The organism is Cryptosporangium aurantiacum, from assembly GCF_900143005.1.
GTDB classification, from domain to species: Bacteria; Actinomycetota; Actinomycetes; order Mycobacteriales; family Cryptosporangiaceae; genus Cryptosporangium; species Cryptosporangium aurantiacum.
In genome coordinates this window covers 1-56,829 of record NZ_FRCS01000014.1, presented here as the reverse complement: position 1 = coordinate 56,829, position 56,829 = coordinate 1, and the positions used below count along the sequence as shown (strand labels likewise).

At 71.2% G+C, this 56,829-nt stretch carries 52 protein-coding genes and 1 pseudogene (1 of these 53 only partly in view); 25 read left to right on the top strand and 28 right to left on the bottom strand.

The window, feature by feature from the left end:
- Positions 1-530, top strand: the 3' portion of a protein-coding gene (locus BUB75_RS33875) for an ABC transporter permease (protein ID WP_073263019.1). It extends 325 nt beyond the left edge of the window; the window shows 530 of its 855 coding nt (coding positions 326-855); its start codon lies off the left edge, out of view; it ends in the stop codon at positions 528-530.
- An 11-nt stretch (positions 531-541) separates the two neighbouring features.
- Positions 542-796, top strand: a complete 255-nt coding sequence (locus BUB75_RS33870) for a helix-turn-helix transcriptional regulator (protein ID WP_073263017.1) — start codon at positions 542-544, stop codon at positions 794-796.
- Here the strand turns inward: BUB75_RS33870 and BUB75_RS33865 are convergent.
- The gene (locus tag BUB75_RS33865; RefSeq protein WP_218617935.1) at positions 793-1,245 is read right to left on the bottom strand and encodes a MarR family winged helix-turn-helix transcriptional regulator; all 453 of its coding nucleotides are present in this window, start codon (positions 1,243-1,245) and stop codon (positions 793-795) included. The two genes, BUB75_RS33870 and BUB75_RS33865, sit on opposite strands and share 4 nt — an antisense overlap.
- Before the next feature lie 115 nt (positions 1,246-1,360).
- Between BUB75_RS33865 and BUB75_RS33860 the strand changes: the two genes are divergently transcribed.
- Positions 1,361-1,849 (top strand): hypothetical protein, encoded by a 489-nt coding sequence (locus BUB75_RS33860; protein WP_143175585.1) that lies wholly within the window; start codon positions 1,361-1,363, stop codon positions 1,847-1,849.
- Between the two features lie 35 nt (positions 1,850-1,884).
- On the opposite strand, the gene BUB75_RS33855 is transcribed toward BUB75_RS33860, so the two are convergent.
- Positions 1,885-2,385: a hypothetical protein gene (locus BUB75_RS33855; RefSeq protein ID WP_143175584.1), complete on the bottom strand. Its 501-nt coding sequence runs from the start codon at positions 2,383-2,385 to the stop codon at positions 1,885-1,887.
- A 113-nt stretch (positions 2,386-2,498) separates the two neighbouring features.
- Positions 2,499-2,834: a methyl-accepting chemotaxis protein gene (locus tag BUB75_RS48270; protein ID WP_281248417.1), complete on the bottom strand. Its 336-nt coding sequence runs from the start codon at positions 2,832-2,834 to the stop codon at positions 2,499-2,501.
- Positions 2,835-3,088: 254 nt separating this feature from the next.
- On the opposite strand from BUB75_RS48270, the gene BUB75_RS33845 reads away from it, so the two are divergent.
- Positions 3,089-3,409 carry a hypothetical protein gene (locus BUB75_RS33845; protein WP_143175583.1) on the top strand — a complete coding sequence of 107 codons (321 nt, stop codon included), beginning with the start codon at positions 3,089-3,091 and terminating at the stop codon, positions 3,407-3,409.
- A 142-nt stretch (positions 3,410-3,551) separates the two neighbouring features.
- Positions 3,552-5,285 (top strand): ABC transporter substrate-binding protein, encoded by a 1,734-nt coding sequence (locus tag BUB75_RS33840; protein ID WP_178380051.1) that lies wholly within the window; start codon positions 3,552-3,554, stop codon positions 5,283-5,285.
- 37 nt (positions 5,286-5,322) lie between these two features.
- On the opposite strand, the gene BUB75_RS33835 is transcribed toward BUB75_RS33840, so the two are convergent.
- Together BUB75_RS33835 and BUB75_RS33830 are read right to left on the bottom strand one after the other, a co-directional pair.
- Positions 5,323-6,069, bottom strand: coding sequence for an SDR family oxidoreductase (locus BUB75_RS33835; RefSeq protein ID WP_073263003.1), 747 nt, complete (start codon positions 6,067-6,069; stop codon positions 5,323-5,325).
- Between the two features lie 36 nt (positions 6,070-6,105).
- Positions 6,106-6,630 (bottom strand): winged helix-turn-helix transcriptional regulator, encoded by a 525-nt coding sequence (locus BUB75_RS33830; RefSeq protein WP_073263001.1) that lies wholly within the window; start codon positions 6,628-6,630, stop codon positions 6,106-6,108.
- 114 nt (positions 6,631-6,744) lie between these two features.
- Between BUB75_RS33830 and BUB75_RS33825 the strand changes: the two genes are divergently transcribed.
- On the top strand, positions 6,745-8,136 hold the full coding sequence (locus BUB75_RS33825) for an MFS transporter (RefSeq protein WP_178380050.1): 1,392 nt from the start codon (positions 6,745-6,747) through the stop codon (positions 8,134-8,136).
- A 59-nt stretch (positions 8,137-8,195) separates the two neighbouring features.
- Here the strand turns inward: BUB75_RS33825 and BUB75_RS33820 are convergent, their stop codons facing one another.
- Entirely contained in the window at positions 8,196-8,384 is a 189-nt protein-coding gene (locus BUB75_RS33820) for a hypothetical protein (protein WP_073262999.1), read from the bottom strand.
- 92 nt (positions 8,385-8,476) lie between these two features.
- On the opposite strand from BUB75_RS33820, the gene BUB75_RS33815 reads away from it, so the two are divergent.
- A complete protein-coding gene (locus tag BUB75_RS33815; protein WP_073262997.1) occupies positions 8,477-8,941 on the top strand; it encodes a MarR family winged helix-turn-helix transcriptional regulator in 465 nt (154 codons plus the stop codon).
- A 33-nt stretch (positions 8,942-8,974) separates the two neighbouring features.
- Here the strand turns inward: BUB75_RS33815 and BUB75_RS33810 are convergent, their stop codons facing one another.
- Positions 8,975-10,147, bottom strand: coding sequence for a DMT family transporter (locus BUB75_RS33810; RefSeq protein ID WP_073262995.1), 1,173 nt, complete (start codon positions 10,145-10,147; stop codon positions 8,975-8,977).
- 115 nt (positions 10,148-10,262) lie between these two features.
- Positions 10,263-10,979, bottom strand: a complete 717-nt coding sequence (locus BUB75_RS33805) for a TetR/AcrR family transcriptional regulator (protein ID WP_084742049.1) — start codon at positions 10,977-10,979, stop codon at positions 10,263-10,265.
- Between the two features lie 311 nt (positions 10,980-11,290).
- Here BUB75_RS33805 and BUB75_RS33800 point away from each other — a divergent pair, with 311 nt between their 5' ends.
- Complete coding sequence (locus tag BUB75_RS33800) at positions 11,291-12,544, top strand: lamin tail domain-containing protein (protein ID WP_073262991.1); 1,254 nt, start codon at positions 11,291-11,293, stop codon at positions 12,542-12,544.
- Positions 12,545-12,693: 149 nt separating this feature from the next.
- On the top strand, positions 12,694-14,334 hold the full coding sequence (locus tag BUB75_RS33795) for an AMP-binding protein (protein WP_073263192.1): 1,641 nt from the start codon (positions 12,694-12,696) through the stop codon (positions 14,332-14,334).
- On the opposite strand, the gene ctaD is transcribed toward BUB75_RS33795, so the two are convergent.
- From ctaD to BUB75_RS48265, 3 genes are all read right to left on the bottom strand, one after another.
- A complete protein-coding gene (gene ctaD / locus BUB75_RS33790; RefSeq protein ID WP_073263190.1) occupies positions 14,331-16,052 on the bottom strand; it encodes an aa3-type cytochrome oxidase subunit I in 1,722 nt (573 codons plus the stop codon). The genes BUB75_RS33795 and ctaD overlap by 4 nt on opposite strands.
- Positions 16,053-16,133: 81 nt before the next feature.
- The gene (locus BUB75_RS33785; RefSeq protein WP_073262989.1) at positions 16,134-17,600 is read right to left on the bottom strand and encodes an amidohydrolase; all 1,467 of its coding nucleotides are present in this window, start codon (positions 17,598-17,600) and stop codon (positions 16,134-16,136) included.
- Entirely contained in the window at positions 17,597-18,013 is a 417-nt protein-coding gene (locus tag BUB75_RS48265; RefSeq protein WP_281248415.1) for a MarR family winged helix-turn-helix transcriptional regulator, read from the bottom strand. The genes BUB75_RS33785 and BUB75_RS48265 overlap by 4 nt, the downstream gene beginning before the upstream one ends.
- A gap of 82 nt (positions 18,014-18,095) precedes the next feature.
- Between BUB75_RS48265 and BUB75_RS33775 the strand changes: the two genes are divergently transcribed.
- Positions 18,096-19,892, top strand: coding sequence for an ABC transporter ATP-binding protein (locus tag BUB75_RS33775; RefSeq protein ID WP_281248413.1), 1,797 nt, complete (start codon positions 18,096-18,098; stop codon positions 19,890-19,892).
- 89 nt (positions 19,893-19,981) lie between these two features.
- Here BUB75_RS33775 and BUB75_RS33770 read toward each other — a convergent pair whose 3' ends face one another.
- From BUB75_RS33770 to BUB75_RS33725, 10 genes are all read right to left on the bottom strand, one after another.
- Positions 19,982-21,277 carry an MFS transporter gene (locus BUB75_RS33770; RefSeq protein ID WP_073262985.1) on the bottom strand — a complete coding sequence of 432 codons (1,296 nt, stop codon included), beginning with the start codon at positions 21,275-21,277 and terminating at the stop codon, positions 19,982-19,984.
- Between the two features lie 37 nt (positions 21,278-21,314).
- Entirely contained in the window at positions 21,315-22,451 is a 1,137-nt protein-coding gene (locus BUB75_RS33765; protein ID WP_073262983.1) for a fructose-specific PTS transporter subunit EIIC, read from the bottom strand.
- Between the two features lie 26 nt (positions 22,452-22,477).
- Complete coding sequence (locus tag BUB75_RS33760; protein ID WP_084742047.1) at positions 22,478-24,121, bottom strand: MFS transporter; 1,644 nt, start codon at positions 24,119-24,121, stop codon at positions 22,478-22,480.
- A 271-nt stretch (positions 24,122-24,392) separates the two neighbouring features.
- Positions 24,393-25,334 (bottom strand): PfkB family carbohydrate kinase, encoded by a 942-nt coding sequence (locus BUB75_RS33755; RefSeq protein ID WP_178380049.1) that lies wholly within the window; start codon positions 25,332-25,334, stop codon positions 24,393-24,395.
- A gap of 51 nt (positions 25,335-25,385) precedes the next feature.
- A complete protein-coding gene (locus tag BUB75_RS33750) occupies positions 25,386-26,399 on the bottom strand; it encodes a Gfo/Idh/MocA family protein (protein ID WP_073263186.1) in 1,014 nt (337 codons plus the stop codon).
- A complete protein-coding gene (locus BUB75_RS33745) occupies positions 26,396-27,304 on the bottom strand; it encodes a sugar phosphate isomerase/epimerase family protein (protein WP_073262977.1) in 909 nt (302 codons plus the stop codon). The genes BUB75_RS33750 and BUB75_RS33745 overlap by 4 nt, the downstream gene beginning before the upstream one ends.
- A gap of 82 nt (positions 27,305-27,386) precedes the next feature.
- The gene (gene iolD, locus BUB75_RS33740; protein ID WP_073262975.1) at positions 27,387-29,288 is read right to left on the bottom strand and encodes a 3D-(3,5/4)-trihydroxycyclohexane-1,2-dione acylhydrolase (decyclizing); all 1,902 of its coding nucleotides are present in this window, start codon (positions 29,286-29,288) and stop codon (positions 27,387-27,389) included.
- Positions 29,285-30,142: a 5-deoxy-glucuronate isomerase gene (gene iolB / locus BUB75_RS33735; protein WP_073262973.1), complete on the bottom strand. Its 858-nt coding sequence runs from the start codon at positions 30,140-30,142 to the stop codon at positions 29,285-29,287. Before iolB ends, iolD begins: the two co-directional genes overlap by 4 nt.
- Positions 30,139-31,035 carry a Cgl0159 family (beta/alpha)8-fold protein gene (locus BUB75_RS33730; protein WP_073262971.1) on the bottom strand — a complete coding sequence of 299 codons (897 nt, stop codon included), beginning with the start codon at positions 31,033-31,035 and terminating at the stop codon, positions 30,139-30,141. The genes iolB and BUB75_RS33730 overlap by 4 nt, the downstream gene beginning before the upstream one ends.
- A gap of 100 nt (positions 31,036-31,135) precedes the next feature.
- Positions 31,136-31,876 (bottom strand): GntR family transcriptional regulator, encoded by a 741-nt coding sequence (locus tag BUB75_RS33725; protein ID WP_073262969.1) that lies wholly within the window; start codon positions 31,874-31,876, stop codon positions 31,136-31,138.
- Positions 31,877-32,054: 178 nt separating this feature from the next.
- Between BUB75_RS33725 and BUB75_RS33720 the strand changes: the two genes are divergently transcribed.
- From BUB75_RS33720 to mftD, 7 genes are all read left to right on the top strand, one after another.
- Positions 32,055-33,017 carry a sugar ABC transporter substrate-binding protein gene (locus BUB75_RS33720; protein ID WP_073262967.1) on the top strand — a complete coding sequence of 321 codons (963 nt, stop codon included), beginning with the start codon at positions 32,055-32,057 and terminating at the stop codon, positions 33,015-33,017.
- A gap of 1 nt (position 33,018) precedes the next feature.
- The gene (locus BUB75_RS33715; RefSeq protein ID WP_073262965.1) at positions 33,019-34,068 is read left to right on the top strand and encodes an ABC transporter permease; all 1,050 of its coding nucleotides are present in this window, start codon (positions 33,019-33,021) and stop codon (positions 34,066-34,068) included.
- Positions 34,065-34,901, top strand: a complete 837-nt coding sequence (locus tag BUB75_RS33710; RefSeq protein WP_073262963.1) for an ATP-binding cassette domain-containing protein — start codon at positions 34,065-34,067, stop codon at positions 34,899-34,901. The genes BUB75_RS33715 and BUB75_RS33710 overlap by 4 nt, the downstream gene beginning before the upstream one ends.
- A complete protein-coding gene (locus BUB75_RS33705; protein ID WP_073262961.1) occupies positions 34,898-36,043 on the top strand; it encodes a Gfo/Idh/MocA family protein in 1,146 nt (381 codons plus the stop codon). The genes BUB75_RS33710 and BUB75_RS33705 overlap by 4 nt, the downstream gene beginning before the upstream one ends.
- Positions 36,044-36,102: 59 nt before the next feature.
- The gene (locus BUB75_RS33700) at positions 36,103-37,092 is read left to right on the top strand and encodes a Gfo/Idh/MocA family oxidoreductase (protein WP_073263182.1); all 990 of its coding nucleotides are present in this window, start codon (positions 36,103-36,105) and stop codon (positions 37,090-37,092) included.
- 26 nt (positions 37,093-37,118) lie between these two features.
- Entirely contained in the window at positions 37,119-37,865 is a 747-nt protein-coding gene (locus tag BUB75_RS33695) for a TIM barrel protein (RefSeq protein ID WP_073263184.1), read from the top strand.
- Between the two features lie 119 nt (positions 37,866-37,984).
- The gene (gene mftD, locus BUB75_RS33690; RefSeq protein ID WP_073262959.1) at positions 37,985-39,160 is read left to right on the top strand and encodes a pre-mycofactocin synthase MftD; all 1,176 of its coding nucleotides are present in this window, start codon (positions 37,985-37,987) and stop codon (positions 39,158-39,160) included.
- Between the two features lie 55 nt (positions 39,161-39,215).
- Here the strand turns inward: mftD and fdhA are convergent, their stop codons facing one another.
- On the bottom strand, positions 39,216-40,433 hold the full coding sequence (fdhA, locus tag BUB75_RS33685; RefSeq protein ID WP_073262957.1) for a formaldehyde dehydrogenase, glutathione-independent: 1,218 nt from the start codon (positions 40,431-40,433) through the stop codon (positions 39,216-39,218).
- A gap of 196 nt (positions 40,434-40,629) precedes the next feature.
- Here fdhA and BUB75_RS33680 point away from each other — a divergent pair, with 196 nt between their 5' ends.
- From BUB75_RS33680 to BUB75_RS33655, 7 genes are all read left to right on the top strand, one after another.
- A complete protein-coding gene (locus BUB75_RS33680; RefSeq protein WP_143175582.1) occupies positions 40,630-42,696 on the top strand; it encodes a vWA domain-containing protein in 2,067 nt (688 codons plus the stop codon).
- Positions 42,686-43,984, top strand: a complete 1,299-nt coding sequence (locus tag BUB75_RS33675; protein ID WP_143175581.1) for an extracellular solute-binding protein — start codon at positions 42,686-42,688, stop codon at positions 43,982-43,984. The genes BUB75_RS33680 and BUB75_RS33675 overlap by 11 nt, the downstream gene beginning before the upstream one ends.
- 175 nt (positions 43,985-44,159) lie before the next feature.
- Positions 44,160-45,590 carry an OFA family MFS transporter gene (locus BUB75_RS33670; RefSeq protein WP_178380048.1) on the top strand — a complete coding sequence of 477 codons (1,431 nt, stop codon included), beginning with the start codon at positions 44,160-44,162 and terminating at the stop codon, positions 45,588-45,590.
- Positions 45,587-45,694, top strand: coding sequence for an MFS transporter small subunit (locus tag BUB75_RS48625; protein ID WP_342761165.1), 108 nt, complete (start codon positions 45,587-45,589; stop codon positions 45,692-45,694). Before BUB75_RS33670 ends, BUB75_RS48625 begins: the two co-directional genes overlap by 4 nt.
- A gap of 187 nt (positions 45,695-45,881) precedes the next feature.
- On the top strand, positions 45,882-47,345 hold the full coding sequence (locus BUB75_RS33665) for an NACHT domain-containing protein (protein ID WP_143175580.1): 1,464 nt from the start codon (positions 45,882-45,884) through the stop codon (positions 47,343-47,345).
- Positions 47,346-47,433: 88 nt separating this feature from the next.
- Positions 47,434-47,949, top strand: coding sequence for a SigE family RNA polymerase sigma factor (locus tag BUB75_RS33660; protein WP_073262949.1), 516 nt, complete (start codon positions 47,434-47,436; stop codon positions 47,947-47,949).
- Complete coding sequence (locus BUB75_RS33655; protein WP_073262947.1) at positions 47,946-49,079, top strand: hypothetical protein; 1,134 nt, start codon at positions 47,946-47,948, stop codon at positions 49,077-49,079. Before BUB75_RS33660 ends, BUB75_RS33655 begins: the two co-directional genes overlap by 4 nt.
- A gap of 59 nt (positions 49,080-49,138) precedes the next feature.
- Here the strand turns inward: BUB75_RS33655 and BUB75_RS33650 are convergent, their stop codons facing one another.
- The 3 genes from BUB75_RS33650 to BUB75_RS33640 all read right to left on the bottom strand — a co-directional run bounded on the left by BUB75_RS33650 (position 49,139) and on the right by BUB75_RS33640 (position 52,744).
- A complete protein-coding gene (locus BUB75_RS33650; protein WP_073262945.1) occupies positions 49,139-50,344 on the bottom strand; it encodes a cytochrome P450 in 1,206 nt (401 codons plus the stop codon).
- Between the two features lie 66 nt (positions 50,345-50,410).
- A complete protein-coding gene (pgi, locus tag BUB75_RS33645) occupies positions 50,411-52,048 on the bottom strand; it encodes a glucose-6-phosphate isomerase (protein WP_073262943.1) in 1,638 nt (545 codons plus the stop codon).
- 87 nt (positions 52,049-52,135) lie between these two features.
- A complete protein-coding gene (locus BUB75_RS33640; RefSeq protein ID WP_073262941.1) occupies positions 52,136-52,744 on the bottom strand; it encodes a TetR/AcrR family transcriptional regulator in 609 nt (202 codons plus the stop codon).
- A 78-nt stretch (positions 52,745-52,822) separates the two neighbouring features.
- Between BUB75_RS33640 and BUB75_RS33635 the strand changes: the two genes are divergently transcribed.
- Positions 52,823-54,364, top strand: a complete 1,542-nt coding sequence (locus tag BUB75_RS33635; protein ID WP_084742046.1) for an MFS transporter — start codon at positions 52,823-52,825, stop codon at positions 54,362-54,364.
- Between the two features lie 91 nt (positions 54,365-54,455).
- Here the strand turns inward: BUB75_RS33635 and BUB75_RS33630 are convergent, their stop codons facing one another.
- From BUB75_RS33630 to BUB75_RS46665, 3 genes and pseudogenes are all read right to left on the bottom strand, one after another.
- Positions 54,456-55,628: a lysylphosphatidylglycerol synthase transmembrane domain-containing protein gene (locus BUB75_RS33630; RefSeq protein ID WP_073262937.1), complete on the bottom strand. Its 1,173-nt coding sequence runs from the start codon at positions 55,626-55,628 to the stop codon at positions 54,456-54,458.
- Positions 55,625-56,485, bottom strand: a complete 861-nt coding sequence (locus BUB75_RS33625) for a methyltransferase domain-containing protein (protein WP_218617932.1) — start codon at positions 56,483-56,485, stop codon at positions 55,625-55,627. Before BUB75_RS33625 ends, BUB75_RS33630 begins: the two co-directional genes overlap by 4 nt.
- Before the next feature lie 11 nt (positions 56,486-56,496).
- Positions 56,497-56,829 (bottom strand): annotated as a pseudogene (locus tag BUB75_RS46665) (CDP-alcohol phosphatidyltransferase family protein); the annotation flags it as partial.

Genomic DNA, 56,829 nt, shown 5'->3' with positions numbered 1-56,829 from the left:
AGATCGTGCTCGTCGCCGCGATGACGCTGGTCAACATCCTGATCTTCCTGGTGCCGAGCGTGTTCGTGCTCGACGGCCTCGTGATCGGCAGCGTCTCGGGCTGGCTGACGCTGTCCTGGGTGCTGGTGCTCGGGATGGTCGCGATCCTGCCGCTCGGCGCGATCCTCGGCGCGATGATGACGAACCCGCGGACCGCGAGCGGCGCGCTGATGCTTCCGCTGATCGGCCTGGTCGCGATCTCCGGCATCTTCTATCCGATCACCGGCTACCCGGAGTGGCTGCAGACCCTCGCGCACGTCTTCCCGGTGTACTGGCTCGGGCTCGGGATGCGCTCGGCGATGCTGCCGGACAGCATGGCCGCCGCGGAGAGCGCGGGTTCCTGGCAGCACCTGGAGACGTTCGGCGTCCTGGGGGCCTGGGCGGTGGCCGGCCTGATCGTGGCGCCTATCGTGCTGCGGAGGATGGCGCGCCGGGAGTCGGGTTCCTCGGTGGCGGCCCGGCGGGAGCGAGTGCTCCAGCGGGCCATATGAGCGAGGGGGACATGGACAAGAAGGCCACCAACGAGACGATCTACAACCGGATCGCGATGCTGCGGGCCGAGCGCGGGATCTCCCGTCGGGAGCTCGCCGAGGCGCTCGGCGTCCACTACCAGACGGTCGGCTACCTGGAGCGCGGCGAGTACAGCCCGTCGCTGCACCTCGCGCTACGGATCGCGGAGTATTTCGAGGTAGCCGTCGAGGTGGTGTTCTCCACCTCCCCGTTCCCGCGCCTCGGCAGTTCCCGCCGGTCGGCCTAGGGGCGGTTCTCGAGCGCGGCGGTCTGTTCGCGGAGGACGCGGATCGTGTTGTCCAGGTAGTCGACGACGACCGCCGCCTCCCGCTCGTCGTACTTCGAGGTGAACGCCGCCATCGCGCGGCCCAGGTCGGCGAAGATCGCGCCGAGGTCGGGAACCTTCCCGGCCTCGGCGATCAGCAGGACCCGCCGGCGATCGGCCGGATCGGGCTCGCGCCGGACGTACCCGGCGCGTACCAGCCGGTCGACGATGCCGGTCACCGCCGTGATGCCCACGCCCAACTCGGGGGCGAGCGCGCCGGTGGGCAAGGGTCCGGATCGGACGATGACGCCGAGCGCCTTGTGCTCCGCCGCGGACAGCCCCAGCCGGCGCGCCACCGCCTCGTGGAACAGGACCACCGCGGTGCTCAACTCCCAGCCGTAGTCGCGCATGAGGATCCGCCCTTGCTTCACACTCGTGAATGGTTCACTCTCATGAAGTATATGAGAGGAGCGAACAATGGTCGCAGCAGGGTGGTCGCTCAGCACACGTGCCGCGAGGTGGGCGGCGCGGTTCTACGGTCGGCACGTGCCGCTCGTCCTCGGGTTGTCGCTGGTCCCGACCGTGCAGCGGTTCCTGGTCGTGCACTACGACGTGCCGGCCGCGGTCGCGGTCGGCAGCGAGATCCTGGTCGCCGGCGTTCGGGTGCTGCTGGTGGTGCTCGTCGTGCGGCTGCTGGCCCGCGAACTCACCGGCGAGCACGGCCTCGGCGGGCGGGCGGCCCTGCGACGGTTGTCGACGGCTATCGACGCCCGGCGCGGGGCCTTCTGGTTCCAGTGGATCGTCCTCGGCGCCGCGTTCGTGGTCTGCGACGTCCTGCCGAACGCGGCCGTTGCCGCCTGGGTGCCGGACGGCGCGCGGGACGTCGTCACCGCGACGATGGTCGCAGTGAAGAACCCGACCGTGATCGCGTTCACGGTGCTCTGGATCGTCGGCATCGGACGGACGCTGATCGTCGAACAAACCGATGCCGACGAGATCGCCGCGGCTCCCGATGAGCCCGCCGGCCGTCGCTGAGTTCCACCGACGACCGGCGGGGCGACGTTCGGGGATCAGGCCACCCGGGCGCAGCGCTCCTGAGCGACGACGAGCGAACGGTCACCGGCGTCGACGTCGGACTGCGCGGACACCCGGATGAGGCCGTCCGGTCCCGGCGAGGGCAGCTCCGGCACGCCGTTCTGGCGGACGCACTTCACGAACTTCCGGGCCTTGGCGGCGCGCTTCACGTCCGGCTTGGCGGCCGGCCCGCAGGCCCGGGTCACCTTCCGGCGCTTCTCGGCGCTCTCCGGCTGGAACACGATCGCCGACTGGCCCGGACCGCTCGACTGCACGACCCGGACGCCGTGCGACCGGAGACAGCGGATCAGCTCGGGCGGTGTGCCGCGCTGCGAGGTCACCTGCCGCGCACCCTGCTGGCCCCGTTCACCGTCGCCCGACGAGACCGCGGCGCGGCGCTCGTCCGACGTGGGCGGCTCGGTCGCGGAGGCGGCGCTGCCGAAGCCCACCAGTCCCAGGGTCAGTGCGGTCACTGCGAGCCCCCTTCGAATACGCATGATGTCTCTCCTCACTGGCCGATCCGTTCGGCCGACACACTGAGGAAAGACTTCGAGCCCTTTCGCCCCCGTTTCCCTTTTCGGAAACGCTCGGGAAACAGGTCGGCGCGCCGCTAGGGGAGAGGACCACCGGCCAGTCGGTTCAGCGCGGCCTCCGCCTCGCGGCCGCGGTCGCGGAGCGTGTCGACGCAGCGCCGGATCGACGCGCTGCCGTCCGCCGTCCGGTTCGCCAGCTCTTTCACCTCGGTCGCGACGACCGCGAACCCCCGTCCGGCGGCCCCGGCGCGAGCGGCCTCGACCGAGGCATTCAGCGCGAGCAGCTTGGTCTGTTCGGCGACCGACGCCAGCAGCGTCACGAACGCCTCGATGTCGGCGCTCGCTTCCACCAGCGCGCGCATCGCCGCTGCGGACTCGCGCACCGCGTCGCTCGCCGTGTCGTTCGCGTGCACCGGCCCCACTCCTTCGCTCGAACCCCTCACCGTCGGACCCTGTCGGCCGGGAGACGGCCGCCCTGAGCGGTTGTTGCCCCGATCACACGCCGTCGCGGCCGTCGGCGGCGGCAGGGATGAACCGCTGGGATTTGTGGGGACGATGGGGCGCACGGGGTGAAAGAGTTCGCATCCGGCTGAACAGGGGACCGTCGCGCTGCGTGTACGGCAGAGAGGCACCGGGAGCCGCGCCGCACGAACCGAAGAAGGTCACCATGCCTGACGTTTTGTACCTGCTCTACCGGGCCGATCAGCAACCCCGCTGGGTCGTTGCGGCGGACCAGCTCCCCGCCGCCCTCGCCGCCGTTCACCAGTGTGGGCTGCGGGAACTGGAAGTGCGCACCGCCGACGGCAGGCCCCCCGCACACGCCGACCTCGTGACGCACTACCTGACCACCGACGAGTTCTGCGGATTCCACGTCTACGAGGCCGCGGTGACGCTCGGCGGCGTCGAGCTCGTCCGGATCCGGTACACCGTGCCGGAGTGCGCCTGCGCGGCGATGCCGCACCGGGCGGCCGCGTCCGCCTCGACTTAGGCCGCGGCTGAGGTTACCTGATCGATATCTATTCGCCCGATTCGCCGTTGCGCCTTGTGTTCAACTGATCGTCTTCCGTAACCCCCGACGCGTCCGACGTCGTGCCTAACGGGGAAGGAGACGCGCAGGTATGCGACGACCGATGAGGCTTTTCTCCGTCGGTGTGGTGGCGTTAGCTCTCGTAGCCGCCGGCTGCACCGAGAACACCGGCCAGAACGACGAGGGCGACCAGCAGGAAGCCTCGACCCAGACCGCGGTGCTCGCGGAGAATTCCGACGGCCCTGCTCCCGAGGTGAAGGGCGCCCAGAAGGGCGGCACCGTCACGATCTACACCAGCGCCGACTTCGAGCACCTCGATCCGCAGCAGAACTACGTGATCCCCTCGACGACCACCGGTACGAACCTGATCTACCGGACGCTGACGACGTTCCGGGAGAACGGTGACGGCAAGCTGGAGGTCGTCGGTGACCTCGCCACGAACACCGGCGAGGAGTCCAACGGCGGTAAGACCTGGAAGTACACGCTGAAGGACGGCCTGAAGTACGAGGACGGCTCGCCGATCACGGCCCAGGACGTCGCGTACGGCATCGCCCGGTCGTTCAGCCCCGACCTCACCGAGGGGCCGAAGTACTTCCAGAGCTGGCTGGCGGGCAGCTCGGACTACAACGCGAAGTACAAGGGCCCGTACGACGGTGGCGCGAAGATCCCGCCGAACGTCTCGGTGCCGGACGACAAGACGATCATCTTCAACTTCCCCTCACCGCACGCGGACGTTCCGTTCGCCGCGGCGATGGTGACGACCTCTCCGGTTCCGGAGAAGCGGGACACCAAGACGCAGTACGACAACCGGCCGTTCTCGTCCGGGCCGTACAAGATCGAGACGTACCGGCGCACCCAGCAGATGACGCTGGTCCGGAACGAGCACTGGGATCCGAACACCGACCCCGTCCGGCACGACTACCCGGACAAGTACGTCATCGAATTCACCCGCACCGATGCGCAGGCCAGCGAGCTGCTGCTGGCCGACCAGGGCGCCGCGCAGACCGCGCTGACGTTCCAGGACCTCCAGATCCCGGCCAGCGTCTACCCGAAGGTGATCGCGAACCCCGACGCGAAGAAGCGCATCCTCACCGGTCCGACGCAGTTCGTCTGGGCGTTCAACTTCAACCTGCACCGGGTGAAGGACATCAACGTCCGGAAGGCGTTCAACTACGCGCTCGACCGCGAGGGCCTGCTCAAGGTCTGGGGTTCGTACTCCGGTATCCCGGCGACGACGATCCTGTCGCCGACGACGTCCGGGTATCAGGACTACAACCTCTACGACGGCGGCAAGAACGGCGACCCGGAGAAGGCCAAGGAGCTGCTCGGCGGCAAGCGGGTGCCGCTGGTCTACGCCTACCGGAACACCGAGCGGAATCAGGCCGTCGCGGCGTTCCTGCGCAGCAGCATGAAGGAAGCCGGGTTCGACCTGAACATTCAGCCGGTCGACGAGGACCAGTACTACACGGTGCTCGGACGTAAGGACAACGCGTTCGACGTCTACCTGCGGGGTTGGGGCGCGGACTGGCCGGGTGGCGGCACGACGATTCCGCCGCAGTTCGACGGTGACCAGATCACGCCGACCGGCAACCAGAACCTCAGCTACATGGACGACGCCAAGGCCAACAAGGAGATGGACGACATCCTGGCGCTGTCCGACCTCACCGAGGCCGACAAGCGGTGGGCGGCGCTGGACAAGGACATCATGACCAGGGTCGTCCCGATCGCCCCGGCGCTCTACGACAAACAGACGACGATGTACGGCTCGCGGATCGGCGGCATCTATCTGAGCGCGCCGTACGGCAACTCGGGCCTGAACAACCTGTACGTGAAGTGACACCCCGGCTCGCCGCCCCTCGAGGGGCGGCGAGCCGTCAGGGGTTCACGACGTACCGCGCGGGGACCTCGCCCCCGCCGTGCACGGCCAGGTCGGCCCCGGTGACGTAGCCGGCCAGATCGCTGGCCAGATAGGCACACGCGTTGGCCACGTCCTCCGGCGTCGCGAGCCGGCCGAGCGGGATCAGGCCGGCGGTCTGCTCGGTGTAGTCGGTCGTCTCGGTGCGGATCAGCCCGGCCGTGATGTGGTTGACCCGGACGGTCGGGCCCCATTCCAGCGCCAGCGCGCGGGTGAGCGTCCGTAACCCGGCCTTCGCGGCCGAGTACGCCGCGGTGCCGGGCTGCGGGTCGATTGCCGAAACACTGCCGATGTTGACGATCGACCCGCCGCCGTCCTGGGTCCGCATCACGTCGTTGGCGGCCTGCGCGACGTAGAACGGCGCGAGCAGGTTGAGCGCGACGATCTTCTCGACGAACCGCGGCGACACCGTTGCCGCGTCCGCGTCGGGGGAGCCGCCGGCGTTGTTGACCAGGACGTCGAGCCGCCCGAACCGCTCGACCGCGGCGTCGACCAGCGCCCGGCAGGCCGCCGGGTCGCGGACGTCGGTCTGGACGAACAGCCCCGGGGGTGGTTGCTCCGGTTCGCTCCGCGCACAGACCACCACGTCGGCGCCCGCCCGGCCGAACGTCTCGGCGATGACCCGTCCGATGCCCTTGGTGCCACCGGTGACCAGCACGGTCCGGCCGGTGAAGTCCAGGTGTACCCCGCCGCGCTCTGAAGCCATGCCGCACTGTACGTCCGGCTAGCCCAGTGCGCGGCGCTATCCGAGTTCCAGGGGCTGCAACAGGCGATGCCGTTGGCGGAGCGCGACGCTCACCCGGTCGCTGCGGAGGAACTCGGAGCCGGGGCCGGGTTCGAACTCGGTGTCTTCGGCGGCGACGAGCGTGTTGCATGCAGTGCACACGGCGGGCCCGGCGAGCGTGCCGCCGCAGCCCGCATGCAGGAAGATCCGCATCGACGGGCCGGTCGCGAGGTGCCGCGTTCCCCAGGCGGTCAGCTGGAACAGCGGCGGCCAGAGCTCGATACCGGCCTCGGTGAGCAGGTATTCGTCGCGCGGCGGGGAGTCCTGATAGCGCTGTCGGCGCAGGACGCCGGTGCGGACCAGCGTCTCCAGCCGGTCGGACAGCACCGCCCGGGGGACGTCGAGGTGGACGAGGAAATCGCCGAACCGGCGGACACCGAAGAACGCGTCGCGGATGACGAGGAGCGTCCAGCGTTCGCCGAGTATCTCCAGCGCCCGCGCGAACGCGCAGTTCTGGCCCGCGTAGTCCTTACCGAGTCCCACTCCCACATCCTAGCGGGATGGTTCAGCCACCGAACCGTGCTGCTCAAATCAGTTCATTCATTGAACCGAGTGCGGTACGGTTCGCGCCGAACCCCGATTCGAGAGGGAGTCGCCGTGGCCAGCACCGTGGGATCAGCCGTAACAAAAGACACGGAGGCACCGCCGGGCAGGCGTGAACAGTTGATCCTCGCGGTGGTGTGCGCGGCGACGCTGGTCACGCTCGCGGACTACACCGCGCCGGTCGCCGTCCTCACGGTGCTCGCCTCCGACCTGCACGCGTCGGCGACCGCGCAGGTCTGGGTGCTCAACGGCATCACGTTCGGGCTCGCCGTGCTGCTGTTGAGCGCGGGAAGCGTCGCCGACGACTACGGGCGGCGCCGGGTGTTTCTCGGCGGGGTGGTCGGCCTCGCGCTGAGCATGGCGGCGAGCGCGGTCTCGACGTCGGCCTGGGTGTTCGTCGGGGCACGGGTCGTGCAGGGCATCGCCGGTGCGGCGATCCTCGCAGCCGGGCTCGGGTTGGTCGCCGCCGCGTTCCCGGCCGGGCCACACCGGATCCGGGCGGCCGCGACCTGGGGATCGATGATCGGTCTGGGGATCTCGATCGGCCCGTTGCTGGCCATCGCGGGTGGTCACGTCGGCAGCTGGCGGACGTTCTACTGGGTCGCGAGCCTGCTCGCCCTGGGGCTGGCGGTCGTGGCCCTGCCGATACTGCGGGAGTCCCGGGCGGCGCAGGCCCGCAGGCTGGACCTTCCCGGGGTCGTGCTGCTCGCCGCCGGGCTGGTCGCGGTGCTGGTCGGCGCGACCAACGGTCGCACCGGCTGGCTACGGACGCCGACCGTGCTGCCGTTGGTGCTGGCGCTGGTGTTGTTCGGGCTGTTCGCATTGCGGGAGGCACGGGCCGCGGAGCCGATGATCGACCTGGGACTGTTCCGGCGGACGCCGTTCCTCCTGGCGACGCTCGGCGCCGCCAGCACCGGCATCGCGGTGATCGGCCCGATGACGTTCCTGCCGACCGCGCTACAGCGGGGGAGCGGGTGGACCCCGACGCAGACCGCAGTACTCGCGTTCGCCTGGGCGTTCACGATGTTCCTGGTGGGGCTCGCCGCGCGGCGGATGCGGTCGAGCGCCCACGGCGGCGTGGAACTGGGCCTGGGGTTCGTGCTCTCGGCGGTCGGGTGCGGGGTGTCGCTGTTGGCGGTCGGCGACGCGTGGGGGTGGCTGTTCCCCGGCATGATCGTCGCCGGCCTCGGCAGCGGGCTGATCAACGCGACGCTGCCGCGGCTCGCGGTCGGCACCGTGCCGCCGGATCGCGTCGCGATGGGGTCGGGCGCCAACAACACCGCCCGGTACGTGGGGTCCGCGCTCGGCGTCGCGGTGACCGCGTCACTCGCGCCGGCGGACGCCGGTGAGGCGCTCGCGGTCGGAGCGCTGCTGTGCCTGGTCGCCGCCGTGGCGCTCGCGCCGCTGGCCGCCCGGGCTCGTATCCCGGTGCCCGACGCGGCCTGACGCTCCCGGGCGGTCTGACGCGGCGTGGCCGCGCCGGGTTCGGGCTCGAATCCGGCGCGTCAGGGCTTGCGGCGGCGGGCGGCGCGCTCTTCGGCGACGCGGCGCTTCCAGGCGGCACGCGCCTCCGCGCTGTGGCCCTGGATCGCGTTGGAGACCGTCGGGGGACCGAAGATCTGGAACCACCACTCGCCGCGCCGCCGCTTGCGCTTCGGCTCGACGTCACGGGCTGCGTCGTGCTGCCTGTTCACGGGTACCTCCTCCGGCTCCACGCTCCGAGTGTACGCCAATTATTGGTACGCCAAGGATTGGTGCGGCAACTATTTCGTGGCAGGATGGTTGCATGGCTGCCCCCGACGTCGTCCCTGCGGAGGATCCGCTCGCGCTCGATCGCCAGGTGTGTTTCGCGCTGGCGGTCGCCTCGCGGAGCGTCAACGCGATCTACCGGCCGCTGCTCGACCCGCTGGGCCTGACCCACCCCCAGTACCTGGTCCTGCTCGCGCTCTGGGAGCGCGCGCCACGCTCCGGCCGGGAGCTGAGCGAGGTGCTGCAGCTCGACCCCGGGACGCTGTCGCCGCTGCTCAAAAGGTTGGAGGCGGCGGGTCTCGTCCGCCGCGAGCGCGACCACCGGGACGAACGGATGCTCGCGGTCACGCTGACCGAGGCGGGCGTCGCGCTCCGGACGCAGGCCGAGCGCATTCCGCCGGCCGTGGTGGCGCGGCTCGGCATGGAGATCTCCGAGCTCGAGCAGCTCCACGCGTCCCTGACCCGAGTGATCGCCGCCGCCCGCACCGTCGATCCGGTCTGAGGCTCCGCCGTGGGGCGGCGCACTCAGGCGCGGTCAGCCAGGCGCGCCGCTGGAGCAGCTCGGGACCTCCGGCACATCCTGCACTGACGGCTGCCCCGGCGACTCGGCCGGCCGCCCGCGCGGCGGCCCCCCGTCCGCGCCACCGGACGTCCGTCGGTCCGTGGCGCGCGGCGGCCCTCCGTCCGCAGCGCCCGACGTCCGCCCGTCCGCGCCACCGGACGTCCGCCCGTCCGCGGCGCCCGACGGTCGGCCGTCCGTTGCGCCTGGCGGGCGCCGGTCGGCGGCCGTCGGCTGGGCGCCGACGGCGCCGGGCGGTTGTGCGCCGACCGTGCCGGGTGGCCGGCCGTTGACGGTGGCGGCCACGGAGGTGCGCGGGTGGGCGCGGCCGTCCTGGGCCGCGCCGGCGAGCAGCGTCACGCCGATCGCCGCTCCGGCCGCGCACGCCACCGCGAGCGCCGCCCCCGGGTATCCGCCGGTGACCCGGTCGCCGAGCAGCACGATACCGACCACCGCGGCCGCGACCGGGTTCGCGATCGTGCTCACGGCCAGCGGCGCACCGAGTCCGTCCCGGTAGGACCGCTGGGTGAGCAGCAGCCCGGCCACGGTCAGCACCGCCACGGCCAGCCCAGCGGTCACCACCAGCGGAGTGCCCACAGCGGACAGACCGTCGTCGGTGATCCGTACGGTGATCGTCTGGCTGAGCGCCGACGAGATGCCGAACGCGACCCCGGCTGCCGCAGCCGTCCAGAGCACCGAGGCTCGCGGCATTCGGCTCACGCCCTCCAGCGCGACCAGCACTGCGGCGATCACGATCAGCAGCACCACGAGCTGCGGCATCGTCAGCGCGACCCCGGTGCCCGCCGAGCCGATCAGGAGCACCAGACCGACCAGCCCGGCTAGCGTGAACGCGATCCCGTTCCACTCGGTGGCCGACACCCGGCGACGCCACGTCATGGCCGCCAGCGGCACCGCCATCGGAAGCGTCAGAACACCCAGCGCCTGGATCAGCGAGAGCGGCCCCGCCCGGAGCGCCGCCAAGTGCAGCAGCGCCGCGACGCCGTTGAGCGCGGTCGCGGTCCACCACCGGGGGTGCATCGCCAGCCGCCGCACCGGAAGCTCGGCCAGCCGCTCCTGCACGACTGCTGCCGCGGCGTAGGCGACGGAGGACAGCAGCGCGAGTGCGATGCCGATCAGTACGGTCCCCACCGTGCTCCCCGTCGTCCGTGGTCGATCCCCGGCTCACAGATCAAACTGTTGACAGAGCAGACGTTACGGGGGCGATGCACGCATCGGCGTGGTCCGTGAGTGGTATCTCGCCGTACTACGAAGGCGGTAGCGCCGGCCGCCCGGGTGGCAACAGTGCGTCGGGGCCGCAATCGGCAGCCGTCATCTGCAGCCCGTCGAGCAGTATCGCCAGGTAGCGCTGCCAGAGCTCGGGTTCGACGTTCTCCGCGTACTCGGTCATGTTGCCCAGCACGAACTGCAGCGCCGGTAGGTCGGTCGGGCGCATCTCGTTCGGGACCACACCGGACTCGCGGGCGCGTTCGACCAGCCGGGTCAGCCCGGGAAGCAGTCGCGTGCGTGCGGTCTCGGCGGCCTGCGGGCCGGTCGTCTCGCCTTGCAGCAGCATGCGCAGGCCGGAGTTGCGGGCCTGCACCTGCGCGGACTCGCTGAGAAAACCGAGGAAGCCCAGCAGCGGGTCGGCGTGCTCGGCGGCCTCTTCGGCGGCCACGGCCAGCTCGGTCAACGCCTGGTCGAAGAGCGTCTCGACCAGCAGCTCGCGGCTGGGAAACGCGCGCCGGACGGTGCGGACGCTCAGCCCGCCGAAGCGCGCGATGTCTTCCAGCGTGACGTCGAGCCCGTAGACCGCGAACACCTCGCGGGCCGTCTCCAGGATGCGGGCGCGGTCACGGTCGGCGTCGCGCCGGGAGCGGCGGGAGAGCGCGCCGGCGGCCGGCGCGAGGTCGAGCTCGTACGGGGAAAGGTCGGCCACTGCGGGCAGTGGGGGGTGGGCGATAACCGGAGGCATTGTCTCCATGTGGAGATACTACCTTCAATTCGTCGGGGCGGCCACGTGATGACCGCCGTTACCTGGGACAACGGCTGACGGTAGGGCGGAGTGCCCCCTGCTGACCACTGATTTGCGTGGTACGTCCGTGAGCGACCGGCAGGCGGGCAGGCCTCGGTTCGGCGTCGGCACGGAATTGGTCGATTCGCTTTCTAGAATTCATCGCCTTGGCGCAGCATTAGGAGCGTCGGCCGCGGTACGACCGACGAAGACCCTACCGGATTCCGGCTAATTCGAGAAAGCGCGGATGTGACGGAATCACGACGTGAACGGAGTCGTTCGTGAGCTACACGTTGCTCAAGGGTTCATTTGTCATTCGCTATCCGGACCTCCCGCGCCAGGGCCCCGAGCCGGACGGCGACACCGTGAAGTTCCGGCCGGACACGCCCGCGCTCGTCGAGACACTGGCGCGCGTCTCCGGGCGCGCGCCCGACCTGAACGCCAGGGGAATCTCGGTCCGGTTGGAGGCGCTCGACGCGCTGGAGACGCACTTCGGCGAGACCCACCAGGAGCTCGGCGGCGCCAACGCCGCGAGGGACGCGCTGCTGGCCGCGCTGGGCTTCACGAACGTCGAGTACTTCCCCGACCAGCCGAACAAGGTGCGCTCGGCCGACCAGGACAGCGTGCGCGGGCACGTCCTCTCCAACGGCATCGACGCCAACGGCCGGCTGATCGGGTTCGTCTACGCCGGGGACGCCGACCCGGTGGACGGCTCGGTGTTGTTCCTCGAGACGCCGCAGCTCGATCAGTCGGTGAACGCTCGCCTGCTCGCCGACGGTCACGCCTACCCGGCGTTCTACGCGACGCTCCCGGCCGAGTTACGCGCCCACCTCGCGGTGACCTCCCGCGAGGCGCGGACCGCGTCGAGAGGCATCTGGGCGACGTCGACCGCGGACCCGAACGGAGCAGCGACCGTCACCGACCTGGCTTCGTTGGAGACGCTGGCCATCTGGCCGAAGCTGTTCCGCCGCCTGGTCCCGTACCTGGCGGCCGGCTTCCCGGACTTCGACGGGTTCGACGCCTGGCTGCGTGCCGATCCGGTCAACCGGGACGACGAGGTGCTGCTGCTCTCCACCGCCGAGCGCAGCAACCTGCACGACGTCGTCACCGCGTCCGGCTCTCGGGTGCAGCTGACCGTGTGGCCGGACGACTTCGTGATCAGCCCGGACCCCGCGCGACCCGGCGTGCCGACCGGACCGCAGCCGGGCGTGCCCGGCGACGTGCTGATCGTCGCGGCCCTGCCGGATCCGCTCGGCACCGACCGCGGCCACGAGTCGGTGACGCTGCTGAACATCTCGTCCGCGGCCGTCGAGCTGGACGGATGGGCATTAGTGGACACCGCAGGGGGGCGGTACGAGCTGAGCGGCTCGCTCGACGCCGGCGGAACGCTGCAGGCGACGCTCGATGGCGCACTCGCACTCGGCAACAATGGCGACACGATCACGCTCGTCGCGTCCAAAGGAATGACGATCGACCAGGTCACCTATAAAGCGGACGAAGTCCGTCCGGGTCGCACGGTGTGTTTCGGTCGGTGAATCATTTGTCGTCGAATTCGGCCGACGACAATTAACTGTCGGATGGGCGTCACTGGTGTCCCGGGCGTGTCGTACGTCCGGTTCCCGGTGGCGCCCCTCTCCGCGCGGTGACAGAGTCGACTGTGACGCCGGTCACCGGGGAGGCATCGATGCCAGGCTTACGGTCCTACCGCAGCGGCACCGCGACCGTTCCGCTGCTCGGCGACACGATCGGCGCCAACCTCGACCGGGTAGCTGCCGGCCGGGGTGACCACGAGGCGCTGGTCGAGTGCGCGACCGGCCGTCGCTTCACCTACCGGGAACTGGTCGCCGAGGTCGACGCGTGCGCGCTGGGCCTGCACGACCTCGGGGTCCGGAGGGGCGACCGGGTCGGCATCTGGGCGCCGAACTGCGCCGAGTGGGTGTTCGTCCAGTACGGCACCGCCAAGCTCGGCGCGATCCTGGTCAACATCAACCCGGCCTACCGCGCCCACGAGCTGGCGTACGTCCTGAAGCAGGCCGGGATCTCGGTGCTGATCGCGGCGCCCGAGTTCAAGACCAGCGACTACCGGGCGATGGTCGCCGAGGTCCGCGACGAGTGCCCCGACCTGACCACCGCGCTGTTCCTCGGCGACCTCGAGTGGGACGCCCTGCTGGCCACCGGACGCGCGGCCGACCGGAGCGCGCTACCGACCGATCTCGACCCGGACGATCCGATCAACATCCAGTACACGTCCGGCACCACCGGCTTTCCGAAGGGCGCGACGCTCACCCACCACAACCTGCTGAACAACGGGTTCTTCGTCGGTGAGGGCTGCGGCTACACCGAGGCCGACCGGGTCTGCATCCCGGTGCCGTACTACCACTGCTTCGGCATGGGCATGGGCAACCTCGGTGCGACGTCACACGGCGCGACGATGGTGATCCCGGCACCGGCGTTCGACCCCGCCGCGACCCTGCGGGCCGTGCAGGACGAGCGGTGCACGTCGCTCTACGGCGTGCCGACGATGTTCATCGCTGAGCTGGGCCTGCCGAACTTCGCCGAGTACGACCTCTCCAGCCTGCACACCGGCATCATGGCCGGCTCGCCGTGCCCGGTCGAGGTGATGAAGCGGGTCGTCGCCGAGATGGGGATGACCGAGGTGACGATCTGTTACGGCATGACCGAGACGTCGCCGGTGTCCACCCAGACCGGCGCGGACGACAGCCTCGATCACCGGACGTCGACGGTCGGCCGGGTCCACCCGCACCTGGAGATCAAGATCGTCGACCCGGCGACCGGGCAGATCGTGCCGTGCGGCGAGACCGGCGAGTTCTGCACCCGGGGCTACTCGGTGATGCGCGGCTACTGGAACGAACCGGAGAAGACCGCCGAGGTGCTGGACGCCGCCCGCTGGATGCACACCGGCGACCTCGCGACGATGGACGCCGACGGGTACGTGAACATCGTCGGGCGGATCAAGGACATGGTGATCCGGGGCGGGGAGAACATCTACCCGCGCGAGGTCGAGGAGTTTCTCTACACCCACCCGGACGTCGTCGACGCGCAGGTGATCGGGGTACCGGACGCCAAGTACGGCGAGGAGCTGATGGCGTGGGTCCGGCTGCGCCCCGGCGCGGAGCCGCTGACGGCCGAATCGCTGCGCGCGTTCTGCACCGGGAAGCTCGCGCACTTCAAGATCCCGCGCTACGTGAAGCTGGTGGACAGCTTCCCGATGACCGTGACCGGCAAGATCCGCAAGGTCGAGATGCGCGAGACCGCCGTCTCCGAGCTGGGCCTCGAGGCGGAGGCCGCCGCCCGCAACGCCTAGGCCTCCACCGGCTTCTTGTCCGGCGCCTCCACGTCCTGGGCCCACGCGGCCAAGTGCGGATACGCGGCGTCGAACGCCGGGCGCTCCGACCGGATCCGGGGTAGCTTGACGAAGTTGTGCCGCGGCGGCGGGCAGGACGTGGCCCACTCCAGCGAGTTGCCGTAGCCCCACGGGTCGTCGACGTTCACGACCCGGCCCAGCTTGTAGGACTTCCAGAGGTTCCACAGGATCGGCAGCGACGAGATACCGAGGATGAACGCGCCGATCGTGGAGATCGTGTTCAGCGTCGTCCAGCCGTCCATCGGCAGGTAGTCGGCGTAGCGGCGGGGCATGCCTTCGTTGCCCAGCCAGTGCTGCACCAGGAACGTGGTGTGGAAGCCGATGAACGTCAGCCAGAAGTGCAGTTTCCCGAGGCGCTCGTCGAGCATTCGCCCGGTCATCTTCGGGAACCAGAAGTAGATGCCGCCGAACGCGGCGAACACGATCGTCCCGAACAACACGTAGTGGAAGTGCGCGACGACGAAGTACGTGTCGGAGACATGGAAGTCGACCGGCGGCGACGCGAGCAGAACACCGGTCAGGCCACCGAAGAGGAACGTCACGAGGAAGCCGACCGCGAACAGCATCGGCGTTTCGAACGTCAACTGGCCGCGCCACATCGTGCCGATCCAGTTGAAGAACTTCATGCCGGTCGGCACCGCGATCAAGTACGACAGGAAGCTGAAGAACGGCAGCAGCACCGCGCCGGTCACGAACATGTGGTGCGCCCACACGGTCATCGACAGCGCCGCGATCATCAGCGTGGCGGCGACGAGTCCCTTGTAGCCGAAGATCGGTTTCCGGCTGAACACCGGGATGATCTCGGTGATGATGCCGAAGAATGGTAAAGCGAGGATGTAGACCTCTGGATGGCCGAAGAACCAGAACAGGTGCTGCCAGAGGATCGGGCCGCCGGTCGCCGAGTCGTAGACGTGCGCGCCGAGGTGCCGGTCGGCGAGCAACGCGAAGAACGCCGCGGCCAGGATCGGGAAGACCATCAGCACGAGCAGGCTCGTGATCAGCATGTTCCAGGTGAAGATCGGCATCCGGTACATCGTCATGCCGGGCGCTCGCATGGTCAGGATCGTCGTCACGATGTTCACCGCGCCGAGGATCGTGCCGAGACCGGAGAGGATGAATCCGGCGATCCACAGGTCGGTTCCCGCACCCGGCGAGTTGATCTGCGAGTTCAGCGGCGCGTAGGCGAACCAGCCGAAGTCCGCGGCACCGCCCGGGACGATGAACCCGGACAGCACGAGCAGGCCACCGAACGCGAATGCCCAGAACGCGAACGCGTTGAGCCGGGGGAATGAGACGTCCGGGGCGCCGATCTGCAGCGGTACCAGGAAATTGGCGAACGCGAACCCGAGGGGCGTCCCGAACAGCAGCAGCATGATCGAGCCGTGCATCGTGAAAAGCTGGTTGTACTGCTCGTTCGAGAGGAACTGCAGCCCCGGACGCGCCAGCTCGGCACGCATCAGCAGCGCCATGATCCCGGCCGCCGCGAAATAGAAGAACGAGGCGATCAGATACATGATGCCGATCGACTTGGCGTCCGTGGTCCGGATGATCCGGCCCAGCGCATTGCCCCTGACCACTTCCCGCACCGGCCACGGCCGGACCACGATCGGTTCCGGCACCGGCTGCTGTTCTGTGGTGCGCTCCGCCTCGGTGGTCATCGTCGACACTCCTGGGGATCGGCTCGTCACCCCACAGCTCAGCAGATCGCGCCCGGCGTCGGGGAACAATCGGCGGATTCGTCAGACGGCGAGATGCGTCGGGCGCCCGCCGACGAACGTCGCCGCCACCCGCATCGCGCGCAACGAGGCGGCGACCGCCGCGGAATCCCCGCGCGGCAACGGATCGGCGTCCAGCAGCGCCAGATCCGCACGCGACCCGACGCCGACCGTCGGCTGCCCGTCGACGCTCGCCGCCAGCGTCTCGGCCACCGTGATCGCCTCGCCCGGATTCCACGGCGGCGCCGCGTCGGCCGAGCGGTGCACGGCGGCGGCCATCGCCAGCCACGGGTCCAGCGGCGAGACCGGCGCGTCCGAGCCGAGCGCCAGCGGGACCCCCGCGTCCAGCATGGACCGGAACGCGAAGCAGCGGTCGGCGCGGTCCGGCCAGACCTGGGCGGTCACCGCCCGGTCGTCGAGCAGGTGCGCGGGCTGCACGCTGGCGCGCAATCCGAGCCGCGCCATCCGCGCGAACTCCTCGAAGTGCGCCAGTTGCACGTGCTCGACGCCGCCGCGTGCACCGGTGGCCTCGAACGCGTCCAGGGCGGTGGTGAGCGCGGCGTCGCCGATCGCGTGCAGCGCCACGTCCAACCGCGAAGCCGCCCGCCCCAACAGCCGGACCAGCTCCTCCAGCGGATAGTTCTGCGTGCCGTACCGCCCGTCGGCGTACGGTTCGCAGCACCGCGCGGTCCGCGAGTTGAGCGATCCGTCCGAGATGATCTTCAGCGGCCCCATCGTCAACAGGCCGCGCGGCTCGAGGACCGACCCGGTTCGTAGCCCGGCCGCGATCACGTCCTCCAGCCCGTCGGCGTAGGTCGCGGTCCGGACGCGCACCGCGTCGATCCCCGCCGCGAACCGCCCCGGCCAGGCACGGAACCCCGCCTCGAACTCCATGTCCACCAGCCCGACGACCCCGCGGGCGGCGGCGTCGTCCACCGCGAGCCGGTACGCCTGGTCCAGGTCGGTGGCGAGCAGCTCTTCCAGGCGCGGCACCAGCGCGAACCACTCGGACTCGTCGAGCACCCCGGGTCGCGCGGTGACTCCGAGCCACCGCTGTGCGGCCGAGTTGAGCCAGCCGGCGTGCACGTCTCCGCTGATCAGCACCGTGGGAACGTCGCCGCTCACAGCGTCCAGAGCTGCCGTTGTGGGTTGGACCGACCAGGTCGCGGACCGGAACCCGGCGCCGACCACGACGGTGGGTCGGCCGGCGAGATGCGCCCGCACCCGGGCGATGACCTCGCCCGGACCGGTGGTGCCGCTCAAATCCAGGCGCAGCCGCGCCTGCGCCCACTGCCGGAGGTGCACGTGCTGATCCCAGAGCCCCGGGATCAGCCAGCGGCCGTCGGCCGCGATCACCCGCTCCGCGGGCTCCGGCGTGAGGTGCCCGACCGCGGTCACCTCTCCGTTCTCCATCCGGACGTCGACCGGCTCGGCGGACGACGCCGGGTGCGTCACCGTCACTATTCGGACGCCACGCAGCAGTACTTTCATCGGCGGAGCAGGCCCAGGATGCGGGCCAGTTCCGCGCGGTCGTCGGCGGAGAGCGCGCCGAACAGCTTGTCGCTCTCGGCGCGGCGGGCGCGCTTGATGGCCCCGCCGGTCTCCAGGCCGCGTTCGGTGAGCGCGACCAGCGTCGCGCGCCGGTCGTGCGGGTCGCGGCCACGTTCGGCGAGACCGCGTTCCTCGAGCGCGTCGACGACCTCGGTGGTCGACCGGGGGGCGATCCGCAGGTGTTCGGAGAGCTCGGACAGCCGCATCTGGCCGTGCCGCATCAGCACGCTCAGCGCACGGCCCTGACCAGGGGTGATGTCCCAGGGTTCGAGCGACTCCCGGGTGGCGTGCCGGAGCTGGCGGGCGACCGCCCAGAACGCCTCGGACAGGCTCTCGGTCGCATCCTCGATCACGCGGAATACCGTACCAGGAGGTTCTGTTGTTCCCTCATGATGAGGTAACCTCAGCATTGGTCAACTACTCGAGGAGATGCTCTTGGAGACCCCCCAGAACCCTGGCCGCCGTGGCGGCCCCCAGAAACTGTCCGCGGCCGAGAAGGCCCAGGCCCGCTCGGTCTCACTGCGCCGGATCGCCCGGCTCTTCACCGCACACCGCTGGCAACTCGCCGTCGTCACCGCGATCATCGTCGCGTCGTCGGTGGTGTCGCTGGCCTCCCCGTTCCTGCTCCGCGAGGTCATCGACGTCGCGCTGCCCTCCCAGAACCTGACGCTCCTGGTCTGGCTGGTGATCGGCATGGTCGCCGTGGCCGCCGTGACGTCCGCGTTCGGCGTCGTCCAGACCTGGATCTCGACCACCGTCGGCCAGCAGGTCATGCACCGGCTGCGTACCGACGTCTTCACCCACCTGCAGCGCCAGTCGATCGGGTTCTTCACCCGGACGCGGACCGGCGAGGTGCAGTCCCGGATCACCAACGACATCGGCGGCATGCAGACCGTCGTCACGTCGACCGCGACCTCGATCGCCTCGAACCTGACCACGGTGGTGGCCACCGCGGTCGCGATGGCCGCGCTGTCCTGGCGGCTGTCGTTGGTCTCGCTGGTCGTGCTGCCGCCGGCGATCTACCTGACCCGGCGGGTGGCGCGGATGCGCCGGGTGATCACCGCCCAGCGTCAGCGCGAGCTCGCCGACCTGAACGTGACGATCGAGGAGGGCCTCTCGGTCAGCGGCGCGCAGCTGGCGAAGACGATGGGGACCGGCCCCGTGCTGGTCGACCGCTTCACCGCGTCGTCGTCCCGGCTGATCGATCTGGAGCTGCGGTCTGAGCTCGCCGGACGCTGGCGGATGGCGACGATGAGCATCATCTTCGCCGCGATCCCCGCGGTCATCTACCTGAGCGCCGGTCTGCCCGGCACCACCGGGACGCTGAGCATCGGAACGCTCGTCGCGTTCACCACCCTGCAGTCGACGCTGTTCCGTCCGCTGACCTCGCTGCTGAACACCGGCGTCTCGGTCGCGGCGTCGCTCGCGCTGTTCGCCCGGATCTTCGAGTACCTGGACCTGCCGGTCGAGGTCGACGACCCGGCCTCCCCGGTGCCGCTGGGGCAGGTGCGCGGTGACCTGCGGTTCGAGAACGTGACGTTCACGTACCCGGGCAACGACGTGGCCGCCGTGGCCGGGGTGTCGCTGGAGGTTCCCGCCGGATCGACGCTGGCGCTGGTCGGTGCGACCGGTTCCGGCAAGAGCACGATCGCCGCGCTGATCGCCCGGCTCTACGATCCCACCGGCGGACGCGTGACGCTGGACGGCGTCGACCTGCGTGATCTGCGGCTGGCGGACCTCTCTCGCGTGGTGGGCGTGGTGTCGCAGGAGACCTACCTGCTGCACACGACCGTGCGGGAGAACCTGCGGTACGCGAAGCCCGACGCGACCGACGCCGAGATCGAGGACGCGGCGCGCGCGGCACAGATCCACGACCTGATCAGCGCGCTGCCCGACGGGTACGACACGATGGTCGGCTCCCGCGGATACCGGTTCTCCGGTGGTGAGAAACAGCGGATCGCGATCGCGCGGACGCTGCTGCGAGACCCGCGGATCCTCGTTCTGGACGAGGCGACGAGCGCGCTGGACAACACCACCGAGCGGGCCGTGCAGAAGGCGTTCGACGCGCTCGCGGTGGGGCGGACCACGGTGACGATCGCGCACCGGCTCTCCACCGTGCGCAATGCCGACCAGATCGCGGTGGTGGACCACGGCCGCATCGTCGAGGTCGGCTCGCACGCCGAGTTGCTCGCCCGCGAAGGCCGCTACGCCACCCTGGCCCTCGCGGCGTGACGCCGCTGTGCGGCGCCGCTATGCGCGTGCTGACGCGAAACCGGCCTCTCAGCGCGGCTTAGAGGCCGGTTTCGCGTCAACGTGAGGGTCTAGCTCGGTTGGAACGCGGTGCGGGTCCTCGCGAGGGGGTCGAGGCGGAGGGCGTGGGCGCGGCCGCGAGCGCGGTAGCGCAGGATCTGCACGACGCCGAGCGTCCAGAGCACGTACTGGAACGACATCGCCCAGCGGAACGCGTCCGGCGTGTAGTCCGCGCCGGCCCCGCCGCCGCTGCGCCAGTCGAGGATCGCGCCGATCGCCACGACCACGGTGAGGCTCGCCACGAACCCGGCCTGGTTGATGATCCCGGTCGCGCTGGCCAGCCGCTCGACCGGATTTGACGTCCGGCCCAGGTCGAAGCCGATCACCGAACCGGGCCCACCGAGCCCGACCACCATCACGAGCAGAACCAGCACCGGTAGCGGCGCCTGGCCCGGCCACGCCAGGACCACGGTCCACGCCGTCGCGATCGCCCCGACGATCGCCAGCGCGAGCGTCGATCGTTGCCACGGGTGCCGCGCGGTGAACCATCCCATCACCGGACCGGCCGCGATCAGCGACACCACCATGATCGTGAGCAGCGCCGACGCGACGTTCGGCGAGAGCCCTTCACCCTTCACCAGGAACGGGTAGCCCCACAGCAGCGCGAACGCGGTCTGCGCGAACTGGGTCGTGAAGTGCACCCAGAACCCGAGGCGGGTGCCGGGGTGCTGCCAGGAGCTGGCCAGGCTGGCGCGCACGGCACCGAGTGAGAGCGCGGGGCCGCGCAGCGTCCGGGTGCCCGGCTCGTCGTGCAGGAGCACCAGCCCGGTGATCGCGGCCACCACCCCCAGCGATGCCGCGACCCCGTACGCCCAGGTCCACCCGAGCGTGCTCAGTGCCCAGGTCATCGGGACCGCGGCCGCGATCGCGCCCAGTTGCCCGATGACGCCGGTCAGCTGGGTCACCACCGGCACCCGCCCGGGAGCGAACCAGGCGTTGACCAGGCGCAGGACGCAGATGAACGTCATCGCGTCACCGATGCCGACGAACACGCGGGCGAGCAGCGCGGTGCTGTACGAGTCGGCGAACGCGAAGCCGGCCTGGGCCAGCGTCAGGACGACCGTGCCGGTGAGCAGCACCGCGCGCGACCCGAACCGGTCGACGAGCAGCCCCACCGGAATCTGCATCGCGGCGTAGACCAGCAACTGCAGCATCGTGAACGTCGCGAGCTGTGCGGCGGAGATGTCGAACCGGTCGGCGGCGACGAGCCCGGCTACGGCGAGGGAGGAGCGGTGGAAGACGGCGACAAAGTACGTGGCGAGGCCGACGAACCAAACGATCCAGGCACCTCGCGCCGGATGTGACACAGAGCGTCCTTTCCTGTTCGCAGAGGGTGGGTGCTTCTCACACTGCGCCTTCCGGATCGGTCGCCCGGGTGCGCCCCCCAACCATTCGGGTGGCCTGTTTGTCGCGCGTCACACTTTTCGCGGCGATCACCGCCGCGGCCGACAACAGCGTGCCGAGCGCGACCGCCGCGACGAACGCGACGACGTGACCGGCGGTGAACAGCGCGAGGACCCCGCCGTGCGGTGCGTCGAGCGTCGTCTGGGTGCCCATCGCCAGAGCGCCGGCCGTCGCGGAGCCGAGCATCGCGGCGGGGACGACGCGGGCCGGGTCGGTGACGGCGTACGGAATGGCGCCCTCGGTGACGAACAGGGCGCCGAGTGTGGACGCGGTCGGGGCGTGAGCGCGCTCGGCGTCGGTGAACAGGCGGGGGCGGAGGTGGGTGGCGAGCGCCATCGCGAGCGGCGCGCTCATCCCGGCCGCCATCACCGCCGCCATCGCGGCCCCCGGGTGCGCCGCCGCAGCGGCCGGTGCGGAATCGGCCAGCCGGTCGCCGGTCAGGGGCGTCAGGGTCGTCAGGGTCGCGGGGAGCGACCCGGCGGCGACTGGGTCGTGTACGAGACCGGCGGCGGCGAACGTGTACGCGACCTTGTTGACCGGGCCGCCGAGGTCGATCGCGATCATCGCGCCGAGGATCGCCCCGAGCAGGATCGCGGACGAGCCGTCCAGGCCGCCGAGCCATCCGGTGAGGATCGTGGTGACTCGCGCGAGCGGTGGCCCGAGGAGACCGAGCATCAAGCCGGCCGCGAGCAGCGTCGCGACGACCGGCAGACCGATGATCGTCCACGGGCCGTGCACGACGTCCGGGCAGCGGATCCGGCCGAGAAGGTATGCCGCCAGCCCGGCGACGAGACCGCCGAGCAGTCCGCCGAGGTAGCCGGCGCCGATCGCCGCGGCCGCGACGCCGGTCGTGAGCCCGGGGACGAGGCCGGGACGTCCGGCGAGCGCGTACGCCACTGCGGCGGCCAGTACCGGGGTGAGCAGGCCGAACGCGAACGCCCCGACGGAGAAGGCGAGTGCGCCGGCGTCACCGGCTAGCAGCAGGCCGAGGGCCTGGAGCAGCCCTCCGGCCGCGACGAACGGGATCGTGTAGCTGACTCCGACGAGCAGCGCTCGCCGGATCGGGAGACTGATCATGGGGCCTCTTCCAAGGAATGCCGAGGTCACGGGACGAGGGCTTCCAGCCCCGGATACGGCCGCACGGCCGGAGCCGGAGCCGGAGCCGGGGCCTTGGCCAGGGCCGGGGCCTTGGCCGGGGCTGGGGCCAAGGCCTGCGCCGGGGCCTGCGCCGGAGCCTGCGCCGGGTCCGGGGCCTTGGCCGGGGCCGGGGCCGGGGCCGGGGCCTGCGCCGGGTCCGGGGCCTTGGCCGGGGCCGGGGCCGGGGCCGGGGCCTGCGCCGGGTCCGGGGCCTTGGCCGGGGCCGGGGCCGGGGCCTGCGCTGGTGCCGCGCCGCGTAGGGGCTTGGCCTGGTCGGTGAGGACCGCATGGTCGGTGTGATCGAGCAGGAGCGCGAGGTCGCCGACCGCCGCGCCCAGGCGGTCGGCGGTCACCGCCACCCCCGCGCGGGCACGCGACCGCAGCGCGGCCGCGACCGTCGTCGCGTCCGGCAGCTCGACCGCCACGACGACGCACAGCGCCGCGGCGACCAGCGCCAGCGCGGTGATCGCCGAGAGCGCGGCCGGGAGCCCGGCATGCGCGGCGAGGAATCCCACGACGGGCGGACCGCCGAGCAGCCCGCTGTACCCGACCGTCGAGGCGAGCGCGACGCCACGGGGCCCGGCGACGAGCCCCGCGCGTCCGATGACGAGCGGGAACACGTTCGCGAGGCCGAGCCCGACGAGGACGAAGCCGCCGATCGCGAGCGCCGGATCGGGCGAGTGCGCGGCTGCGGTGGCGCCGATCCCGGCCACCACCGACCCGACCACGAGGACCCGGGTGTCGCCGTACCGCACCACCCAGCGTGCCCCGGCGAGCCGCCCGCACCCCATCGCGAGGCAGAACGCGGCGTACCCACCGGCGGCCAGCGCCGGGCCGGCGTGCAGGGTCTCGCGGAGGTGCAGCGCTCCCCAGTCCGACAGCGCGCCCTCGGCGAACGCGGTGCTGCCCGCGATGGTCCCGAGCAACACGAGCAGGACGATCGGCCCGCGGGAGGACGGTTCGCGCTCTGCGGGCGGCTCGGAGCCGCTCGACGTCCCGGCCGAGTCCATGCCGGCCAGCACCGGCGCTAGCCCGGCGGCGAGCGTGACGCCCACCGCCGCGACCAGGACGAAGTGGACCGGCACCGACAACACCGCGGACGCCAGCCCGCCGAGCAACGCCCCGGCGAGGCCGCCGAAGCTGAACCCGGCATGCAGCGCGGACATCACCGGGCGACGCTGGGTTTGTCCGAGGTGGACGCCGAGGCTGTTCGCGGCGACGTTCGCGGCGCCGGTGCCGGCGCCGAACACGCCCAGGGCGACGCCCAGCGGCGCCAGTCCGGTGCAGAGCCCCGGAAGCACCAGGGAGACGGCGGTCAGCGCGGCAGCGACCGCGCTCACCCGTCCGGCCCCGTATCGGGCGCACCAGCGTCCGGTGAGACGCATGCTGACCAGCGCTCCGAGCGAGAGGCAGAACAGCGCGGAGCCCAACGCGGCGTGCGTCGTGCCGACCCGGTCGCTGACGTCCGGGATGCGGGCTGCCCAGGTGCCGAACACGGCACCGTCCAGGGCGAAGATCGTGGCGACGGCGGCGAACTGCCGACGTGGCGAAGGCGTACGGACACGCGGTACGGGCACGCGGAACCGCACTGCCGGCACGGCAGCGGTCACGGTCGGAATTCCCTTCGGACTGCGCCGCGCGAGTGTGCGGCGGCGCGGGCCCCGGGCGCGGTGGCCACGGCGTCAGGGCGGCGCTCGGCGGCGCGGCTCCTGGCTCGGCGGGGCGGTCAGCCGGACGTCTGCGTCCGAGCTCTGGCAGGTGTCGAGATCGCTTCTGACACGATCAAGACTGCGGCGGTAACCACCAGCAGTCAAATCTGTGCGGTGTGTACTGAATCACCGGCGGTAACCCTCAAGTCCTCGCCGGAGCGCGAGACGGCCGTTAGGTGCGGACTCGGTGGCGTTCGGGGTAGGCCGCGTCGAGTTCGGCGCGGGTCGGGCACGTCGCCGAGCCGACGTGCCGCACCGACACCGCGGCCGCGTGGACGGCGTCCACGAGTACGTCGTCCACCGGGTGACCGGTCACCAGGCCGGCGAGCAGCACCCCGGTATGGGCGTCACCGGCGCCGGTCGTGTCGACGGCCGGGACCACCGGGGCAGGAACCGCGACCACGCGGTCGCCGAGCGGCCCACCGGACGCCACGCAGCCGTCCGCACCCTCACGGACGATCGTCAGCGCGGCGGGCACGAGCGGGCGGACGGCCGCGAGCAGGTCCGCACCCGCCGACGCGGCACCGCTGAGCAGCCGCGCCTCCCGCTGGTTGAGCGTCAGGATGTCGAGCCGGGGCAGCACGCGGCGCAGGCGCTCCGGCGGGATCTCGGCGACCAGCGGCCCCGGGTCCAGCGTCACCAGGACGCCGTCCGGCAGGCCGGTGAGCCAGCCGGCGAGCACCGGCCCGCTCCCGGGGTAGGCCAGGTCGTATCCGGACACGACGACGGCGTCGCCGGGGAGCGGTGTGATCGCGGCCAGGTCGTCGTCGGTGACCGCGGCCTCGACGCCCGCCATCGTGACGAACGTCCGCTCGCCGTCCGGTTCGACCAGCGCCACCGTGAAGCCGGAGTCGCCGGTTCGTGGCGCGGCGGTCCACGCGACGCCCTCCGTGGCCAGCGCGGCCCGGATCACGTCGCCGTAGCGACCGCCGCCGTACGGTGCCGCGTAGACGCTGCGGACGCCCTGCCGAGCAACCGCCGCGACCAGGTTGAATCCGCCACCCGCGTGGGTGCGCGACGCGGTGGCGAGGACGTCGCCACCGCGTTCGGGCAAGCTCGGCACCTCGATCGCGACGTCGACGAGGATGCTCTCCAGCGAGTAGACGGTCGGCACGCGCCCCAACCTATCGGGGCGCGCTCCCCGCGCCGGTCTTTACGCGGCTCCTTACGCCGCTACGCGCACCGGACGGGTACCGAGACGCACCGGAACCCGCTCACCGCTGCGCACCGCCTCGACCCCGGCCTCGCACACCGCGACCGCGGCATACCCGTCCCAGGTCCCCGGCCCGTCGATCGTGCCGTGCCGCGCGGCCTGCACCCAGCGGTGCAACTCGGTGTCGTACGCGGCGGCGAACCGCTCCACGAAACCACCGGCCAGCTGCCCGCCCCAGGCGCCACCCGCACGCCGGACCAGCAGACCCTGGTCGAGCCCGATCATCGCGCTGCCGTGCTCGGCGACCAGCTCGGTCCGGACCTCGTAGGCCACCCCGGTACGGACGAAGATCTCGACATCGACCAGCCGGCCGGACGCGGTCTCCATCAGCACGAGCATCGGGTCACTCACGCCCGTCGGCGCCAGCGACGTGGCCTGCGGGCGCTTCACCGACACCGCGACGATCTCCTCACCGAGGAGGAAGCGGGCGACGTCGGCCTCATGCACGACCGAGTCCCGCATCATCATCTCGGAGTCGAACGTGTCGGTCTGCGCGGGATTGCGGTGGACGCAGTGCAGCAGCAGCGGCGCCCCGAGCTCACCCGAGGCCACGAGCGCGCGCAGCCCGGCGTACTCGGCGTCGAACCGCCGCATGAAACCGAGCTGCACCAGGGGCGCGTCCAGCTCGGCCTCGCGTTGGACGATCCGGTACGCGGTCGCGATGTCGGTGGTCAGCGGCTTCTCGCAGAGCACCGGGATGCGCCGGTCCAGGCAGGCCAGCACCTGCGCCTCGTGCGCGGGCCCCGGCGACGCGATCACGACCGCGTCCACGTCGTCGGCGGCGATCGCGGCGAACGGATCGGCCTCCACCCGGGCGTCCACGGACTTGGCGACGCGCTCGGCGCGCGCGGTGTCGGCGTCGCTGACCACGGTGACGCGGGCGTGCGAGATCCGCCCGGCCAGCGCCTCGGCGTGGTAGCTGCCCATCACCCCGACGCCGAGCACGGCGACCCGCAGGGCGCTCACGACGGGCTCCCGAGCGAGATCGGCGCTCCGCTGCAACCGGCCAGGTAGGTGTGGGTGCGGCGCGCGATCGGCAGCGGTCGCTCCGGCTCGCAGGGGTACATGTCCTGCTCGACGATCGCGTACAGGTCGCGGTCGAGCGTCCCGACCGCGTCGAGCACCGCGCCCAGATCGGGGACGCCGTTCGGCGGCTCACACATCACGCCCCGCCGCACGGCCTCCGGGAACACCAGATCCTCGGCCTCCACCTGCTTCGCGATCTCCGGGTCGACCTGCTTGAGGTGCAGGTACCCGATGCGCTCCGGATAGCGCCGGATCAGCTCCAGGCTGTCGCCGCCGTAGTAGGCCACGTGCCCGGTGTCCAGGCAGAGGTTCACGTACCGCGGGTCGGTGTCGGCGAGGAACCGCTCGATGTCCCGCTGGTAGCCGACGTGGCTGTCGGCGTGCGAGTGGAACTGGACGTGCAGCCCGTACTCCTCCAGGATCCGGCGGCCGAGTTCGTCGGTGTCGGTCGTGAGCTTCCGCCACTGCTCGGCGGTGAGCGTCGGACTCTCCAGGTTCTCGCCGGTCTTGTGGTGCCGGTAGAGGTCCGGGATGACGACGATGTGCTGCCCGCCGACCGCCCTGGTGAGCGACGCGACGTCGGTGACCTGCTGCCACACCGCGTCCCAGGAGTCCGGGCGGTGCAGCGCGGAGAACACCGTGCCCGCCGAGACCCGCAGCCCGTGGGCCTCCAGAGCCTCCTGCAGCGCGACCGGGTCCTTCGGCAGGTAGCCGTACGGTCCTAATTCGATCCAGTCGTAGCCGGCGGCTTTCACCTCGGTGAAGAAGCGATCGGCCGGGGTCTGTGCCGGGTCGTCGGCGAACCAGACGCCCCAGGAGTCAGGAGCAGAACCTATCGTGATCATGAGGCGGCCTCCGGAGTGAGCATCGTAGGGAGGTCTAGCGACCGAGGAGCGGAGCGCAGGGGGCTGCCGGGAGGTAGAGCGATCATGAGAGGTCCTTCGAGGGCCGCAGGTACGGGCGCTGAGTGGCCTTGTGCTCGGTGTAGGTCTGATAAGCGGTGCGGGTCGACTCCAGTGACGAGACCTCGCTGACCGGGACGTCCCACCAGGACTCGGAGTCCGGGGCGCCGCCCGCCAACGGGTCGGTCTCCACGTGGATGACCGTGCTGGCCGGGGACGCCTTCGCGGCGGCGATCGCGTCGGCCAGCCCGGCGCGATCGGTGACCCGGACGACGTCGACGCCGAGGCTGGCGGCGTTCGCGGCGAGGTCGATCGCGAGCAGGTCACCGTCGAGCCGGCCGGTCTTCGTGCGGTAGCGGTAGCGGGTGCCGAAGCGCTGCGAGCCGAGCGACTCCGACAGCGCCCCGATCGACGCGAAGCCGTAGTTCTGGACCAGAACGACGATGACCTTGAGGCCTTCTTGGAGTGCGGTGACCAGTTCGGTCGCCATCATCAAGTAGGACCCGTCCCCGACGAGCACGAACACGTCCCGGTCCGGGCAGGCCAGCGCCACCCCCAGGCCACCGGCGATCTCGTAGCCCATGCACGAGTAGCCGTACTCGACGTGGTAGCCCTTCGGGTCCCGCACCTGCCACAGTTTGTGCAGGTCACCGGGCATCGATCCGGCGGCGCACACGACGACGTCACGCGGGTCGGACAGGTCGTTCACAGCGCCGATGACCGCACTCTGCGTCAGCTCGTCGGCGTCGTAGGCCTGGCGCACGCGCGCGTTCCAGTCAGCGTCCAGCCGGGTGTACTGCTCCCGGTACTCCGGGTCGACCGCGTACCCCACGACCAGCGGCAACAGCGCGTCGAGCGTCTCCCGCGCGTCCGCGCGGACCGCGACACCCGCGTGTTTCACCGCGTCGATCGGCGCGACGTTCACGTTCACGAACCGGACGCCGTCCGCGGCGAACGCGGTGCGGCTGGCCGTCGTGAAGTCGGAGTACCGCGTTCCGATACCGATCACCAGGTCGGCGTCGCGGGCGATGGCGTTGGCGGCGGTCGTGCCGGTCGAGCCGATCGCGCCGAGGCACTGCTCGTGGTCGAACGGCAGTGCGCCCTTGCCGGCCTGGGTGAGCCCGACCGGGACCCCGGTGGCCGCGCAGAACCGGGCGAGCGCGTCGGAGGCACCGGAGTACCCGACCCCGCCGCCGGCCACGATCAGCGGGCGGCGTGCGCCGCGGATCAGCGTCGCCACGTCGTCCAAATCGGCTTGTTCGGGTAGTGGGCGAGCCACCCGCCACACGCGGCGGGCGAAGAACTCGACCGGCCAGTCGTAGGCCTGCGCCTGGACGTCCTGCGGGAAGCAGACCGTGACCGCGCCGGTCTCGGCCGGGTCGGTGAGCACGCGCATCGCGGACAGCAGCGCGCTCGGGAGCTGCTCCGGGCGGTGCACCCGGTCGAAGTACTTCGAGACCGGCCGGAACGCGTCGTTGACCGTGACGTCGCCGGACCAGGGAACCTCGAGCTCCTGCAGCAGCGGGGCGGCGGAGCGGTCGGCGAACGTGTCGGCGGGCAGCAGCAGCACCGGCAGCCGGTTGACGGTCGCCAGCGCGGCGCCGGTGACCATGTTCGTCGCGCCGGGGCCGATGCTCGTGCTGACCGCGTAGGTCTGCAGCCGGTCCTTCATCCGGGCATACGCGACCGCGGTGTGCACCATCGCCTGTTCGTTGCGCCCGAGGATGTACGGGAGCTGCTCCGGATCGTCGAGTTCGGCTTGGAGCAGCGCCTGGCCGAGCCCGGCCACGTTGCCGTGGCCGAAGATGCCGAAGCACCCGGCGATCAGCCGCTGCTGCACGCCGTCGCGTTCGGAGTACTGGACGCTGAGGAACCGCACGGTCGCCTGGGCGACCGTTAGCCGAATCGTCCCGCTCGTCTCGCTCATCGCCTGCCCTCCAGCCGGGGGTCGATGGGTTGGTCGGTCCAGGTTCCGCGAACCCAGGCGTGGTCCGGGTGGTCGGAGATCAGCCAGGCGCGCTCGGCGCCGGGACCGGCCATGACGTTGAGGTAGTACATGTCGAATCCGGGCGCCGCGATGCACGGGCCGTGCCAGCCGTACGGCACCAGCGCGACGTCGCGGTCGCGGACCTCGGCCAGGACGTCGATCTCGCCGCGCGCCGAGGTGCTCGTGCGGTGGTAACCGAAGCCGGGTTCGCCGGCCGGCCCCGACCCGATCTCGAAGTAGTAGATCTCCTCGAGTTCGGACTCGGTGTCGGTCGCCTCGTCGTGCTTGTGCGCGGGGTAGCTGGACCAGTTGCCGGCCGGGGTGAGCACCTCGCAGGCGATCAGGGCCCCGGTCTCGAACGCGCCGACCGTGCCGAAGTTGCGTACCAGGCGGCTCGCGTTGCCCGCACCGCGCAACTCGACGGGAACAGCGTCCGCGGGCCCGTACCGGAACGGCAGCACCCGCTCGGTGCGCGCCCCACACAGCGCGACCCGCGCCGTGGCGTCCGCATGCAGGTGCGCAGACGTGTTGATCGGCAGGTAGGCGAAGTCGCTCGGGCCCGCGAACACGTCCGAGCGCCCCTCGAGTCGGAACGACTCGTCGCCGACCGTGACGGTCAGACCGCCCGCGAGCGGAACCACCAGCATCTCTTCCGGCCCGGTCGTGATCTCCCGGGACGAGTCGAGCGTGAGCACCCGCAGCGACGAGTACCCCCACCCCGCGTTCTGCGGTGTGACGACCACGTCGAACCCGTCGGCCGCGGCCGACCCCGCCGGACGGAACCAGTCGTTCATGCCGCCGCCCGCACCAGCGAGACCGCGGTGTCGACCGCGGCGACCACGTCGTCGTCGGGCGGGTACAGCAGCGCCCGCCCCACGACCAGACCGCGTACCGACGGCAGTGCGAGCGCCTTCGCCCACTCCGCGTACGTCTCGTCGGGGTGCCCGGTCGGGTCGCCGCCGAGCAGCAGCGTCGGCAGCGTGGTCGCGGTCATCACCCGGGCCATGTCCTTGACCACCGGCAGCTTCATCCAGGTGTAGGCGCTGGACGCGCCGAGCCCCTGGGCGATGTGCACGGCCCGGATCACCGCGTCGGGGGAGAGGTCGTTGACGACCTTGCCGTCGACCCGCCGGGACAGGAACGGCTCGACCATCGCGAGCAGCCCGGCGCGGCTCAGGTCGGTGATCGCCCGGGCGCAGGACTCCAGCGTGGTGACCGAGGCTGCGTCGTCCAGGTCGACGCGCAGCAGCATCTTCGCGCCGTTGAACCCGGCGTCGATCGTGCCCTGGACGTCGTAGGCGGTCATCCGGTCGTCGAGCTCGAACGCGCTTCCGGCCAGCCCGCCGCGGTTCATCGACGCGACGACGACCTTGTCCTCGAGCGCGCCGAGCAGCAGCAGGTCCTCGAGCACGTCCGCGGTGGCGAGCAGCCCGTCGACGCCGGGCCGGTCGATCGCGGTGCGTAATCGCGCCAGCATGTCGGCGCGGTCGGCCATCGCGTCCGCCCGCCCACGCACCGCCAGCGCACCCCGCGCCGGGTGGTCGCAGGCGACCAGCATCAGGCGGCCGTCGGCGGGCAGCGTCGCGCGCTTGCGGCGGGCGGCCAGCAGAGCAGCGACCCGGCCCGGCTCGCGGGCGCGGATCTCGGTCACCTCGGCCAGGCTGTCAGCGAAAGCGCTTCGGGCCATGCTGCCTCCGTCGCGGTCGACGGCACCGCGGGGCGTCGGTGCCGCTGAGAACGCTAGGACGGAGCCCTGAATCGCGTCAAGACTTTGTCAGGACATTAAGTCAACGGTCCACCAGCGTGGACTCGAATGAGTAACGATCGGGGCGGTACGCATGGGTGCCGTACTCGACCGCGCGGCCGGCGTCGTCGTAGGTCGTGCGCTCCATCGTGAGTAGCGGCGCACCCTCGGACTCGCCGAGCATCCGCGCCTCGGCGGCCTCGGCGCGGCGGGCGCTGATCCGCTGCCTGCCCACCCGCATCACCACGCCGGCCCGGCGCATCGCCTCGTACAGCCCGGTCTCGCCGAGGTCGACCGCCGCCAGGTCGACGACGTCGGTCGGCAGGTAGTTCGTCATGTGCGCGAGCGGGTCGGAGCCGACCGAGCGCAGCCGTTCCAAGTACCAGACCTGGGCGTCGTCGGCCAGGCGCAGCTCCGCCCGCACCTGGTCGTCCGGGTAGACGACGTCCATCTTCAGCACGACCGTCCGCGGCCGCTGGCCGGCCTTCATCAGGTCGTCGTAGAGGCTGGTCAGCCCCAGCGGGCGATGCACCCGGCCGGCCACGACCTGGGTGCCGACACCGCGCTTGCGCACCAGCAGTCCCTTGTCGACCAGCACCTGGATGGCCTGGCGCATGGTAGGACGGGACAGTCCGAGGTCGGCGGCGAGCGCCACTTCGTTGCCGATCCGCTCACCGGCCCCCAGCGTGCCGGTGAGGATCGCCTCTTCGAGCTGCTCGGCGACCTGGAAGTAGAGCGGGACCGGGCTGCTCCGGTCGAGCGTGATGTGGGTGTGCGGGTGCATTGCGCCTCTCCCGTGATCACCGGTCACAGATCGAGCGTAACGGGTTGTCAATATGTCCGGACAAACTCTTGACACCGTCTGTGGTGTCTACCACACTCAGCCAACGATCGGCCCCGAAGCCCGCATCGGAGCCCCGGAGTATCGCGAACACGCGAACAACGCGCCCCAGGAGAACTCAATGAAGAAGTTCGCCGTCGCCGGAGTGATCGTCGGCCTGTTCCTCGCCGTCGCCGGGTGCAGTGGCACCGGCCAGGAGGAAGGCCCTGACGAAGCGAGCGACTTAGACCTGACGTATGCGGTCGTCACGCACGGCGCCCCCGGTGACGCGTTCTGGGACCGGGTGAAGTCCGGTGCCGAACGTGCCGGAAAGGACTACGGGGTGAAGGTCGAGTACTCCTCCGACCCCGACCCGGCCAAGCAGTCCCAGCTCATCGACGGTGCGGTCGCCGACAAGGTCGACGGCGTCATCGTCTCGATGGCCAACCCCGACGGCCTCGAGCAGTCCGTGAAGAACGCGGTCGCCGCGGGCGTCCCGGTGATCACGATCAACTCTGGCATCGAGAAGTGGCAGGAGTTCGGCGCGCTGACCCACATCGGACAGAGCGAGCAGATCGCGGGCGCCGCGGTCGGCACCCGGCTCAAGGCCGCCGGCTGGAAGAACGCGCTGTGCGTGATCCAGGAGGCGGGCAACGTCGGTCTGGAGGAGCGCTGCAAGGCGGTCACCTCCACGATGGGCGGCAAGGTGACGAACCTGCAGGTCGACGGCACCGACGACAACGCGGTCCAGGCGACGATCACGTCCAAGCTGCAGGCCGACAAGACCATCGACGGCGTCCTCACGCTCGGCGGCCAGTACGCGATCGACGCGGTCGCCGCGGTGGAGCAGTCGGGTAGCTCGGCCAAGGTCGCCACGTTCGACCTCTCGCAGGACGTCATCACGAACATCAAGTCCGGCAAGATCGAGTTCGCGGTCGACCAGCAGCCGTTCGTGCAGGGCTACGCGGCGGTCACCGCGCTGTACCTGAAGAGCATCAACGGCAACGACTTCGGTGGCGGCCAGCCGGTCTACTCCGGCCCGGCGTTCATCACCAAGGAGAACGCCGACGCGGTGGGCGAGTTCGCGGCCAAGGGAACCCGCTGACATGGCGACCGCCACCGTCGGCAAACCCGAACAGCGGGACGAGCGGGTCGCCGGTAATTCGGCCCTCGGCAAGGTGCTCAAGCGGCCGGAAGTCGGCGCGCTGATCGCTGCCGTCGCGGTGTTCGTGTTCTTCGCGGTCATCACCGACACGTTCGCGACCGCGAGCGGCGCGAGCACCTGGTTACGGTCGGCATCGACGATCGGCATCATGGCGGTGGCGGTCGCACTCCTGATGATCGGCGGGGAGTTCGACCTCTCCGCCGGGGCGATGACCGGGTTCACCGGGCTCGCGGTCGGCGTCATGACCACCCAGTGGGGCCTGAACATCTGGGCCGCGATGCTGGTCGCGCTGGTACTGGCGCTGTCGGTCGGGTTCGTCAACGGCGTGCTCGTGATGCGGACCGGCCTGCCGAGCTTCATCGTCACGCTCGGGACGTTCTTCGTCCTGCAGGGCATCGACCTGGCGCTGGTCAAGGTGATCATCGGCCAGGTCGCGATCCAGGGCATGACCGACGTGCCGTTCTACGACCAGCCGCACGCGGTGTTCGGCTCGAACATCGAGATCGCGGGCGGCCGGGTCTACGCGTCGGTGTTCTGGTGGATCCTGGTCACCGCGCTCGCGACCTGGGTGCTGCTCAAGACCCGGGTCGGCAACTGGATCTTCGCGGTCGGCGGCGCCCAGACCTCCGCCCGCCAGGTCGGGGTGCCGGTCGCCCGCACCAAGGTCGGGCTGTTCATGACCAGCGCGGGCGCCGGCTGGCTGGTGGGCATGCTGCTGCTGTTCACCACGTCCACCGTGCAGAGCAACACCGGCGTCGGCCAGGAGTTCATCTACATCATCTGCGCGGTCGTCGGCGGGTGCCTGCTCACCGGCGGTTACGGGTCGGCGGTCGGGGCGGCGCTCGGCGCGCTGATCTACGGCATGGCCAACCAGGGCATCGTCTACGCGGGCTGGGACAACAACTGGCTCAAGGCGTTCCTCGGCGTGATGCTGCTGGGCGCGGTGCTCCTCAACGAAGCGGTACGCAGGCGAGCGGAGCGATCCCGATGACCACGCCCATCATCGAAGTCACCGACATCGGCAAGCGGTACGGCAACATCATCGCGTTGGCCGACGTCACCACCGCCGTGCACCCCGGCGAGGTCACCTGCGTCCTCGGCGACAACGGCGCGGGCAAGTCGACGTTCATCAAGATCCTCGCCGGAGCCCACGAGCACACCGACGGCCGGCTGGCCGTCGACGGCGAAGAGCGCCACTTCTCCAGCCCGCGCGAGGCGCTGGCGCTCGGCATCGCCACGGTCTACCAGGACCTCGCGGTGGTGCCGCTGATGCCGGTCTGGCGCAACTTCTTCCTCGGCTCCGAGCCCACCAAGGGCCGGGGGCCGTGGAAGCGGCTGGACGTCGACTTCATGAAGCGCACGACGAAGTCCGAGCTGTCGCAGATGGGCATCGACCTGCGCGACGTCGACCAGCCGATCGGCACGCTCTCCGGTGGCGAGCGGCAGTGCGTCGCGATCGCCCGTGCCGTGTACTTCGGGGCGCGGGTGCTGATCCTGGACGAGCCGACCGCCGCGCTCGGCGTCAAGCAGTCCGGCGTCGTGCTGCGGTACATCGCCCGGGCGCGTGACCGCGGGCTCGGCGTCGTCTTCATCACGCACAACCCGCATCACGCGTATCCGGTCGGCGACCGGTTCATGCTGCTGCGCCGCGGCCGCAGCATGGGCGACTACCCGAAGACCGAGATGTCGCTGCACGAGCTGACCGCGGCGATGGCCGGCGGCTCCGAGCTGGAGGCGCTCAGCCACGAACTGGCGGAAGAACTCGGGCGCGATTCCGAGGTCGCGAAGGCGCTGGAGTCCGAGGTGAAGGAACTCCGTACGTGACTGACGAACTCCGGGTTGCCGTGGTCGGGCTCGGGTGGATGGGACAGGTGCACGCCCGGGCCTGGACCCGGTTACCGCAGCACTACCCCGACCTCGGCCTGCGGCCTCGGTTGGTCGCGGCCGCCGATCCGGTTCCGTCGCTGCGGGCGCTGGCCTCGTCCTACGGCTTCGACGATTTTGTGGACGACTGGCGCGTGCTGGTCGCCCGGAACGACCTCGACGTCGTCTCGGTGACCGGCCCCAACCACGTGCATCGGGACGTCGGGGTCGCGGTCGCCCGGGCCGGCAAGCATCTCTGGATCGAGAAGCCCGCCGGGCGCAACGCCGCCGAGACCGCCGAGATCGCGGCCGCCGTGGAGGCGGCCGGGGTGTGCTCGGCGGCGGGCTTCAACTACCGCAACGCGCCGGCGGTGTCGCTCGCGCGGTCGCTGGTGGCCGACGGGCGGCTCGGCCGGGTGGAGCAGGTGGACGTCCGGTTCCTCGCCGACTACTCCGCCCACCCGCAGGGCGCGCTGTCGTGGCGGTTCTTCACCGAGACGGCGGGCAGCGGGGTCCTCGGCGATCTGGTGTGCCACGGGACGGACCTGGCCCGGTACGTGGTCGGAGAGCTCACCGAGCTGGTCGCGGACGAGGGGCGGTTCATCGCGTCGAGGCCGAAGCCCGCCGCGGCCGGGTCCCATTTCGCGCGGGGGACCGGGCCGCACGGGCCGGTGGAGAACGAGGACTACATCGGGGCGCTGCTGCGCTTCGCGTCCGGGGCCAGGGGGACGCTGACGGCGTCGCGCGTGGCCGTGGGCGAGCAGAGCGCCTACGAGATCGTCGTGCACGGCGATCGCGGCGCGGTGGCTTGGGATTTCCGACGGATGGGGGAGCTGCGGGTGTGCCTCGACCAGGACTACCAGGACGCGTCCTGGTCGACCGTGCTGGTGGGCCGCGACGCGGGGGAGCTGGCGCGGTTCCAGCCCGCGGCCGGGAACGCGATGGGGTACGACGACCTGAAGGTGATCGAGGCGCATCGGCTCGCGACGTCGATCGTCGGCGGCGTGCAGGTCGGCGCGACGATCGCTGACGCGCTGGTGGCGGCGCGCACGGTCGAGGCGATGGCGACGTCGATCGCCGAACGCCGCTGGGTGACGCTGTGACCGCGGGCGCGGCGGGCCTCGCCGCCGAGCCAGCCGGGCCGGGGCAGTCGACCGGGCCGGTGAGGCCGGTGCGGGTCGGGTTGATCGGGGCCGGGCGGATCGGGGCGTCGCACGCCGCGATCCTCGCCCGGCGGGTGGCGACCGTGGAGCTGGCCGGGGTCGCGGATGCGGTGCCGGCCGCTGCGTCCCGGCTCGCCGCGCAACTGGGCGTCAAGGCGTTCGGTTCTCCCGCCGAGCTGATCGGTTCCGACGAGGTCGAGGCCGTGGTGATCGCGGCGTCCAGCACCGCGCACTGCGAGCTGATCGTCGCGGCGGCGGGCGCGGGCAAGGCGATCTTCTGCGAGAAGCCGATGTCGATGACGCTCGAGGAGGCCGACCGCGCGCTGGCCGCCGCTGCGGACGTGCCGCTGCAGGTCGGCTTCAACCGGCGGTTCGATGCCGGGTTCGCGGCCGCCCGCCACGTGGTGGCCACCGGCGGGGTGGGCACGCCCCAGCTGCTGCGTTCGCTGACCCGCGACCCCGGGCTCGCGAACCCCGGCGCGGTGCCGCCGTGGACGATCTTCACCCAGACGCTGATCCACGACTTCGACACGCTGCTCTGGTTCAACCCGGACGCCGAGGTCGTCGAGGTGTACGCGACCGCCGACGCACTGGTGGCGCCGGAGTACAAGTCGGCGGGCCTGCTCGACACCGCGGTCACCGTGCTGACGTTCGACAACGGCGCCAGGGCGGTCGCGGAGGCGAGCTTCTCCGCGACCTACGGCTACGACGTCCGGGCCGAGGTGTTCGGGTCGGCGGGGATGGTCACCGTGGGCGATCAGGCCGCCTCGTCCCTGACCCACTTCGGACCGGACGGGCGTCGAGTGAACACCGTCCGGGGCGACGTCGAGCTGTTCCTCGACGCGTACACGGCCGAGTTCGCCGAGTTCGCGAACGCCGTCCGGGCCGGCCGGGAGCCGGCGGTCACCGGCCGGGACGCCCGCCGTGCGCTCGCGGTGGCGCTGGCGTGCGTCGAGTCGGTGACGACGAACCGGCCGGTGACGCTGTGACGTTCACCCTCGCGGTCTGCGCCGAAATGGTCTTCCGCGACCGCCCGATCGCCGACCGCGCGACCGAGCTGCACGAACGCGGCTTCGCGGTGGAGATCTGGGACTGGACGACGAAGGACCTGGACGCGCTGGCCGCGACCGGCGCGCGATTCACGTCGATGACCGGGTACGTGCGGGGCGAACTCGTCGACCGGGACGGCGCGGAGGAGCTGCTGCGTACCGCCGCCGAATCGGTGGGGGCCTCGCGTCGCCTGGGTCGTCCGAACCTGAACCTGCACGGCACCGGGCTGGACCCGAACGGACTGCCGGTCCGGCCGGCCGAGGATCTGACCGGGCCGGACTGGGTTGCGGCGGTGGACACGCTGCGCCGGATCGCCGACCTGGGCGCCGAGCACGACGTCGTCTTCACGCTGGAGAACCTGAACACCGCGGTCGACCACCCGGGCACGCCGTTCGCCCGTGCGGCGGACACGCTGGCGCTGGTGCAGGCCGTGGACAGCCCTTACCTGCGGCTGAACCTGGACCTCTACCACGCCCAGATCGGCGAGGGGAACCTCGTCGAGCTGACCAGGCGCTGCCTGCCGTGGGTGGGGGAGATCCAGGTCGCCGACGTCCCCGGCCGGTGCGAACCGGGCACCGGCGAGATCCACTACCCGGCGGTGGCGCGGGCTCTCGCCGCGTCCGGGTACTCCGGCGTCGTCGGCATGGAGGCCTGGGCGAGCGGCGACCCCGACCTGGCCGTCCGCCGCTTCCGGGAGGTTTTTGGGGTGTGACTCGCGCGTCACGTTTTCGGCTGAACTTATGGCACCGGGTGCCGTAATGGCCGTACGGTAGGGCATCACCCCCGGCGCGGACATCGATGCCGCGTCCCCGAGTCGAGAGCCGAACAGACATGGCGAGTACCAGGGATTGGTTTGAGACCGTCGCGGAAGCCCAGCGGCGGGCGAAGAAGCGGCTCCCGAAGGCCGTCTATCTCGCACTCTTAGCCGGGTCCGAGGCCGGCGCGACGATGGACGACAACATCGCCGCGTTCCGCGAGCTCGGGTTCCGGCCGCGCATCGCCGACCTGCCCGCCGCCCGCGAGCTCTCCACCACGGTCATGGGCCAGGAGATCGCGTTCCCGGTGCTGATCTCGCCGACCGGTGTCCAGGCCGTCGACCCGGCCGGCGAGGTCGCGGTCGCGAAGGCGTCCCACCAGCTCGGCACCGCGATGGGCCTGTCGTCGTTCGCGTCGAAGCCGATCGAGGCCGTGATCAAGGAGAACGAGAAGCTCTTCTTCCAGTCGTACTGGGTCGGCGACCGCGACACGATGCTCGCCCGCGCCGAGCGTGCCCGCGCGGCCGGTGCCAAGGGTCTGATCGTCACGCTGGACTGGATCTTCGACTCGCGTCGTGACTGGGGCAGCCCGTTCATCCCCGAGCGGATCAACTTCGAGGCCGTCCGCAAGTACGCGCCGCAGGCGATCTTCAAGCCGGGCTGGCTGCTGCGCTGGGCCCGCAGCGGGCATCTGCCCGACCTCGGGGTCCCGAACCTGGTCGCGCCCGGCGAGGAGGTTCCGACGTTCTTCGGCGCGTACGGGCAGTGGATCCAGACCCCGTCGCCGACCTGGGAGGACCTGGCCTGGCTGCGCGAGCAGTGGGGCGGCCCGTTCATGGTCAAGGGCATCACGCACCCGGACGACGCCCGCCGCGCCGTCGACATCGGCGCCACCGCGATCTCGGTGTCCAACCACGGCGGCAACAACCTCGACTCGACGCCGGCCACGATCCGGCTGCTGCCGAGCGTCGTCGACGCGGTCGGTGACCAGATCGAGGTGCTGCTCGACGGCGGCGTCCGCCGGGGCAGCGACGTCGTCAAGGCGCTGGCGCTCGGCGCCCGCGCGGTGCTGATCGGCCGCGCGTACCTGTGGGGGATGGCCGCGAACGGCGAGAAGGGCGTGAACAACGTCCTGGTGATCCTGCGCGACGGCATCAGCGAGACCCTGTACGGCCTCGGCAAGTCGTCGATCCACCAGCTGACCCCGGACGACCTGCTGATCCCGGCAGACTTCACCCGCTCCGCGAAGTAGCCCGCTGTGCGAAGACCTGCGCGGGCCGTAGCCCACGCAGGTCTTCGCAACTGAGTCAGCGGCCGATCAGGCCGTGCGGGTCGAGGACGAACTTGCGGGCGACGCCGCTGTCGAACTCGGCGTAACCCCGAGGCGCCTCGGACAGCGGGATCACGGTCGCGTTCACGGCGTCGGCGATGTGCGCCCGGTCGGCCAGGATCGCCTGCATCAGCCGCCGGTGGTACCGCATCACCGGGCACTGGCCGGTGGTGAACGAGTGCGACTTCGCCCACCCGAGGCCGATCCTGATCGACAGTGAGCCTTCCTTGGCCGCGTCGTCCACCGCGCCCGGGTCGCCGGTCACGTACAGGCCGGGGATGCCGAGCCGCCCGGCGGCCCTGGTCACCTCCATGACCGAGTTCAGCACGGTCGCGGGTGCCTCGGCCGCCCCGGCGCCGTGCCCGCGGGCCTCGAACCCGACCGCGTCGATCGCGGCGTCGACCTCCGGTTCGCCGAGGAGCTGCTCCAGCCGCTCCGGGAGCGTGCCCTCCTCGGTGAGGTCCACGGTCTCGCAGCCGAAGCTGCGGGCCTGTTCCAGCCGCTCCTTGTTCAGGTCACCGACGACGACCACGGCCGCGCCGAGCAGCAGCGCGGAGTAGGCCGCCGCCAGCCCCACCGGTCCGGCGCCAGCGACGTAGACGGTGGAGCCGGTGGTGACACCGGCGGTGACCGCGCCGTGGTACCCGGTCGGGAAGATGTCCGACAGCATCGTCAGGTCGAGGATCTTCTCCATCGCCTGCGCCTTGTCGGGGAACCGCAGCAGGTTCCAGTCGGCGTACGGGACCATCACGTACTCGGCCTGGCCGCCGACCCAGCCGCCCATGTCGACGTAGCCGTACGCGGAGCCGGGCCGCTCCGGGTTGACGTTGAGGCACACCCCGGTGTGCCCTTCCTTGCACATCCGGCACCGGCCACAAGCGATGTTGAACGGTACCGAACAGAGGTCTCCGACCTTGATGAACTCGACGTCCCGCCCGGCTTCGACCACCTCGCCGGTGATCTCGTGGCCGAGCACCAGCCCGGCCGGAGCGGTGGTGCGCCCGCGAACCATGTGCTGGTCGGAACCGCAGATGTTGGTCGAGACGACCTTGAGGATCACGCCGTGGTCGCACTTGCGGCCCACGTTGGCGGGGTGGACGCCCGGGCCGTCCTTGAGGACGAGCCCGGGGTAGTCGATGGACTCGACCGTTACCCTTCCCGGTCCGAGATAGGCCACGGCCTGGTTGCCAGCCACGTTGCTGTCTCCCTTCGTCTCGTGTCCTGCCTTTCGCGATCATGCGCCTCGTCCGGGGCAGTTGGACGATTCCCACACAAAGCCGCATCGAGTTGACCGAACGGGCACCAGCGGTCGACCTTCCACAGAGGGCGGGCCGACATCCGTTGACGTGCAGTCTTATCCTGACAACCCACGGTGATCAGGGAGGACTGCCGTGACGGCTAACGGTGCCGACCCGTCGCCTGCGTCGGGCGGCGAACCGCGCCCCCCCCAGACCGATGACCGCGAGTCGGTCATCCCCTGGCCGGTGTACCTGGGGGCGTTCGTACTCGCGAGCTGTGCGATCGGTGGGGTGGCCGCGGCGACCGACACGCCGGACTCGGGTGTCGCGTGGCTGGTGCTCATCCTGGCCGCGATGCTGGGCGGCGTCCCCGCGACCGGGGCGACGTACGCGGCGCTGCGCCCACTCTTCAAGCAGTTGAAACCCGGGTGGAAGCTCCCGAAACTCCCGAAGCCGCGCGCGCAGCCGTCGTGGGTCTGGCGGTTCTTACTCCCCGGGCTCGGCGTGGTCGTCGCGTTGAGCGTCGCGGCCTCGATCCCGGGAGTCCGCGCCTACGTGGACTTCCAGCTGTACGGCTGCCGTCCGCCACCGCCGCTGCGCGTGCTGACGACGCCGGAGAGCCTGGAGGCGACCTCGGCGCTGGCCACCGCGTACGAGCGGGCCAGCGCGGCCGCGCGGAAGGGTTGCCGGGCCGCGGATCTGTACGTCTACGCGGCCGACCCGGCGGAGGTCCGCAGGACGCTCCTGTCCGGCTGGAGCCTCGGCGACATCGGTGACATCGGCCCGCGTCCGGACGTCTGGCTGCCGGACTCCATGGTGGAACCCGCCCGCGTGCGGGCGGAAGCGGACCGCACCGGCAGCAAATCGCCGGTCGACAGCACGCGGGCGCTCGCCACCACACCGGTGGTGCTCGGCATACCGGCCGAGCTGGCCGCCGAGGGTCCGGCCGGCCGGTGGACCGAGCGCACCTGGGCCGAGCTGCTGGCGGAGACCGACGAGGCGAAGCTCCCGATCGTCCGGCCGGACCCGACCGGTTCCGCGACCGGCGAGATCGCCACCGAGTTGATCTATCGCAGCCTGGAGAAGGCGAAAGCGCAGGCGAAGACCGAGATCGACCTGCGGGCGCTGGAGCGTCGGATCGGCCGTGACCTGGACAGCGGCAGTTACCCGATCGGGGACGCGTCGGCGCTGCTCTGCCGGCGCCGCACCGCGCCGTCGACCGACCGCAGCGCGGTCATCCTCACCGAGCAGCAACTCGTCCGATACAACCAGGGACTGCCGCTCGGGGACCGCTGCCCGACCCAGGCGAGGGAATCAGACATCCCGAAGCTGGTGGCCGTGTACCCGAGCGACACCGCCGGGCTGGACCACCCGTTCGTGTCGCTCCGGTGGCCGGACGGCACCGACCGGCAGACCCGTGCGGCGCGGGCGTGGGGCGACTGGCTGGGTACGGCCGAGGGACTCGACGCGCTGGCCGACCTCGGGTTACGTCCGGAGTCGGAGGCGAACGGCCCGGTCCCGGTCGTCGAACCACTGGTCACGCAGTGGGGTGCCAGGCCCGACGCGGTGTTCGTCCGCAAGAGCCCGCAGACCGCACACGTCGAGGACGCCAGGGAGAAGTATGCGCAGGCGAATCGGCCGGCGCGGACGCTGGTGCTGCTGGACGCGTCCGGGTCGATGAACACACTGGACAGCACCGGCCGATCGACCCGGTTCAACGCGGCGTCGGCCGCGTTACGGATCGCGTTCGGGCAGGTGGCCCAGCAGGACGAGGTCGGTCTCCGGACGTTCTCCTCAGACGGCGCGTCAGCGGACTTGATCGTGAAGATCGCCGTGCCCGCACGAAACAACGCGGCGGTCGTCGAGAAGGAGCTGAAGCGCATCCGCCCGAGCGACGGCACACCGCTCTACCGGGCCGTCGACGACGGTCTGACCGAACTGGGCGCCCCGGACCCGGATCGCGTGACGTCGCTCATCGTGATCACCGACGGTGAGAACACCGAACGCGGACCGAGGCCCGACGCGCTGAAGTCCGAGGCGATCGGGTCGAAGATTCGCGTCTCGGTGGTCGCGCTGGGCGAGGCGGACTGCGCGGGTCCGGCGTTGCACATGCTGGCGGACAATACCGGCGGCCGGTGCGTGGACGCCGAGCCGCAGACCCTCGCCCCGACGCTGGTCGGTTTGTTCGCCGCGGTGGGGGGTGGCACCGATGGAGACTGACGCGCCCGAGGAGGCCGTCCCGCCGCCCGCACGACCGTCCCGGCGGGCCGTCGTCACCGCGGCCGTGATCGGGGTGCTGTTCTTCGCCACCGCCATCGTCGTGGTGGTACAGCGGGCCGACCGATCGTGGGAGGCCGGTGAGCTGGTCATCCTCAGCGGACGTGACGACAGCGCCGGTGCGCAGCGCAAAGAACTCATCGGGAAGTGGAACGAGCTGCATCGGGGGAATCCGGCTCGGGTCGAGGAGGTGCGGTCGATCGCGGACGCCGAACGCAGCGAGATGCTCGCCCGCGCCGCCGGGGACGGCGGCGACGTCGACATCCTCAACCTCGACGTGGCCTACGTCCCCGAGTTCGCCGAAGCCGACCTCCTCCGGCCGCTGTCCGAGGACGGCGTCGACCGGGACGCGTTCCTGCCCGGCCCGCTGTCGACCTGCGAGTACAACGGCAGGCTCTGGGCGCTGCCGTTCAACACCGACGCCGCGCTGCTCTACCGGCACCTCGACTACGCCCCGGGCGTGCCGGCGGACTGGGGCGCGATGGATTCCGCGATCAGCGGGCAACTGAAGGGAAACCCCGAGCAGCGAGCGGGCCCGACGGTCGGGCTCGTGACGCAACTCGGCAACTACGAGGCGCTGACCGTGAATACGCTGGAGGCGGTCTGGGCCGCCGGCGGTGAGGTCGTCGACGACGACGGAGACGTCCGCATCGACTCGCCCGCGGCCACCCAAGGGCTGCGACACCTGGTCGACGGGCTGGTCGACGGGCACATCGACCCGGAGTCCCCGAGCTACACCGAGGACGCGAGCACGGCGGCGTTCCGGGACGGGAACGCGATGTTTCTCCGGAACTGGCCGCTGGCCTACCGGGCTCTCACCGGGTCCGCCGAGGACCGGCCCGCCCCGTTCCGCATCGGGGTGTCGCGGCTGCCGTGGGCGAGCGTCCTGGGCGGGCAGAATCTGGCGATCGCCGAGCGCAGTGAACACCCCCGGGCGGCTCGCGCGCTGATCGACTTCCTCACCGACACCAACAGCCAGCGGACGCTGTTCGAGCGTGGAGGCTTCGCCGCGACCAGGGAGGTCGTCTACCGCGACAGCGCGGTCCCGTACGCGGAGGTGCTGCTGGCCGCAGTGCAGCATGCCCGGCTGCGGCCGCGGTCACCGCACTACGCGCTGTTCAGCGAGGTGCTGCGGGAAGCGGTCCACACGATGCTGGTGTCCCACGACCGGAACCCGCCGCCCGGCCTGGCCGACGATCTGCGCGCGGCCCTGCGCGGCCAGCGCGCCTAGCCCGCTCAGCCCACCAACCGCTCGGCGCGCGGAGCACACCGTTCGGCGCCGAACCGGGATGAGGAGCGCGGCGCCGGGGCAGTGTCGCACAGCGAAACGAATCGGTACTCCTATCGCCGTATTCGTCCTAGCATCGGCCGTCCGTCGCCGCTCACCCCTCGCCGAGGAGGGCGCTTTGTCTCTGTTATCGGCACTCGATCGCCGGCACACGGTGGCGCCCGCGGGGTTCAACCGCTGGCTGATCCCACCGGCCGCCCTGTCCGTCCACCTCTGCATCGGCCAGGCCTACGCGACCAGCGTCTACAAGAACTCGTTGATCGCCCACTTCGACGTCAGCCAGACCGCGATCGGCATCATCTTCAGCATCGCGATCGTGATGCTCGGCCTATCCGCCGCCGTCGGCGGCACCTGGGTGGAGACGAACGGACCGCGGAAGGCGATGTTCGTCTCGGCCTGCTTCTGGGGCACCGGCTTCCTGGTCGGCGCGCTCGGCATCGCCACCGAGCAGCTCTGGCTGCTCTACCTGGGGTACGGCGTCCTCGGCGGCATCGGCCTCGGGATCGGCTACATCTCGCCGGTGTCGACGCTGATCAAGTGGTTCCCGGACCGGCCCGGCCTGGCCACCGGCCTGGCGATCATGGGCTTCGGCGGCGGCGCGCTGATCGCCAGCCCGCTCTCCCGCCAGCTGATGTCCTTCTACGACCCCGGGTACGACCCGTCGGTCGCGTCCTCGATCGCCGACGGCCGCGCGCTGGTGCTGCTGTTCGTGACGCTCGGCATCGGCTACTTCGCGATCATGATGTTCGGCGTCGTGAACGTGAGGGTTCCACCGGAGGGCTGGCGACCTGCGGGCTTCGACCCGGCGACGGTCGCGGCCAAGCCGCTGGTGACCACCGCGAGCGTCTCGGCGGCGAACGCGATCAAGACCCGCTCGTTCTGGCTGCTGTGGATCGTGCTGTTCTGCAACGTCACCGCGGGCATCGGCATTCTCGAGCAGGCCAGCCCGATGATCCAGGACTTCTTCCGGGAGGGCGACGCCTCCACGGTCGGCGTCTCGGCCGCTGCCGGGTTCGTCGGCGTCCTCTCGCTGTTCAACATGGCCGGCCGGTTCGTCTGGTCCTCGACCTCCGACGTCGTCGGGCGCAAGCGGATCTACATGATGTACCTGGGCGTCGGGATGGTCCTGTACGCGTTGCTGGCCTCGGTCGGCGACACGGCCACCTGGCTGTTCGTGCTGCTCGCGGGCATCATTCTGTCGTTCTACGGCGGTGGGTTCGCGACGGTCCCCGCCTACCTGCGCGACCTGTTCGGCACGTTCCAGGTCGGTGCGATCCACGGTCGGTTGCTCACTGCCTGGTCGGCGGCCGGCGTCGCCGGTCCGCTGATCGTCAACGGCTTTCTGGACGCCCAGGGTGAGCCGGGTTCGCTCACCTCGTCGGCGTACCGGCCGGCGCTCTTCACGATGGTCGGGGTGCTGGCGATCGGCTTCATCGCGAACCTGCTGATCCGCCCGGTCCCGGAGCGCCACCACGAGGAAACCGCACCGCCCGAACCCACCGCGGACGCCGAGGCGCAACCGGCTGAGACGAAGGAGGCCACCGCATGAACGGGCAGACGGTACGGCTGGTGATCTCCTGGCTCCTGGTCACGGTGCTGCTCGGCTACGGCGTCGTCCAGACCCTGATCACCGCCGCAAAGCTGTTCCAGTAACCCCGCCGGATGGCGGTCGCGGTCGGTCGTCGGCGTCTCTACAGTTGCGACGTCCGACCGCAGGGGGGTACATGCACATCAGGGGTAGCCGTTGACGCAGCGGTGGCGAGACGCTGTTCGCCGGGTTGCGTTCGTCGTACTGGGATCCGCCGTTCTGGCCTGCATCGGGTGGGTCGTGGTGTCCGCCGTGCGCGGGACCGTCGAGCCGGCCAGTGTGGTGGGCCTGCTGCTCGCGTCGGTCACGTTCGCGTACGACACCGCGTCGTTCCTCCGCCAGCAACCCGGCGGAGCGTCGCGTCCGGTCGCCGCGCTCGCGGACGATCTGGCCCGGACCGTGGAGAAGGAGTGGCTCTCCGAGTCCCGCGCCAGGGGGCTGCGGGACCACGGCGTGCTCCCGCTGAGCTGGATGACCGAACGCACCGCGGACGGACCGGAAGGTGCGGCCGTCACGCTCCGGCTGAGCGGCCGGCTCGACGGGGACTTCGACGCGGCCGTCCAGCGGATGGCCGAGAGCTTCGACCAGCTCGCCGGGCGGCGGATGGTACTGGTGGGGGAGCCGGGATCCGGCAAGACCGTGCTGGCGATCCTGCTGACGCTCGGCATCGTGAAGTCCCGGCCCGAGGGCGGCCCGGTCCCGGTGCTGCTCTCGGCCTCGTCCTGGGATCCGATCGCCACGCCGAAGCTCGACGAATGGGTCGCGCAGGCGGTCGCGGACACCTACTACGGCTTCAAACGCGAGGCGATCGACGCGCTGCTCGCGGAGAACCTCGTGATCCCGGTCATCGACGGGCTGGACGAGATGCGGGAATCCGGCCGGCGGACCGCCGTGCAGCGCACCAACGAGTCGATCCGGCAGGGCCGGGGCGTCGTGCTGACCTGCCGGGCGGCCGAGTACGCGGACCTGATCGCCGGTGGGTCGCCGACCCTGCACCAGGCGCCGGTGGTGCGGGTCGAGCCGGTCGCGGTCGAGGACGTCATTCGCTACCTGCAGGACGTGCCGTGGCCGCCCGAGGTGAGCTGGGACGACGTCTACGCCGAGCTCCGCGCGAATCCGCAGTCGCCGGTCGGCCAGATGATGTCGACGCCGCTGATGGTGTCGCTGGCGCGGAGCGTCTACCAGCGACTCGGCGGCCGACCGGCCGATCTGCTGAAACAGCACGTGTACGAGTCACGGTACGACGTCGAGGACTACGTGCTCGATCAGGTGATCGAAGCCGCCTACGCCGAGGCACCGGCACCGGACGAGACCGGTCCGCGGTTCTACCGGCCGCCGGACGTCGCGAAGGCGACCCGGTGGCTGACCTACCTGGCCGTCGATCTCCACCTGCACGGGCAGCGCGACCTCGTCTGGTGGCAGCTGGCGCAGCGGTTGCTGTCACCGTGGGTGCCGCCGGTCGTCAGCGTCGCGGCCGGGATGTTCCTGATGGCGCTGGTGTCCGCGGGTATCTCCGTGCTGGACGGCGATCATCGGGTCGGGCTGGTCGCGACGATCGCGATCTCGGCGGGCACCGGGGCCGGGTTCAGCGTCCTGTTCCTGGTCGTCTGGTTCGCGTCCGGAACGCCGTCACCGCGGCGCATTCTCGTCAACCGCCACGGCGCGTTCGCCCGGTGCCGGGACGCGTTCCTCACCGGCCTCGCCGCGGCGCGCTGACCCCTGTCCGTGAAGCATTTTCATCGGAGCCGCACAGATTCGTCTCGTCCCGGCGTCTTACTGACGACAGGGGAGGAGACAGGTGCCGATGAAACCCGACGGGGAGTCGTTCGACTCCTACGTGGCCGCCGACGGTGCCGCGCTGCTGCGGTTCACCTACGTCCTGACCGGCGACCACCACCTGGCCGAGGATCTGGTCCAGGAGGCGCTGGTCAAGGTCCACCGGCGGTGGGACCGGATCCGGCGGGTCGAGCAGCCGGGTCCGTACGTCCGTAAGGCGGTGTTGCGGCAGTACCTGTCCTGGCGCCGGAGACGGTCGTCCAGCGAAGTACCGGCGATGGACGCCGTCGGTCCTGAACCCGTGTCCCGCGACCCCGCCGACGCGCTGGTCGACCGGGACGCGCTCGGCACGCTGCTGGCGACGCTGCCCCGGCGGCAGCGCGCGGTGCTGTTCCTGCGGTTCTACGAGGACCTGGACGACACGGCGATCGGCGAACTGCTCGGTTGCTCGCCGGCCACCGTCCGCGGTCACGCGAGCCGGGGGCTGGCGCGATTACGCGTCTCCGCCCAGGCGAGCGTCGTCGGAAACAGGAGGCCATCGTGAACGATCTCGACACCGCACTCCGCAGCTTCTACGCCGAACGCGCCGAGGACGCGCCGTCCGACACCGGGTTGCTGCCTGCCGTCCACCGGCGCGCGCGCCGGGATCGCCGGCGTCGGCTGCTGACCGGGACGGCCGTCGTGCTGGTGCTGGCGCTGATCGGCGGCGCCGGTGTGCTGGCGCTGAACACCCGGGACGAGGCGCCCCAGCGGCTGCAGGTCGCGACGCCGGCCGGCAGCAGCGCCACCGCACCACCGTCCCCGGTCGACGTCGGCTGGCTCCCGGACGGGTTCCCGGAGCCGACGGTCCGGCTGCTGGGCCCGAAGGCCTGGGGGCTGGACACCCGGCGCGAGAAGGGCCATGCCGCACTGCAGGTGCAGATCATGGCGGTGCGCCCGCAGGAGCGCGCAGGCGGAGGCACGCTGTCCCGCGTCGACGTGGGCGGCACGCCCGGAAGCCTGTACTGGGTGCCGACCCACCGGGCGGGCGACCCGAAGTGGGGCAGCTCGCCACCGGAGGCCGAGGGCCCGTACGCCGAGCTGATCTTCGAGCGGAAGCCGGGCCAGTGGATCCGCATCATCGTGCAGAACTCGGCGGGCGACATCGATCTGGAGCTCAGCAAGCAGGACCTGGTCGACATCGCCACGGCCCTGGTCGACCGGTCGCGGCCGGTCGGCGACGTGATCCGGCTCGGGCTGTTGCCCGGTAACGTTGTCTGGGGTCAGCTGGCGAACGACGAGCACGGGGTCACCGCCGGTTTTGTCGACGCCGATGCGCCGGCCCGCCGGGTCAGCCAGCAGGAGCAGCCCAACGGGCACAACGAGAACGTCGACACCCAGGTCAACGTGACCGTCTATGCGGCGAACGCGCCGGAGATCGACTTCCTCTACCCGCCGGAGAGCGCGGAGGACGCAGCCAAGTTCCGCCGGAGCGGCGAAGCACCGCCGGTCCCCGCGGAGGGCTGGGTGGTGCGACGCGAGGGCCGGACGCTGTTCACCGCGCCGCTCGCAGCCAACCCGAAGTTCGTCGTGGTCGTCGACGTCAAGGACTCGTTCGGCATGCCGGTGGCCGAGATGCGCAAGGTCGCCGCGAGCGTCGAGCTCGGTCCGGACGCGGCGGTCCGGCCTTTCTGAACCAGCGGCGTCGATGTGGCACCCCTCCGGGTTCTCTGGCGGGGTGCCACGGACGGTGGTCAGGCTGCGGACGGTGTGAAGACGATCGGCAGCGACGCCGGACCGCGGGTGAACAGCCCCTCCTCCACGACCGACGTCCCGGGCGCACGCCGCACGTCGGGCGCGGCGTCGAGCAGCGCGTGCAGTCCGACCTCGACCTCGGACTTCGCCAGCAGCGCCCCCACGCAGAAGTGCCGTCCGAGCGCGAACGAGAGGTGCGACGCCGCCGCCGAGAACGCCGTGTCGGTCGGTAGGTCAGCCCGGAACAGGTTGAACGTGTCGGGGTCGGAGAACCGCCGCGGGTCTCGGTTCGCCGCACCGATCAGGCAGGTCAGCGTGCTGCCCGCCGGAACGACGCCGCCGGAGAGGTGCACGTCCTCACCGGGCTGGCGCATGATCATGTGTACCGGCGGCGTGTAGCGGAGGGTCTCCGCGAACGCCCGCGGGATCAGGCTCCGGTCGGCCTGCACGGCCGCCAGCTGGTCGGGATGGTCGAGCAGGTTGTTGAGGACGCTCGCGATCGCCTTGTCGGTGGTCTCGCCGCCGGCGGCCAGCAGCAGGCTGACGAACGCCTTGATGTCTTCGTCGCTCATCCGGGTGCCGTCGACCTCGGCGGCGCAGAGCGTCGAGAGCAGGTCGTCACCCAGGTTCTCGCGGCGGTGCTGAATGATCGGGATCAGGTAGGCCGCCAGCTCGTCCCGCGTCCGCAGGCCCGCCGCCGCGACGTCCGGGTCCTGGCTCAGGTTGCCGAGGAACCCGATGATCGACGTGTACCAGCGCTGGAACAACGCCTGGTCGGCCCGGTCCAGGCCCAGCATGTCCACGATGACGTTGATCGGGAACTGCCGGGCGAAGTCGTGGACGACGTCCGCACGGCCGGCGCCGCGGAACGCGTCCACCAGTTCGTGGGCATTGCGTTCGATCACCGGGAGGAAGGTCTCCTCCAGGTCGCGGCCGCGGAACGCGGGCGCCACCAGCGCACGGCGCACCGCGTGTTCGCGGCCGCTCATCTGCAGGATCGTCCGGCCGTGGACCGGTTCGAGCTGCCAGCCGTAGTTGTCGGTGGTGAAAACGGGGTCCTTGAACGCGCGGGCGACGTCGTCGTACCGGGAACAGATGTAGCTCTGCATCCCGTCGTGCCAGATCAGCGGAGCGTCCTCCAGCAGAACGCGGTACGCGGCGTAGGGATCAGCGGCGAACTCAGGGGAGAGTATGTCGGGGGACATATCTCCATGATGGACACAAGGTCGGCCCACTCAGACCCGGAATGGGCCAACCTGGTAGCCGTACTACTACCCTCGGCGCGCCGCCCGGTGCCGGCGGATGAGCGCGTTGGTGGACGAGTCGTGGTTCAGCTCGGGCTCGGCGTCGGCCTCCAGCTCCGGCACGATCCGCTGCGCGAGCGCCTTGCCCAGCTCGACACCCCACTGGTCGAACGAGTTGATCTGCCAGATCGCGCCCTGGACGAAGACCTTGTGCTCGTAGAGCGCGACCAGCGCGCCGAGCGTTCGCGGCGTGAGCTTCTCGACGACGAGCGTCGTCGACGGGTGGTTGCCGGGGAACGTGCGGTGGGGCACCAGCTCGGCCGCGACACCCTCGGCCGCCACCTGCTCGGCGGTCTTGCCGAACGCCAGCGCCTCGGCCTGCGCGAGCACGTTCGCGGTCAGCAGGTCGTGCTGGTTGCCGACCTCGTGCGCCGGGTGCAGGAACGCGAGGAAGTCGACCGGGATCAACGTCGTGCCCTGGTGGATCAGCTGGTAGTACGCGTGCTGCCCGTTGGTGCCCGGCGTGCCCCAGACGATCGGCCCGGTCCGGTACGCCACCGGCGTGCCGTCGCGGCGGACCCGCTTGCCGTTGGACTCCATGTCCAGCTGCTGCAGGTAGTCGGTGAATCGCGAGAGGTAGTGCGCGTAGGGCAGCACCGCGTGGCTCTGGGCGTCGAAGAACTCGCGGTACCAGACGCCGAGGACGCCGAGGATCACCGGCAGGTTCTGCTCGAGCGGCGCGGACGCGAAGTGCTCGTCGATCGCGCGCATGCCGGCCAGCAGCTCGCGGAATCCGTTCGGGCCGATCGCGACCATCAGCGAGAGCCCGATCGCGGAGTCGAACGAGTAGCGCCCGCCGACCCAGTCCCAGAACCCGAACGTGTTGACCGGGTCGATGCCGAACTCCTCGACCGCCTTCAGGTTCGTCGAGACCGCGACGAAGTGCTTGGCGACGTCTGCCTTGTCGCCGAGCTGCCCGACCAGCCAGTCGCGGGCCGCGCGGGCGTTGGTCATCGTCTCCAGCGTCGTGAACGTCTTCGACGCGACGATGAAGAGCGTCTGCTCGGCGTCCAGGCCGGTGAGGTTGGCGGACAGGTCGTCGCCGTCGACGTTGGAGACGAACCGGCACGCGATCTCCGGGTCGGCGTACGGCTTGAGCGCCTCGTACGCCATCCGCGGGCCGAGGTCGGAGCCACCGATGCCGATGTTGACGACCGTGCGGATGCGCTGGCCGGTGGAGCCGACCCACTCGCCGCTGCGGACCCGGTCGGAGAACGACGCCATCCGGTCCAGAACCTCGTGCACCTGCGGGACGACGTTCTCGCCGTCCACGATGATCTCCGCGTCGCGGGGGGCGCGGAGTGCGGTGTGCAGGACCGCGCGGTTCTCGGTCGTGTTGATCTTCTCGCCGCGGAGCATCGCGTCCCGGTGACCCTCGACGTCCGCGGCGCGGGCCAGCGCGAACAGCGCGGCCAGCGCGTCGTCGTCCACACGGTGCTTGGAGTAGTCGGCGATCAGACCGGCGGCCTCGACGGTCAGCCGGTCGGCGCGGTCGGCGTCGGCGGCGAACAGGTCGCGCAGGTGGGTGTCGCGGAGCCGGGCGGCGTGCTCCCCGGCTGCGGCCCACTCGGGCGTCGCATCGATCTCGACCGTCTTCGGGGACATGGTCCAGTCCTCCCAGTGGATGTACCGAGCGGTTTCGAACGTAGCGGACGCGAGTGGCCGGATCGTGAACGCCTCGCGCGTGTAGGCCTACCCCGGCTCGGCGCGCGGTAGGCCTTCCCAGAGCGGGCCGGTTTCCTCGGTGAGCGCGAGCAGCAGGTCCCGGGTCTCGGTGAGCTCGCCGGGCTCCAGCCGGCCCTCGTACAGGGACGCGGTGGCGGTGCCGTCCGCGGCCCGGATCACCAGCGTGCTGCGCTGCGGGTGCAGGCCGTCCGCGGCGAACGCCGCCTTCCACCGCCGCCCGTCCTCCTGGGCCCGCGCGAGGACCTGTGGGAGGTGGCCCAGCGCGGCCATCAGCGTGGTGTGCTCGCGGGTGTTCTCCGCGCTGTCGGCCGGTTCCAGGTCGGCGAAGATCGCGCGGACGTACGCGCGGGCCAGCCGCCCCGGCCGGTCGTCGTGCGGGTCGAGCTGTGCTTCGACGGCGGCGGTGAACTGGTCGAGCAGGTCGTCGACCAGGCCCGTGAACAGCGCATCCTTCGACGGGAAGTGGTGCAGCAGGCCGCCCTTGGAGACGCCGGCCTCGCGGGCGACGGCCTCGAGGCTGACGGTCGCGCCGTGCGCCAGGACGGCGCGGACGGCGGCGTCCAGCAGTGTCCGCCGGGTACGGGCTGCGTCGCGGGTCGATCCGGCTGCCGCCATCGGGCTCCTAGTGAGTCGGGGTGTGAGGCACGACAATACCGCTGGTCTAACCGACCGTCTGGACGGTACGTTAGAGGTATGACAACGCCGCTGACATCGCAGTCGTCGGACCCGTCGGCCCGGACGCTCCCGCCCGGGCCGGGCGGACCCAGCGCTCCCGCCGCTCCGGCTGGGCGGCGGGAGTGGGCGGCGCTCGCGGTGGTGACGCTCGCCGTCGTGGTGCTCGCGATCGACGCGACCGTGCTCTCGCTCGCGGTCCCGGCGCTCACCGCCGATCTCGCGCCGTCGGCGACCGCGCTGCTCTGGATCGGTGACGCGTACTCGTTCGCGCTGGCCGGGTTGCTGGTCACGATGGGTACGCTCGCCGACCGGATCGGCCGCAAGCGGCTGCTGCTGATCGGTGCCACCGGGTTCGCGTTCGCGTCGCTCCTGGCCGCGTTCGCGCCCGGCGCGGCCTGGCTGATCGCGGCCAGGGCGCTGCTCGGCGTCGCCGGGGCGACGCTGATGCCCTCGACGCTGTCGATCATTCGGACGCTCTTCGCGGACGCCCGGCAGCGCACCACCGCGATCGCGGTCTGGTCAGCGGCGGCGGGCGGTGGTGCCGCGCTCGGACCGTTGGTCGGCGGAGTGCTCCTGGACCACTTCTGGTGGGGCTCGGTGTTCCTGCTGAACGTGCCGGTCATGGTGCTGCTGATCGGGTTCGGCGCGGTGCTGCTGCCGGAGTCGAAGGACCCGCGTCCGGGGCCGTTCGATCTGCTCGGCGCATTGTTGTCGGTGGTCGCGATCGTGTCGCTGGTGTTCGCGGTCAAGCACGCGGTGAGCGAGGGCGTGGACGGTGTCGTGGCGCTGACCGCGGCCGTGGGCGTGGCGGCCGGCGTGGCGTTCGTGCGGCGTCAGCACCGGGCGGAGTCCCCGCTGATCGACGTGCGGCTGTTCGCCCGTCCGGCGTTCGCGGGGGCGGTCGGGGCGAGCCTGCTGGCCGTCTTCGCGTTCAGCGGGCTGCTGTTCTTCTTCTCGCAGTACCTGCAGCTCGTCCGGGGCGACAGCCCGTCGGTGGCGGGTGCCCGGGAGTTACCGGCGACCGTCGCGTCGATCGCGGTCGTCGCGGTCGCCGGGTGGCTGGTCGCGCGCTGGGGGAGGGGCCGGGTGATCGGTGGCGGCCTGCTGCTGGCCGGTGCCGGCTTCGCGGGGCTCGCGCTCGCCGAGAACGCGGCGCAGTTCCGATGGCTGGCGCTGGCTCTGGTGCTGGTCGGGCTCGGCGTCGGGCTCGCGTTCACGTTGACGACGGACGCTGTGCTGGCGTCGGTGCCCGCGGACCGCGCCGGGTCGGCGTCGGCGGTGTCGGAGACCGCGTACGAGCTGGGCGTCGCGCTCGGGATCGCGGTGCTCGGAAGCGTTCAGACGGTGCTGTATCGGCGGGCGCTGCCGGACGACGCTTCCGATGCGGCCCGGGAGTCGCTAGCGACGGCCGCCGCATCCGGTGACGCGTCGGACGCGACCCGGGCGGCGTTCGTCGACGCGATGCAGGCGACGTCGGTGATCGCCGCGGTGCTGCTGGTGGTCGCCGCGGCGCTGGCGTGGCGGATCATCCCGTCCGACCGAGCGCCCGTGAGTCACTGATGAGAAGCGGATCGGTCCAGCTATATAGCTGGACCGATCCGCGTTTCACGCCTTCTCTTGAGCGCCTCCTCCAGCGTGGAGGAGCGCGCAGTCACGCAGCGGCGCGGGCGGGCTCGCGCGGACCGAGATGCTCGGCGAGGTCCCGTGCGGCTTCCCTCCGGGCGCGCTCGGCAACCTCGGTGACGTCGATCATGGCGAGCCGCCCAGCCCCGACAGCCACTGGATCCGTGCCGGCTACAACATCCGAGCCGCCCACAGCGCCCGAGCCGCCCGCAGCGTCAGCAGGCACCGCATTCGAAGCCGCCGAAGCCGGCTCCGCGACCGCCGCCGGCTCCGCGACCGCGACCGCGGCCTCTCGGCGGCGGGCTAGCAGGCGGGTGGCTAGTACCACGACCCCCGGCAGCGCCGCCACCAGCGCGAACAACCCGTACACCACCGCGACCGTCAGCCCCTCTTGCGCCCCGAGCCCAGCGGCCCCGAACGCCCACGCGCAGAACCCCTCGCGCGGCCCCCACCCGCCGACGCTCAGCGGCAACACCATCGCGACCAGCGCCAGCACCATCAGCGGCAGCAGCCGCGTGACCGGCGCCGTCGACCCGGCGGCGCGCGCAGCCAGCAGGAACGTCCCCAGGTGCGACGCCACGACGATCACCGACGTGAACCCGACGCCGACCCAGTTCCGCCGGGCCAGCAGCCCCTGCCGCACGTCCCGGCCGACCGCGGCGGCCTTGCGGCGCAGCCCCGGTCGTGTCCCGATCAGGACCCCGAGCACCACCACCGCTCCGCCGGTCGCCACCAGCGCCGCCGACGGCACGCGAGCCCAGACGAACAGCAGCAACCCGGGGTGGGCGAGCAGCACCACGACCCCCACGGCGAACAGCGCGACCTGCCCGGCGAACCGCTCCAGCACCACCGCGCGAACGCCGCGCCCCACGTCGCCGTGCTCGCGTCCGTTGCGCACCGCGCGGTGGACGTCGCCGAGCAGCCCACCGGGCAGCGTCGCGTTGAGGAACAGCGCCTGGTAGTAGTCCGCGACCGCGCTCCGCAGCGGCAGCCGGATCCCCAGCCCTCGCGCGGCCAGGCACCACCGCCAGGCGCTCGCCACCGTAGCCAGCAGGCCGATGCCGAACGCCGCGAGCAGCGTCCACCCGTCGATCACCCGCAGGCCGTCCAGGAACGCGTTGGAGCCCAGCCGCCAGAGCAGCACGCCGAGGATGGCGGCGCCGCCGAGCGTCCGCGCCCACGCCCAGATTCGCTGCTTCATGACGCTGCCTCGTCTGCTCGGGCCGCCCCCGGCGGGAGAGCGAGCAGGTCGCTGTGGTGAACGGTGACCCGGAGATCACCCGCGGCCAGCGCGTCCAGACGCCGGGTCAGGTAGCCCTCCGCGTCGGGCACCGGACGCTGGGCCGCAGCCGCCGGAACCCAGCCGCGCAGCCACTCGGCGGTCAGCGCGGCCCGGTCGGAACCGAGCCGCCAAACGCTCGACCGGGACTCGACCGACGCCCCGCGCCGGGTGAACGCGTCCGCGGTGGCGTTCGCGGCGTCCGCACCCAGCAGGTACCGCCCGTCGACGTGGTCGCGCAGGTGGTCGGCGAAGCCGGCGGACAGCTCGGCGTCCAGCGGGTCGGCCGGGGTGAAGTCCACACCGCCGGTGACCGAGAGCGTGAACAGCGCCGGGCACCCGGCCTCGACGCAGGCGGCGGCGAGTCGCTCGACCTCGGACGGGCTGAGCAGGTCGAGCAGCGCCGACGCGGTGACCAGCGACGTCGACATCAGGTCACCCGCGGTCAGCTCGGTGAGGTCGGCGTGCCGCGTCATCACGGTCACCGGCGAGCCGTCGGCGGCGGTCGTCGCCGCGTGCGCCGTCGCGAACGCGAGCAGGTCGGCGTCGTGGTCCTGGAGGATCCAGCGCTGCGGGCCGGGCAGCAGCGGCGCGAGCCAGCGCTGCATCGAGCCTGTTCCGCACCCGAGGTCCCGGATCAGGTACGTGGCGCCGGACGGACGGGAAGCCAGATGGCGACGCAGCGGGCCGAGCAGGTCCGTCGCCCGGGCTTCGGCGTCAGCGGGTTCGCGCAGTTCGAGCCAGGTCGGCGCGTAGCGCGGTGCGTCCGTGAGTGTCACCCGATCTCCGCTCATGAGGTGTGACCCACTGACACGAACGGCTCTGCGGCCCGAGCGGTTCGAACCTCGGCGACATCGGCGCGCTGCCGGGCGTCCGCCTGATGCAGGTAGCGCACGTCGCGGGCGAAGGACCAGGTGAGCAACGCGAGCGAGAGCACGAGAACCGGCGTCGGTACGACGCCAGTGGCGGCGACGATGAGCACGATGCCTTGGAGGGCGGCGACGGCGCTGCGGGATTGGCGGCGGGGGAGGTCGCCGCGGAGCCAGGGGAGGGCCCAGCCGGCGGCGACGAACGCGTAGCGGTAGGCGCCGATGGCGATGACCCAGGGGCCGATCGTGCCGGC

What these genes read in the sequence shown, in the direction of transcription:
- BUB75_RS33870 (WP_073263017.1), top strand. Translation starts at nt 542, where the DNA reads ATGGACAAGAAGGCCACCAACGAGACGATCTACAACCGGATCGCGATG.
- BUB75_RS33855 (WP_143175584.1), bottom strand. Translation starts at nt 2,385, where the DNA reads ATGCGTATTCGAAGGGGGCTCGCAGTGACCGCACTGACCCTGGGACTG.
- BUB75_RS33845 (WP_143175583.1), top strand. Translation starts at nt 3,089, where the DNA reads ATGCCTGACGTTTTGTACCTGCTCTACCGGGCCGATCAGCAACCCCGC.
- BUB75_RS33840 (WP_178380051.1), top strand. Translation starts at nt 3,552, where the DNA reads ATGAGGCTTTTCTCCGTCGGTGTGGTGGCGTTAGCTCTCGTAGCCGCC.
- BUB75_RS33835 (WP_073263003.1), bottom strand. Translation starts at nt 6,069, where the DNA reads ATGGCTTCAGAGCGCGGCGGGGTACACCTGGACTTCACCGGCCGGACC.
- BUB75_RS33815 (WP_073262997.1), top strand. Translation starts at nt 8,477, where the DNA reads ATGGCTGCCCCCGACGTCGTCCCTGCGGAGGATCCGCTCGCGCTCGAT.
- BUB75_RS33805 (WP_084742049.1), bottom strand. Translation starts at nt 10,979, where the DNA reads ATGGAGACAATGCCTCCGGTTATCGCCCACCCCCCACTGCCCGCAGTG.
- BUB75_RS33795 (WP_073263192.1), top strand. Translation starts at nt 12,694, where the DNA reads ATGCCAGGCTTACGGTCCTACCGCAGCGGCACCGCGACCGTTCCGCTG.
- ctaD (WP_073263190.1), bottom strand. Translation starts at nt 16,052, where the DNA reads ATGACCACCGAGGCGGAGCGCACCACAGAACAGCAGCCGGTGCCGGAA.
- BUB75_RS33785 (WP_073262989.1), bottom strand. Translation starts at nt 17,600, where the DNA reads ATGAAAGTACTGCTGCGTGGCGTCCGAATAGTGACGGTGACGCACCCG.
- BUB75_RS33765 (WP_073262983.1), bottom strand. Translation starts at nt 22,451, where the DNA reads ATGATCAGTCTCCCGATCCGGCGAGCGCTGCTCGTCGGAGTCAGCTAC.
- BUB75_RS33745 (WP_073262977.1), bottom strand. Translation starts at nt 27,304, where the DNA reads ATGATCACGATAGGTTCTGCTCCTGACTCCTGGGGCGTCTGGTTCGCC.
- iolD (WP_073262975.1), bottom strand. Translation starts at nt 29,288, where the DNA reads ATGAGCGAGACGAGCGGGACGATTCGGCTAACGGTCGCCCAGGCGACC.
- iolB (WP_073262973.1), bottom strand. Translation starts at nt 30,142, where the DNA reads ATGAACGACTGGTTCCGTCCGGCGGGGTCGGCCGCGGCCGACGGGTTC.
- BUB75_RS33730 (WP_073262971.1), bottom strand. Translation starts at nt 31,035, where the DNA reads ATGGCCCGAAGCGCTTTCGCTGACAGCCTGGCCGAGGTGACCGAGATC.
- BUB75_RS33725 (WP_073262969.1), bottom strand. Translation starts at nt 31,876, where the DNA reads ATGCACCCGCACACCCACATCACGCTCGACCGGAGCAGCCCGGTCCCG.
- BUB75_RS33720 (WP_073262967.1), top strand. Translation starts at nt 32,055, where the DNA reads ATGAAGAAGTTCGCCGTCGCCGGAGTGATCGTCGGCCTGTTCCTCGCC.
- BUB75_RS33715 (WP_073262965.1), top strand. Translation starts at nt 33,019, where the DNA reads ATGGCGACCGCCACCGTCGGCAAACCCGAACAGCGGGACGAGCGGGTC.
- BUB75_RS33710 (WP_073262963.1), top strand. Translation starts at nt 34,065, where the DNA reads ATGACCACGCCCATCATCGAAGTCACCGACATCGGCAAGCGGTACGGC.
- BUB75_RS33695 (WP_073263184.1), top strand. Translation starts at nt 37,119, where the DNA reads ATGGTCTTCCGCGACCGCCCGATCGCCGACCGCGCGACCGAGCTGCAC.
- mftD (WP_073262959.1), top strand. Translation starts at nt 37,985, where the DNA reads ATGGCGAGTACCAGGGATTGGTTTGAGACCGTCGCGGAAGCCCAGCGG.
- BUB75_RS33675 (WP_143175581.1), top strand. Translation starts at nt 42,686, where the DNA reads ATGGAGACTGACGCGCCCGAGGAGGCCGTCCCGCCGCCCGCACGACCG.
- BUB75_RS48625 (WP_342761165.1), top strand. Translation starts at nt 45,587, where the DNA reads ATGAACGGGCAGACGGTACGGCTGGTGATCTCCTGGCTCCTGGTCACG.
- BUB75_RS33660 (WP_073262949.1), top strand. Translation starts at nt 47,434, where the DNA reads ATGAAACCCGACGGGGAGTCGTTCGACTCCTACGTGGCCGCCGACGGT.
- BUB75_RS33650 (WP_073262945.1), bottom strand. Translation starts at nt 50,344, where the DNA reads ATGTCCCCCGACATACTCTCCCCTGAGTTCGCCGCTGATCCCTACGCC.
- pgi (WP_073262943.1), bottom strand. Translation starts at nt 52,048, where the DNA reads ATGTCCCCGAAGACGGTCGAGATCGATGCGACGCCCGAGTGGGCCGCA.
- BUB75_RS33640 (WP_073262941.1), bottom strand. Translation starts at nt 52,744, where the DNA reads ATGGCGGCAGCCGGATCGACCCGCGACGCAGCCCGTACCCGGCGGACA.
- BUB75_RS33635 (WP_084742046.1), top strand. Translation starts at nt 52,823, where the DNA reads ATGACAACGCCGCTGACATCGCAGTCGTCGGACCCGTCGGCCCGGACG.
- BUB75_RS33630 (WP_073262937.1), bottom strand. Translation starts at nt 55,628, where the DNA reads ATGAAGCAGCGAATCTGGGCGTGGGCGCGGACGCTCGGCGGCGCCGCC.